This is a genomic window from Ruegeria sp. YS9 (genome assembly GCF_024628725.1).
Taxonomy (GTDB): Bacteria; Pseudomonadota; Alphaproteobacteria; order Rhodobacterales; family Rhodobacteraceae; genus Ruegeria; species Ruegeria atlantica_C.
In genome coordinates, this window is the sequence record NZ_CP102409.1 from 1077379 (window position 1) to 1134503 (window position 57125).

Annotated in this window: 52 protein-coding genes and 1 tRNA gene (1 of these 53 running past the window's edge); 30 read left to right on the forward strand and 23 right to left on the reverse strand. The window is 58.0% G+C overall.

Going from position 1 to position 57125, the window contains the following annotated elements; translation table 11 throughout:
* Nucleotides 1–58: the 5' portion of a hypothetical protein gene (locus NOR97_RS05555; RefSeq protein ID WP_257600474.1), read on the reverse strand. Its footprint begins 578 nt before the window's first position; only the first 58 of its 636 coding nucleotides appear in the window; its start codon is at nucleotides 56–58; the stop codon falls past the left edge of the window.
* Between the two features lie 11 nt (nucleotides 59–69).
* Here NOR97_RS05555 and NOR97_RS05560 point away from each other — a divergent pair, with 11 nt between their 5' ends.
* Together NOR97_RS05560 and NOR97_RS05565 are read left to right on the forward strand one after the other, a co-directional pair.
* Entirely contained in the window at nucleotides 70–1518 is a 1449-nt protein-coding gene (locus NOR97_RS05560; protein WP_257600475.1) for a TrkH family potassium uptake protein, read from the forward strand.
* Entirely contained in the window at nucleotides 1518–3092 is a 1575-nt protein-coding gene (locus NOR97_RS05565; RefSeq protein WP_257600476.1) for a 5-guanidino-2-oxopentanoate decarboxylase, read from the forward strand. The genes NOR97_RS05560 and NOR97_RS05565 overlap by 1 nt, the downstream gene beginning before the upstream one ends.
* Nucleotides 3093–3147: 55 nt before the next feature.
* On the opposite strand, the gene NOR97_RS05570 is transcribed toward NOR97_RS05565, so the two are convergent.
* Nucleotides 3148–4887 carry a serine protease gene (locus NOR97_RS05570; RefSeq protein ID WP_257600478.1) on the reverse strand — a complete coding sequence of 580 codons (1740 nt, stop codon included), beginning with the start codon at nucleotides 4885–4887 and terminating at the stop codon, nucleotides 3148–3150.
* A gap of 206 nt (nucleotides 4888–5093) precedes the next feature.
* Here NOR97_RS05570 and NOR97_RS05575 point away from each other — a divergent pair, with 206 nt between their 5' ends.
* Nucleotides 5094–6023 (forward strand): glycine--tRNA ligase subunit alpha, encoded by a 930-nt coding sequence (locus tag NOR97_RS05575; protein WP_257600479.1) that lies wholly within the window; start codon nucleotides 5094–5096, stop codon nucleotides 6021–6023.
* An 8-nt stretch (nucleotides 6024–6031) separates the two neighbouring features.
* On the opposite strand, the gene NOR97_RS05580 is transcribed toward NOR97_RS05575, so the two are convergent.
* Nucleotides 6032–6664: a MarC family protein gene (locus NOR97_RS05580; protein ID WP_171206867.1), complete on the reverse strand. Its 633-nt coding sequence runs from the start codon at nucleotides 6662–6664 to the stop codon at nucleotides 6032–6034.
* Between the two features lie 78 nt (nucleotides 6665–6742).
* On the opposite strand from NOR97_RS05580, the gene NOR97_RS05585 reads away from it, so the two are divergent.
* From NOR97_RS05585 to glmM, 9 genes are all read left to right on the forward strand, one after another.
* Nucleotides 6743–7264, forward strand: coding sequence for a DUF6446 family protein (locus NOR97_RS05585; RefSeq protein WP_171170622.1), 522 nt, complete (start codon nucleotides 6743–6745; stop codon nucleotides 7262–7264).
* Nucleotides 7265–7272: 8 nt separating this feature from the next.
* On the forward strand, nucleotides 7273–8481 hold the full coding sequence (gltS, locus tag NOR97_RS05590) for a sodium/glutamate symporter (protein WP_257600480.1): 1209 nt from the start codon (nucleotides 7273–7275) through the stop codon (nucleotides 8479–8481).
* Between the two features lie 9 nt (nucleotides 8482–8490).
* Complete coding sequence (gene glyS / locus NOR97_RS05595; protein ID WP_257600481.1) at nucleotides 8491–10725, forward strand: glycine--tRNA ligase subunit beta; 2235 nt, start codon at nucleotides 8491–8493, stop codon at nucleotides 10723–10725.
* An 89-nt stretch (nucleotides 10726–10814) separates the two neighbouring features.
* Nucleotides 10815–13355, forward strand: a complete 2541-nt coding sequence (locus tag NOR97_RS05600; RefSeq protein WP_257600482.1) for a pyruvate, phosphate dikinase — start codon at nucleotides 10815–10817, stop codon at nucleotides 13353–13355.
* A 187-nt stretch (nucleotides 13356–13542) separates the two neighbouring features.
* The gene (locus NOR97_RS05605) at nucleotides 13543–14184 is read left to right on the forward strand and encodes a cell wall hydrolase (protein WP_170346602.1); all 642 of its coding nucleotides are present in this window, start codon (nucleotides 13543–13545) and stop codon (nucleotides 14182–14184) included.
* 74 nt (nucleotides 14185–14258) lie between these two features.
* Nucleotides 14259–15632, forward strand: a complete 1374-nt coding sequence (locus tag NOR97_RS05610; RefSeq protein WP_257600483.1) for a multicopper oxidase family protein — start codon at nucleotides 14259–14261, stop codon at nucleotides 15630–15632.
* A gap of 101 nt (nucleotides 15633–15733) precedes the next feature.
* Nucleotides 15734–16654, forward strand: a complete 921-nt coding sequence (locus NOR97_RS05615) for a dihydroneopterin aldolase (protein WP_257600484.1) — start codon at nucleotides 15734–15736, stop codon at nucleotides 16652–16654.
* Complete coding sequence (gene folP, locus NOR97_RS05620; protein WP_257600486.1) at nucleotides 16651–17649, forward strand: dihydropteroate synthase; 999 nt, start codon at nucleotides 16651–16653, stop codon at nucleotides 17647–17649. Before NOR97_RS05615 ends, folP begins: the two co-directional genes overlap by 4 nt.
* A gap of 33 nt (nucleotides 17650–17682) precedes the next feature.
* Entirely contained in the window at nucleotides 17683–19026 is a 1344-nt protein-coding gene (glmM, locus tag NOR97_RS05625) for a phosphoglucosamine mutase (protein ID WP_257600487.1), read from the forward strand.
* Here the strand turns inward: glmM and NOR97_RS05630 are convergent.
* Together NOR97_RS05630 and ilvC are read right to left on the reverse strand one after the other, a co-directional pair.
* Nucleotides 19023–19925, reverse strand: coding sequence for a DMT family transporter (locus tag NOR97_RS05630; protein ID WP_257600488.1), 903 nt, complete (start codon nucleotides 19923–19925; stop codon nucleotides 19023–19025). The genes glmM and NOR97_RS05630 overlap by 4 nt on opposite strands.
* 133 nt (nucleotides 19926–20058) lie before the next feature.
* Nucleotides 20059–21081 (reverse strand): ketol-acid reductoisomerase, encoded by a 1023-nt coding sequence (gene ilvC / locus NOR97_RS05635; protein WP_170346608.1) that lies wholly within the window; start codon nucleotides 21079–21081, stop codon nucleotides 20059–20061.
* Between the two features lie 131 nt (nucleotides 21082–21212).
* On the opposite strand from ilvC, the gene NOR97_RS05640 reads away from it, so the two are divergent.
* Both NOR97_RS05640 and NOR97_RS05645 read left to right on the forward strand, forming a co-directional pair.
* Nucleotides 21213–21668: an Lrp/AsnC family transcriptional regulator gene (locus NOR97_RS05640; protein ID WP_257600489.1), complete on the forward strand. Its 456-nt coding sequence runs from the start codon at nucleotides 21213–21215 to the stop codon at nucleotides 21666–21668.
* Nucleotides 21665–22123, forward strand: a complete 459-nt coding sequence (locus NOR97_RS05645) for an Lrp/AsnC family transcriptional regulator (protein ID WP_257600490.1) — start codon at nucleotides 21665–21667, stop codon at nucleotides 22121–22123. Before NOR97_RS05640 ends, NOR97_RS05645 begins: the two co-directional genes overlap by 4 nt.
* Nucleotides 22124–22129: 6 nt before the next feature.
* Here NOR97_RS05645 and NOR97_RS05650 read toward each other — a convergent pair whose 3' ends face one another.
* The gene (locus tag NOR97_RS05650) at nucleotides 22130–22831 is read right to left on the reverse strand and encodes a GntR family transcriptional regulator (protein WP_257600491.1); all 702 of its coding nucleotides are present in this window, start codon (nucleotides 22829–22831) and stop codon (nucleotides 22130–22132) included.
* A gap of 229 nt (nucleotides 22832–23060) precedes the next feature.
* On the opposite strand from NOR97_RS05650, the gene NOR97_RS05655 reads away from it, so the two are divergent.
* Nucleotides 23061–24188 carry an aminotransferase class V-fold PLP-dependent enzyme gene (locus NOR97_RS05655; protein ID WP_170346612.1) on the forward strand — a complete coding sequence of 376 codons (1128 nt, stop codon included), beginning with the start codon at nucleotides 23061–23063 and terminating at the stop codon, nucleotides 24186–24188.
* 12 nt (nucleotides 24189–24200) lie between these two features.
* On the opposite strand, the gene NOR97_RS05660 is transcribed toward NOR97_RS05655, so the two are convergent.
* The 3 genes from NOR97_RS05660 to NOR97_RS05670 form a co-directional block, all read right to left on the reverse strand.
* Nucleotides 24201–25397: a UbiH/UbiF family hydroxylase gene (locus NOR97_RS05660; RefSeq protein WP_257600492.1), complete on the reverse strand. Its 1197-nt coding sequence runs from the start codon at nucleotides 25395–25397 to the stop codon at nucleotides 24201–24203.
* Between the two features lie 74 nt (nucleotides 25398–25471).
* Nucleotides 25472–25720 (reverse strand): hypothetical protein, encoded by a 249-nt coding sequence (locus NOR97_RS05665; protein WP_257600493.1) that lies wholly within the window; start codon nucleotides 25718–25720, stop codon nucleotides 25472–25474.
* Nucleotides 25721–25805: 85 nt separating this feature from the next.
* Nucleotides 25806–26450 carry a pyrimidine 5'-nucleotidase gene (locus NOR97_RS05670; RefSeq protein WP_170346615.1) on the reverse strand — a complete coding sequence of 215 codons (645 nt, stop codon included), beginning with the start codon at nucleotides 26448–26450 and terminating at the stop codon, nucleotides 25806–25808.
* Nucleotides 26451–26550: 100 nt separating this feature from the next.
* On the opposite strand from NOR97_RS05670, the gene NOR97_RS05675 reads away from it, so the two are divergent.
* Nucleotides 26551–27198, forward strand: coding sequence for a GntR family transcriptional regulator (locus NOR97_RS05675; RefSeq protein ID WP_257600494.1), 648 nt, complete (start codon nucleotides 26551–26553; stop codon nucleotides 27196–27198).
* Nucleotides 27199–27201: 3 nt separating this feature from the next.
* On the opposite strand, the gene NOR97_RS05680 is transcribed toward NOR97_RS05675, so the two are convergent.
* Nucleotides 27202–29079: a glycosyltransferase gene (locus NOR97_RS05680; protein ID WP_257600495.1), complete on the reverse strand. Its 1878-nt coding sequence runs from the start codon at nucleotides 29077–29079 to the stop codon at nucleotides 27202–27204.
* A gap of 81 nt (nucleotides 29080–29160) precedes the next feature.
* Nucleotides 29161–30327, reverse strand: a complete 1167-nt coding sequence (carA, locus tag NOR97_RS05685) for a glutamine-hydrolyzing carbamoyl-phosphate synthase small subunit (protein ID WP_257600496.1) — start codon at nucleotides 30325–30327, stop codon at nucleotides 29161–29163.
* Nucleotides 30328–30510: 183 nt separating this feature from the next.
* Between carA and NOR97_RS05690 the strand changes: the two genes are divergently transcribed.
* Entirely contained in the window at nucleotides 30511–30996 is a 486-nt protein-coding gene (locus NOR97_RS05690) for a GatB/YqeY domain-containing protein (protein WP_170346618.1), read from the forward strand.
* Nucleotides 30997–31014: 18 nt separating this feature from the next.
* On the opposite strand, the gene NOR97_RS05695 is transcribed toward NOR97_RS05690, so the two are convergent.
* The 3 genes from NOR97_RS05695 to ctaD all read right to left on the reverse strand — a co-directional run bounded on the left by NOR97_RS05695 (nucleotide 31015) and on the right by ctaD (nucleotide 33931).
* Nucleotides 31015–31506: a DUF2244 domain-containing protein gene (locus NOR97_RS05695; RefSeq protein WP_170346619.1), complete on the reverse strand. Its 492-nt coding sequence runs from the start codon at nucleotides 31504–31506 to the stop codon at nucleotides 31015–31017.
* 44 nt (nucleotides 31507–31550) lie between these two features.
* Entirely contained in the window at nucleotides 31551–32150 is a 600-nt protein-coding gene (locus NOR97_RS05700) for a 2-hydroxychromene-2-carboxylate isomerase (protein WP_170346620.1), read from the reverse strand.
* A gap of 122 nt (nucleotides 32151–32272) precedes the next feature.
* Nucleotides 32273–33931, reverse strand: a complete 1659-nt coding sequence (ctaD, locus tag NOR97_RS05705; protein ID WP_257600497.1) for a cytochrome c oxidase subunit I — start codon at nucleotides 33929–33931, stop codon at nucleotides 32273–32275.
* A 305-nt stretch (nucleotides 33932–34236) separates the two neighbouring features.
* On the opposite strand from ctaD, the gene NOR97_RS05710 reads away from it, so the two are divergent.
* Complete coding sequence (locus NOR97_RS05710) at nucleotides 34237–34656, forward strand: HIT family protein (protein WP_170346622.1); 420 nt, start codon at nucleotides 34237–34239, stop codon at nucleotides 34654–34656.
* Here NOR97_RS05710 and NOR97_RS05715 read toward each other — a convergent pair whose 3' ends face one another.
* Nucleotides 34657–35043, reverse strand: a complete 387-nt coding sequence (locus NOR97_RS05715) for a MerR family transcriptional regulator (RefSeq protein WP_306979443.1) — start codon at nucleotides 35041–35043, stop codon at nucleotides 34657–34659.
* A 118-nt stretch (nucleotides 35044–35161) separates the two neighbouring features.
* Here NOR97_RS05715 and NOR97_RS05720 point away from each other — a divergent pair, with 118 nt between their 5' ends.
* Entirely contained in the window at nucleotides 35162–36103 is a 942-nt protein-coding gene (locus tag NOR97_RS05720) for a cation diffusion facilitator family transporter (protein WP_257600498.1), read from the forward strand.
* 315 nt (nucleotides 36104–36418) lie between these two features.
* Here NOR97_RS05720 and lipB read toward each other — a convergent pair whose 3' ends face one another.
* Together lipB and NOR97_RS05730 are read right to left on the reverse strand one after the other, a co-directional pair.
* Nucleotides 36419–37075: a lipoyl(octanoyl) transferase LipB gene (gene lipB / locus NOR97_RS05725; RefSeq protein WP_170346625.1), complete on the reverse strand. Its 657-nt coding sequence runs from the start codon at nucleotides 37073–37075 to the stop codon at nucleotides 36419–36421.
* Between the two features lie 39 nt (nucleotides 37076–37114).
* Complete coding sequence (locus NOR97_RS05730) at nucleotides 37115–37774, reverse strand: DsbA family oxidoreductase (RefSeq protein WP_257600500.1); 660 nt, start codon at nucleotides 37772–37774, stop codon at nucleotides 37115–37117.
* A gap of 141 nt (nucleotides 37775–37915) precedes the next feature.
* On the opposite strand from NOR97_RS05730, the gene NOR97_RS05735 reads away from it, so the two are divergent.
* A tRNA-Leu gene (locus NOR97_RS05735) sits at nucleotides 37916–38002 on the forward strand.
* Between the two features lie 349 nt (nucleotides 38003–38351).
* On the opposite strand, the gene NOR97_RS05740 is transcribed toward NOR97_RS05735, so the two are convergent.
* Entirely contained in the window at nucleotides 38352–39104 is a 753-nt protein-coding gene (locus NOR97_RS05740; RefSeq protein ID WP_257600501.1) for a TylF/MycF family methyltransferase, read from the reverse strand.
* 365 nt (nucleotides 39105–39469) lie between these two features.
* Here NOR97_RS05740 and NOR97_RS05745 point away from each other — a divergent pair, with 365 nt between their 5' ends.
* The gene (locus NOR97_RS05745) at nucleotides 39470–40300 is read left to right on the forward strand and encodes a class I SAM-dependent methyltransferase (protein WP_257600502.1); all 831 of its coding nucleotides are present in this window, start codon (nucleotides 39470–39472) and stop codon (nucleotides 40298–40300) included.
* A gap of 32 nt (nucleotides 40301–40332) precedes the next feature.
* On the opposite strand, the gene NOR97_RS05750 is transcribed toward NOR97_RS05745, so the two are convergent.
* Nucleotides 40333–41430 (reverse strand): acyltransferase, encoded by a 1098-nt coding sequence (locus tag NOR97_RS05750; protein WP_257600503.1) that lies wholly within the window; start codon nucleotides 41428–41430, stop codon nucleotides 40333–40335.
* Nucleotides 41431–41747: 317 nt separating this feature from the next.
* Between NOR97_RS05750 and NOR97_RS05755 the strand changes: the two genes are divergently transcribed.
* The 4 genes from NOR97_RS05755 (at nucleotide 41748) to NOR97_RS05770 (ending at nucleotide 47395) form a co-directional block, all read left to right on the forward strand.
* Entirely contained in the window at nucleotides 41748–43631 is a 1884-nt protein-coding gene (locus NOR97_RS05755; protein ID WP_257600504.1) for a glycosyltransferase family 2 protein, read from the forward strand.
* Between the two features lie 94 nt (nucleotides 43632–43725).
* Nucleotides 43726–44397, forward strand: a complete 672-nt coding sequence (locus NOR97_RS05760) for a class I SAM-dependent methyltransferase (RefSeq protein WP_170346632.1) — start codon at nucleotides 43726–43728, stop codon at nucleotides 44395–44397.
* A gap of 22 nt (nucleotides 44398–44419) precedes the next feature.
* Nucleotides 44420–45472 (forward strand): glycosyltransferase family 2 protein, encoded by a 1053-nt coding sequence (locus NOR97_RS05765; RefSeq protein WP_170346633.1) that lies wholly within the window; start codon nucleotides 44420–44422, stop codon nucleotides 45470–45472.
* A 27-nt stretch (nucleotides 45473–45499) separates the two neighbouring features.
* Nucleotides 45500–47395 (forward strand): ATP-grasp fold amidoligase family protein, encoded by a 1896-nt coding sequence (locus NOR97_RS05770; protein WP_257600505.1) that lies wholly within the window; start codon nucleotides 45500–45502, stop codon nucleotides 47393–47395.
* 49 nt (nucleotides 47396–47444) lie between these two features.
* On the opposite strand, the gene NOR97_RS05775 is transcribed toward NOR97_RS05770, so the two are convergent.
* On the reverse strand, nucleotides 47445–47747 hold the full coding sequence (locus tag NOR97_RS05775) for a DUF6476 family protein (RefSeq protein ID WP_224855318.1): 303 nt from the start codon (nucleotides 47745–47747) through the stop codon (nucleotides 47445–47447).
* Between NOR97_RS05775 and NOR97_RS05780 the strand changes: the two genes are divergently transcribed.
* The 4 genes from NOR97_RS05780 to NOR97_RS05795 all read left to right on the forward strand — a co-directional run bounded on the left by NOR97_RS05780 (nucleotide 47746) and on the right by NOR97_RS05795 (nucleotide 51369).
* The gene (locus NOR97_RS05780) at nucleotides 47746–48780 is read left to right on the forward strand and encodes an RluA family pseudouridine synthase (protein ID WP_257600506.1); all 1035 of its coding nucleotides are present in this window, start codon (nucleotides 47746–47748) and stop codon (nucleotides 48778–48780) included. The genes NOR97_RS05775 and NOR97_RS05780 overlap by 2 nt on opposite strands.
* Before the next feature lie 145 nt (nucleotides 48781–48925).
* Complete coding sequence (gene rpoH, locus NOR97_RS05785; RefSeq protein ID WP_170346637.1) at nucleotides 48926–49822, forward strand: RNA polymerase sigma factor RpoH; 897 nt, start codon at nucleotides 48926–48928, stop codon at nucleotides 49820–49822.
* A gap of 244 nt (nucleotides 49823–50066) precedes the next feature.
* Nucleotides 50067–51041 carry a Gfo/Idh/MocA family protein gene (locus tag NOR97_RS05790; protein ID WP_257600507.1) on the forward strand — a complete coding sequence of 325 codons (975 nt, stop codon included), beginning with the start codon at nucleotides 50067–50069 and terminating at the stop codon, nucleotides 51039–51041.
* 58 nt (nucleotides 51042–51099) lie between these two features.
* Entirely contained in the window at nucleotides 51100–51369 is a 270-nt protein-coding gene (locus NOR97_RS05795; RefSeq protein WP_170346639.1) for a DksA/TraR family C4-type zinc finger protein, read from the forward strand.
* 90 nt (nucleotides 51370–51459) lie between these two features.
* Here NOR97_RS05795 and NOR97_RS05800 read toward each other — a convergent pair whose 3' ends face one another.
* Nucleotides 51460–52395 (reverse strand): LysR family transcriptional regulator, encoded by a 936-nt coding sequence (locus NOR97_RS05800; RefSeq protein WP_257600508.1) that lies wholly within the window; start codon nucleotides 52393–52395, stop codon nucleotides 51460–51462.
* Nucleotides 52396–52504: 109 nt separating this feature from the next.
* Here NOR97_RS05800 and NOR97_RS05805 point away from each other — a divergent pair, with 109 nt between their 5' ends.
* The gene (locus tag NOR97_RS05805; RefSeq protein WP_257600509.1) at nucleotides 52505–54931 is read left to right on the forward strand and encodes an FAD-dependent oxidoreductase; all 2427 of its coding nucleotides are present in this window, start codon (nucleotides 52505–52507) and stop codon (nucleotides 54929–54931) included.
* Between the two features lie 231 nt (nucleotides 54932–55162).
* Here the strand turns inward: NOR97_RS05805 and NOR97_RS05810 are convergent, their stop codons facing one another.
* Both NOR97_RS05810 and NOR97_RS05815 read right to left on the reverse strand, forming a co-directional pair.
* The gene (locus NOR97_RS05810) at nucleotides 55163–55795 is read right to left on the reverse strand and encodes a tyrosine-type recombinase/integrase (protein ID WP_257600510.1); all 633 of its coding nucleotides are present in this window, start codon (nucleotides 55793–55795) and stop codon (nucleotides 55163–55165) included.
* Nucleotides 55796–56035: 240 nt separating this feature from the next.
* On the reverse strand, nucleotides 56036–57052 hold the full coding sequence (locus tag NOR97_RS05815; RefSeq protein WP_257600511.1) for an AraC family transcriptional regulator: 1017 nt from the start codon (nucleotides 57050–57052) through the stop codon (nucleotides 56036–56038).
* Nucleotides 57053–57125 lie beyond the last annotated feature (73 nt).

The following is a 57125-nucleotide window of genomic DNA, read 5'->3' on the forward strand; positions in this document are numbered from 1 at the left end:
CCAAAACAGACACGTAAACCGGGATCATCTGCTTGACACGGTCGGGCTGGCGCGCCAACGCTGCGCGTCATGATGGATCTTCGCCCGGTCGGATATGTGATTGGCTTGCTGGTCGCCATTCTTGGGGCGACCATGCTGTTTCCTATGCTTGCGGACATCATCGAGGGTCGCGGCGAATGGAATGTCTTCCTGGAAAGCGCGATCATCACGATACTGACCGGATCCGTTCTGGCGATGAGCTGTTCCAACGGCGTGGGCGAGGGCTTGACCATTCGGCAGACCTTTCTGTTGACAACAGGGGTCTGGGTTGCGCTGCCGGTCTTCGGGGCAATTCCGTTTCTGTTCGGTGAAACCGAGCTGCGCTTTGTCGATGCGTATTTCGAGGCGATGTCAGGTCTGACGACCACAGGTTCGACCGTGATATCAGGGTTGGACACGCTGCCAAAGGGTCTTTTGTTGTGGCGGGGCATCCTGCAATGGCTGGGGGGCATCGGTATCATCGTTGTTGCGATGGTGTTCCTGCCGGAATTGCGGGTTGGTGGCATGCAGATCTTCCGTTCGGAAGGGTTTGAGACCATGGGGAAAATCCTGCCTCGCGCGCAGGAGATTGCGGGGCAGATTTCCCTGATCTACGTCTTCCTGACAGTTGTATGCGTGCTGGTCTATGCCGCGTTTGGGATGAGCTTTTTTGACGCGTTGGTCCATGCTTTCACGACGGTGTCCACGGGCGGTTTCTCGAACTATGATGCCTCGTTTGGTACATTTTCAGGCCCGGCCGAATATGCTGCATCCGTCTTCATGATCTTGGCGGCTCTTCCCTTTGTGCGTTATGTGCAATTGGCCAATGGTCATACATCTTCACTGTTGAAAGACAGTCAAATTCGGGCGTTTCTGGCGACCATTCTGGTTCTGGTTGTCATCATGTCAGTCTTTCTGACCTCGGTCTTTCCCCATCACTGGGAACAGGCGTTCCGCGAGTCGTTGTTCAATATTACCTCGATCATCTCGGGGACAGGATATGCCAGTGTCGATTACATGGGGTGGGGCAGCTTTCCGATCATGCTGTTTTTCCTGATCGGATTGATCGGTGGATGCGCGGGGTCGACGGCGTGTTCGATCAAGGTTTTCCGGTATCAGTTGCTGTTTGCCTCGATCAAAAGCCAGATCAAACGGATCCGGTCCCCACATGGCGTGTTCATGCCGCTCTATGATGGAAGGCCGGTCGGACGGGACGTTCTGACCTCGGTGATGAGTTTCTTCATGTTCTTCGTTCTGTCGATGGGCGTATTGTCCTGGGCGTTGGCACTGACAGGTCTGGACTTCATTACTTCGGTGTCCGGGGCCGCGACAGCGCTGGCCAACGTTGGCCCGGGTCTTGGCGATCAGATCGGACCGGCGGGTAATTTCGCAGGTCTCAACGATACGGCCAAATGGCTGCTGACAACCGGAATGCTGGTCGGGCGGCTCGAGCTTTTAGCGGTATACGCGATCTTCACCGTTCAATTCTGGAGAGGCTGATGAAAAGACCCCTTGGCGCGCAAATTTCGCATATGCTCAAGGATCGTGGCGTGGATGTGATTTTCGGCATTCCCGGTGTCCACAATCAGGAAATGTATCGTGGTATCGAAGAGGCCGGGATCACGCATGTTCTGGCCCGGCACGAGCAAGGGGCTGGATTCATGGCTGACGGTTACGCGCGCGCGACCGGCCGCCCTGGCGTCGCCTATGTGATCACCGGTCCCGGTTTGTGCAACATCATGACCCCGATCGGACAGGCCTACAGCGACTCGGTTCCGATGCTGGTTCTGTCTTCCTGTCTGGATGAAACGCAGGCTTTACGGGGGCAGTTGCACCAGATGAAAGATCAACGTGCCGCCGCCGGTACGGTTGCGGATTGGTCTGTACAGGCCAACTCCGCCGAAGCTGCCTATGGGCTGATAGAACGGGCGTTTGAAGAATTCGAGCTTTCGCGCCCGCGCCCCAAGCACATTCAGGTGCCCATCGCGCAGTTGCAGGCCGAGGCCGACCCGGCGCCGTTCCCCAACCAGCCCGCGCTGCGCACCAAAGCCTTGCCGCCTGACGTGTCATCGGTCGTGTCCATGTTGAACCTGGCCCGAAGGCCGCTGTTCATTCTGGGTGGGGGCTGCAAATCCAATGAATGGCGGCAGATTCTGACGCAGCTGGGGGCGGCGTGCTTTACCACCTATGCCGGGCGCGGGCTGCCGGGCGCAAATTATCCGCTGGATTTCGGGTCCATGTTGCCGCGTCCCGGCAGTGCCGAGGTAATCGCCTCGGCGGATCTGGTGATCGCTGTCGGGGCCGAGCTGGGCGAGGTCGATTTGTGGCGGCAGGATTTGGGGCACAAGGCGACCTTGATACGCGTTGATCTCGACCCCGAGGTTCTGTCTGATCGCCACCGCGCTGCCATCAAGCTGCAAGTCGACAGCCAGAGCTTTGCCCGCGCCCTGTGGCACGCAACCCAGGAGATGAAACCGGCAACAGGCTGGTCACCCGAGGAAGTGGCCGATGCGCGCGCGCGCTGGCGTGCTGAGGTGGATGCCGAGCGGCCCGGAATCGTACCGATCGCAGATGCCCTGCGCGCGGCCATGCCGGCCGATACGATGATCTATTCGGACATGACCCAATTTGCTTATGTTGCAAAAGAGGTCTGGGACATGGCCTACCCCCATCATTGGCACCACCCGACGGGGTTTGGCACTCTTGGCTACGGGTTGCCCGCCGGTATTGGCGGGGCGGTTGCCCGACGCGGCAAACCCACGGCGGTTATCGCCGGGGATTACGGGTTCCATTACACGATGCAGGAACTGGGCGTGGCGGTTGAACTGGGATTGTCGCTTCCGATCATTCTTTGGGACAATGGCAAGCTGAAGGAAATCGAAGACAGTATGGTGCGCAGCCAGATCGCCCCCAATGCGGTCATGGCCCACAATCCTGATTTCTGCAAACTCGCCCAAGCCTTCGGTGCGCGCTCTTCAGCACCTTCGAATGTGGCAGAGATGCAAAGTGCCGTCCGAGCCGCATTCGATGCGCCTGTGCCGACCTTGATCCACGTGACACCTGACATTCTGTAACGAAAAAGCGCCGCATTTTCATGCGGCGCTTTTTTTTTGTTGATGTGCTGTCGGATCAATCCCAGCAGTGAACCAGAACCGTCATGCCGGTTGCGCGCCGGTTCAACTCATTGGGTGAGATCCGTGTGGTTTCCTCGCTCGACTGACCGGACACTCCGGCCTCTGCCAGAATTTCCGTCAACCGATCAACGGTGGCCGCAAGGCTGACCGAAGCGGGCAGGGTGCGCCCTTCGGACGGTGTGGGCAACAACATTCCGACGACGTTGCCGCTGTCGTTGAAGACGGGGCCGCCTGCATCGCCGGGTTGGGCATTCAGCGCCAGACGTTTTACGCCGGTCTCACCGTTCAGCCCACGAACGTCCGCGACCTGCCCGTAGGTCAGAGAGGGGCCGCCCAATGCGCCCTGATAGGAAAAGCCGGACACGGCCACCTCTGACTGGATGCGCGGCTTGGCGGCACTGAACGCGGCGACGCTCATGGGGGCGAGAGTCTTTGCAGGGCGCAGGACTGACACGCCAAGTTCAGGGTCCGTCAGGGCCAGTTGAACCTCGTGATCACCATCCAGAGTGATCCGCGTGCAGCTGTCCGCGGCCTCGGAAACCGTCAGTACTGTCCCATTCTCATCCGCAAAGAAACCAGAGCGCGTCAGTCGGGGCTTGCGGACCTGAAGGCCCGACACCAGATCGATGCGCTGTTCTGCGGATGCACCGGCGGAGGCATCCAGAACCGCATCCGTCGTGCTGAAGCTGGAGGTCATCGCTGACAGAACCCGCAGGCGACGTGCTTCGTCTCCTTCGGGCCAGACAAGGGTGAAGCCCTTGATTTTTCCATCCGCCAATTGCGCTTGCGTAAAGGACACTATGCCGTTGCCGCGCCCTTCAAGGGTAAACCGGTCGCGGCCCAGTTCACGAGGGCCATTCAGCGGAACGATCTCAAGCGATTGCATCACCTCGTAAAGCGCGCGGAGCGTGTTCTTGTCCCCCTCCTGGCTGATCAGGAGCGCCTTGGCGTTCAGGTCAGAGATGCTTTTGAAATGTGCAAACGGGGCTTGATAGCGATCAAGGCTCACAGCGCCCAGAGGCATGTCGAGCACAATCCCGGCCTTGTCGTCGGAATACCGCTCCATTCCGACAGAGATCAGCGGCGCGTTGTATTCATCCATCAGGGCCTTGCGCTGCAACGTGGTCAGAACACCCGTGGCGTCAAACCCGTTATAGCGCTGCCAATCGCTCATTGATCGGCGGGTGCCTTGCCCGAACGCACCATCAATGGTCGAGTTGTAAAACCCCGCCGCGCGCAGAGCCGTTTGCAGATCCTTGCGTTCCTGTGCGGTCAACAGCCGTTCGGATTGAAGCGCCTGCGCACGGGTTTCATCCGAATCCTGTGGTGTGGCGACTGCCGGAGCCTCTTCCGGTTGTGCCGCTTGTTCAATTGGTGCCGCGATGGCGCCACGGTTCAGAACGTTTGCCCCGATGGGCCAGAACTGTTGCCCCATCGCGCTGGAAAACGCGATGTAACTGTCGCGCGGGATCTGGCCTTCCGCCCGATAGACGCGCAGCACCTGTTCGGCGTCGGTCCGCGCATAGGGGCCGATCACGATCGCGTACCAGCCGCTGTTCAGGCGAAACCCGTTCACGTCCGGCAAAGCGCTGGCATAGGCCTGTGCCCGTTCCTGCGCTTCGCGCAGCGAGGGCTGGGCCTCGACCTGGACCCAGACGCTGGGATCTTGTTGTGCGGTTGCGGCGCGCAGGCCGACCAGAAGAAACAATAGGATTGCTGAAAATACGCGTGTCATAGTCTGCCCGTCTTATGCAGTGTTCGTGCTTTTGCGCAGAATACGCGAATTCATTTGCGAAAAGCCATGCCGCGAATGCGGGGAATTTACGGTGTGGCCCTGCAGATACAGGCTTGGCCCCAAGCCCCGTTGACGCCCCTTTGCCCCTTGCATAGGAAGGGCAAAACCGACCGGAACCGGGCGCAAAGGCGCCCAGAGGGAATGCCATGACCGAACCGACCAGCGCACCGCGTTCATTTCAGGAGATCATCCTGCGGCTTCAGACCTATTGGGCGTCTAAAGGCTGTGCGATTCTACAGCCCTATGACATGGAAGTCGGGGCCGGAACGTTCCATCCCGCGACCACCCTGCGCGCGCTTGGCTCGAAAGCCTGGGCTGCGGCTTACGTTCAACCGTCACGCCGCCCGACGGATGGGCGTTATGGCGAGAACCCGAACCGGTTGCAGCACTATTATCAGTACCAGGTGCTGATCAAACCCAGCCCACCGGATTTGCAGGAGCTGTATCTGGGAAGCCTCGAGGCGATTGGCATCGACATGGACCTGCACGACATCCGTTTTGTCGAAGATGACTGGGAAAGCCCGACGCTCGGCGCGTGGGGTCTGGGTTGGGAAGTCTGGTGTGACGGAATGGAAGTCAGCCAATTCACCTATTTCCAACAGGTTGGCGGCCATGACTGCGCGCCGGTATCAGGCGAGCTGACCTATGGGCTGGAGCGTCTGGCCATGTATGTGCTGGGCATTGATCACGTGATGGACATGCCGTTCAATGACCCCCAGTCGCCGAGTCCTTTGACTTACGGCGAAATCTTCAAGCAGACCGAAGAGGAGTACGCCCGCTGGAACTTTGACGTGGCAAACACCGAGGTTCTGCTGCGCCACTTCGAAGAGGCCGAGGCCGAGTGCGCCGCCATTCTGAGCCAGGAGCATGTGGACCCGAAGACGGGCAAACGCATCATCATGGCGCACCCGGCCTATGATCAATGCATCAAGGCCAGTCACATCTTCAACCTGCTGGACGCGCGCGGCGTGATCTCGGTGACCGAACGGCAGGCCTATATCGGGCGCGTCCGGGCGTTGGCCAAACAATGTGCGGATGCGTTCGTGCAGACCGAGGCCGCCGGGTTTCAGGCCTGATGAGGCAATCAGGCCAGCCCGGGCAAAAGCGCCTTGAGCCCGTCTGCGATCATGCTGACGGCAATGGCGGCAAGGATCATACCCATGAAGCGGCTCATGATCACGCGCGCGTTGCTGGACAGGCGTTCAGCCAGCCAGGCGGCGTTCCAGAACGTGATCAGAAGCAGACCGACCACGACAAGAAATACTCCCATAAAAACAAAAGCCTCGACCGTGGTTTTAACCTGATGTGCGTACAGGATCAGGGTGGTTATTGTGCCGGGGCCCACAAGAATGGGAAAGGCCAGCGGGTAAAAGGCGACCGTATCGGTTTCGGGGTAAGCTTCCTTCTCTCCTTTTGTTCCATGATGAGAGGTGCTTTCGTTTCCGTTCAGCATGTTGAGGCCGATCATCATAACGACCAGGCCGCCGGCGACGCGCAGGTGATTGACGCTGATGCCAAAAAGGCCAAGCGCCTGACTTCCGACCAGCGCAAAGGCACCGCCAAGGATCAGGCAATAGATCACCGTCTTCACCGCAATCTTGCGCTGGTCGGCAGCAGGCAGATCCTGAGTGACGCTCAGAAACACCGGCAGGTTGGAAACCGGGTTCATGATGGCAAACAATGCGCCGAAAAAACCGACAGCAAGCGTGGATTCCATGGTGTTGACCTCATTGATGCCTGTACCCGGACGAAACCTGTCCTATTTTACAAGAACTTGAAAGAGGCAGCCTGAAACATGACGGGAAAACTGCTGGCAATTGTTCTGTTGTTGTCGGCCTTGGTGGCCGGGGCCGGAATGTATTATTTGCAGATTTACGGTTTCTACTATGAGGTCGAACCGCAGCCCGGCCAGGACGTGGTCCTGATGACGGACCAAAGTGATGCGCCTGTCCCAATCACCTATTCGGACTTTCAGGCGATCGATGCAGACAGTTCTCCGATCCGCTACCGAGGCTGTTTTGAAACGGATCTGAAGCCGGATCAGATGGCCGGGTTTATTGCTGTTGAAAACCCAGAACCCTTGACCGCGCCGGGTTGGTTTGACTGTTACGACGCCGTTTCGCTGGGCGATGCACTGAAATCGGGGCAGGCGCAGGCGTTTTTGAGTGAGAAGAACATCCATTTCGGCGTCGACCGGATCGTGGCGATTACCAGGGATGGCAAGGGATATGTCTGGCACGCGTTGAACAACTGCGGTGAAAAAGCCTATGACGGTACGGTGGTGGGTGAGGAGTGCCCGAAACGCCCTGAAAACTGAGGAAAACCATGGCTGACGCCGTTTTGATCCCGGACTTCATTACTGCAACTCTGGGGTTTGCGGTGTATTTGTTGGGTGCCCGGATCAACGGCAAAGTCGCAGTTCTGAGGCAGTTCAATATTCCTGAACCGGTCACGGGCGGCCTTTTGGCTTCGCTCGTGGTTTTGCTTCTGTATCTCTTTGCCAATGTTGAGCTGTCATTCGAGTTGCAGACCCGGGACGCTCTGCTGGTTCTGTTCTTTGCCGGGATCGGACTGAACGCGCGGCTTTCTGACTTGATTGCCGGTGGTAAGCCTTTGTTGATCCTCCTGATTTTGACGCTTGTCACGATTGTTGCGCAGAACGTTATCGGCGCGGCAGGGGCTTCCTTGTTTGGCTATCCGGCGCAAGCAGGCGTTCTGTTCGGTTCGGCCGCTTTGATTGGTGGACACGGAACCGCAATCGCATGGGCACCCGAAGTTGCCAGCGCAACGGGTCTGGACGGTGCAACCGAACTTGGCGTTGCCGTGGCGACGCTCGGACTGGTGCTTGCTGCGCTGGTGGGTGGCCCCATCGCCCGTCTTCTGGTGGAAACACGAGGCCTGTCGCCGGACCGACCTGACGAAGAACATACGGTCGGACTGCCGGAAGAAACGACCGCGGCCACCGAAATTGACCATGTGACCATTATGCGCGTGCTGCTGCATCTGAACCTTGCCATCATTCTGGGCTATGCGCTGGGCGAGGCGATTTCGGCCGCGGGGCTGAAGCTGCCGCTGTTTGTGCCCTGTCTGATCATGGGCATCGTGATCTCGAATGTCCGAACGGCCATTGCTCCGTCCGCGCCGCCGGTTGCGCGTACACCGTCGCTGGCGTTGCTGTCTGAATTTGCTCTTGGTGCCTTTCTGGCAATGTCACTGATGAGTTTGCAGTTGTGGACCATAGCGGAACTGGGTGTGGCAATTGCCGTGATCATGTCGGCGCAAACTCTGTTCACGGTCGTTTTCGTGATATGGGTGCTGTTTCCCCTGATGGGCTCGAATTATCGCGGAGCGGTGCTGGCCGCGGGCTTCGGAGGCTTTGCCCTGGGCGCCACACCCACGGCGATTGCAAATATGACGGCAGTAACCAAGCGATATGGGCCTTCGCCTATTGCCTTTATCGTGCTGCCCCTTGTATCCGCCTTCTTTGTGGATATCGCCAATGCCATCGTCATTCAGACGATTGTGAACTTCTAAGGACCGACTATGCCCGACCTGCTGATCGAACTGTTTTCCGAAGAAATTCCTGCGCGGATGCAAACCCGTGCCGGTGAGGATCTGAAAAAGCGGATTACCGATGGTCTGGTCGAGGCCGGCTTGACCTATTCAAACGCTGCCGCACTGACCACACCCCGCCGCCTGACATTGGCGGTGGAAGGTCTGCTGGCGCAAAGTCCGACAATCCGGGAAGAGCGCAAAGGACCCAAGGTCGGCGCGCCGGACAAGGCGATCGAAGGTTTCCTGCGGGGCGCGGGCCTGACCCGCGACCAACTGGAAGAGCGTGAGACCCCCAAGGGCGCCGTTTACTTCGCCACCATCGAGAAACCGGGCCGTCCGGCCGCCGAGATCATTGCCGAAGTGCTGGAAGCCACCATTCGCAACTTCCCATGGCCCAAATCCATGCGTTGGGGCAGTGGCAGCCTGCGGTGGGTGCGTCCGTTGCATTCCATTCTGTGCATCCTGTCGGATGATTCCGGAGCGCAGGTTGTTCCGATGGATGTCGACGGCATCCGTTCCGGAGACACCACAGCCGGTCATCGTTTCATGGCCCCCAACCGGTTCCCGGTTACGTCTTTCGAGGACTATGCCGCCAAGCTGAAACGCGCATTCGTGATTCTCTCGCCGGATGAACGTGCCGAACACATCTGGAATGATGCACAGAACATGGCTTTTGCCGCAGGTCTGGAAATCGTCGAAGACAAGGGCCTGTTGGCCGAGGTTGCCGGGCTGGTGGAATGGCCCGTGGTTTTGATGGGCCAGATCGATGACGAGTTTCTGGAATTGCCGCCCGAAGTATTGCAGACCTCGATGAAAGAGCATCAGAAGTTCTTTTCGGTGAAGAACCCCAAGACAGGTCGGATCGAACGGTTCATCACCGTCGCCAACCGCGAAACCGCCGACAACGGCGCAACCATTCTGGCGGGGAACCAAAAGGTGCTGTCGGCACGTCTGGCCGATGCCAAGTTCTTCTGGGAGAACGACCTGCGCATTGCCAAGTCGGACATCACCCAATGGACCCGAGCGCTGGAGAACGTGACCTTCCACAACAAGCTGGGCACTCAGGCCCAACGTATCGAGCGCATCGCCGCGCTGGCCCGCGAACTGGCCCCGGTGACGGGCGCCGACCCGGACCAGGCCGAGAAAGCCGCGCGCCTGGCCAAGGCTGATCTGAGTTCAGAGATGGTCTATGAATTCCCCGAACTTCAGGGGCTCATGGGGCGGTATTACATCGAAGCCGCCGGCGAGGGTGCCGCGGTGGCAGCTGTGGCGCAAGAACACTACTCGCCGCTGGGGCCGTCGGATGATGTGCCTGCGGCACCTCTGTCGGTCGCCGTGGCGCTTGCGGACAAACTTGATACTCTGGCCGGGTTCTGGGCGATCGATGAAAAGCCCACCGGGTCGAAGGACCCGTTCGCGCTGCGTCGCGCGGCCTTGGGGGTGATCCGGTTGATCCTGAACAATGATCTGCGGCTGAAGCTCGACCGTTTCTTCGACGCGCAACTCGTTCGGGCCGAAGCGGCTTCGAACGAAGCCTTGCACGACGGGCATGTCGCAGAGCTGTTGGATGAGATTGCCGACCACGGTGTTTTCGGAGCAGCGTTCCGTACGGTGAAGGAGAAGCTTGCGGGCGACAAGGCCGGGACGCACCAAATGGCGGACTTTCTGCATCTTGAACGGAAGGTACCCGATACGTCAGATGACCTTTTGTCCTTCTTCCACGACCGGCTCAAAGTCTTCCTCCGAGACGAGGGCATCCGCCATGACATCATCGACGCCTGCATCGCGATGGAGGGCAATGACGACCTCAACCTGCTGGTCAAACGTGCGCGCGCGCTGAATGCGGTGATCGCGACCGAGGATGGGGAAAACCTCGTGCAGGGGTTCAAGCGGGCCAACAACATCCTGACCCAGGCCGAGGAAAAGGACGGCGTGGAATACTCTTACGGTGCGGATGTGAAATTCGCCGAGACCGAAAGCGAGAAGGCGCTTTTCGCGGCTTTGGACAGGGCTCAGTCGCAGATCGATGTGGCTCTGAAGTCCGAAGACTTCGCAGCTGCCGTGGCCGCCATGGCCGCGCTGCGCGGCCCTGTGGACGGTTTTTTTGAGGACGTGCAGGTCAACACCGACAATGATGTGATCCGCCGCAACCGGCTGAACCTGCTCAGTCAGATCAGGCAGGTTTGCTCCAGCGTGGCCGATCTTTCGCGGATCGAAGGTTAAAACCTCGGGCACGCAGCGATGCGTGCCCACAACGCCCTTGCACGAAGGGCGCAAGCGCTTATGCTGCACGCAAATCAAAAGGTGCTGCAGTGCAGAATAATCCGCATACCACGCTCATTACGCCCGATGCTCCGGTCACGGCCCATACCCATGGCGGGCGGGCCAAGTGTCTGCAACGACTGGTTCGACTGGACCTGCCGGTGCCCCGGACCGTCGCGCTGTCGTTTGATGCGGTCCATCAGATTGCGGAAGGCGAAGTTCCGAACCTTGACGCGATCCTTGAGCAATTCGATCCGGCGACCTTGCTGTGCGTCCGACCAAGTTCCGAAGATCCCGACTGGGGCGGGCCCGGTGCGGTTCTGAACATTGGCATGAATGATGCACGCTATGTGGACCTGTCCGATACGATGGGGGCAGAGGCCGCCGCAGCGCTGTATCTCAGGTTCGTTCAAAGCTATGCGATCCACGTGGCGCGGCTGGACGCGGACGTGTTTGATGACATCGACATGGATGGCAGCGAAGGTCTGCGCCATTCCCTGCGCGCGTACGAAGATGAAACGGACGAAGCTTTTCCGCAGGACCGCGGTGAACAGCTGATCGGTGTTTTGCGCTCGATGGCCCGCGCATGGGATGGGACATCCGCTCGGCTGTTGCGGCAGGCCAAGGGCGCCCCGGCAGATGCCGGTCTTGGGCTTGTCATTCAAGAGATGATCCCGGGGGTCGGGCAGGGTGAATGCGGATCAGGTGTGCTTCAACTGGTCGACTCGACCACAGGAATGCCGCAGATCACGGGGCGCTACCTGAGCCAGAGCCAGGGCCGTGATGCGCTGGGCGAAGATGTGGCCGCGCTGTTTCTTGAAAAAGACCCGCGTGGACCGTCGCTTGAAGAAGTCGCACCCAAAGCCTTTGCCGAGTTGAAGCAACAAGCTGCGCTGATGCGTGAAAAACTGCGCGAAGAAATGCAGGTCGAGTTCGTCATTCAAAACGGCAACGTGCATATTCTGGACGGCGTCCGGGTTCAGAGAACGTCGCGCGCGGCGATGCGGATCGCCGTTCGTCTGGCCGAAGACGGGATCATACCGCCGCAAGAGGCGGTGATGCGTGTGGACCCCCACGCGCTGAATGAGCTTTTGCACCGGCAGGTCCATCCGGAAGCGCGGCGTGACGTGCTGACGACGGCCATCGGTGCCAGCCCGGGCGCTTCAACGGGAAAGATCGTGTTTACATCCGCAGAAGCGCAGGCCAGTGCCGCGCGCGGCGAGGCCTGCGTTCTGGTCCGCCGCGAAACCTCGCCCGAGGATGTGCGCGGGATGCATGCGGCCGTTGCGGTTCTGACGGAAAAAGGCGGGATGACCAGCCACGCCGCCGTGATTGGCCGTGGACTTGGCCTGCCCTGTATCGTTGGTGCCTCAGACATGCGGTTCCAGGCCAAAAAGAAGATGCTGACCGCACCCGATGGTCGAGTTTTCAAGACCGGCGATATTCTGACCATCGATGGCAGTTCCGGTCAGGTGCTGGCAGGGCAGCCCGCCATGCTTGAGGCCGCGTTGGATGATTGTTTTCAGACCTTGATGGCATGGGCCGATGCCGAGCGTGATATTGACATCCGCGCCAATGCCGACACACCGGCCGATGCGCAGACGGCGCGCAACTTTCAGGCGCAGGGGATCGGCCTGTGTCGGACGGAGCATATGTTCTTTGAACCCGGCCGCCTGATCGTGATGCGCGAGATGATTTTTGCGCAAACGTCTTCGGGCAGGGCGGCTGTGCTGGAACGTTTGCTTCCGATGCAGCGTGAGGACTTTGTTCAGCTGTTCAGAATCATGGAAGGGCAGCCCGTCTGCATTCGCCTGTTCGACCCGCCCTTGCACGAGTTCCTGCCCACCACGCGCAGCGGTCAACGGGAATTGGCCGAGGCGCTGGATTTGCCGGTTTCCGATGTCGAGCGTCGGGTTGACGCGATGACGGAATACAATCCGATGCTGGGCCTGCGCGGTGTTCGTCTGGGCGTGACCGTTCCCGAAATCTATGACATGCAAGCGCGCGCGATCTTCGAAGCCACGCTGGATGCCAGAAAGAACGGCGCCCCCGTCGTGCCCGAAGTGATGATACCGCTGGTATCCGCGAAACGAGAGGTCGAACTGGTCAAGTCCCGCATCGATACGGTGGCGGCGGCGGTCGCGTCAGAACGCGGGCAGGAGTTTGAATATCGGCTGGGTGTGATGGTCGAAACCCCGCGCGCCTGTCTGCGCGCAGAAGAGATCGCCCCGCAGACCGCGTTCATGAGTTTCGGAACGAATGACCTGACGCAGATGACATATGGTCTGTCCCGCGACGATGCCGGCCGTTTCATGTCCGCTTATGTTCGCCAGGGTGTCTTCGGCGAAGATCCGTTCCACGTTCTTGATCCGGATGGGGTCGGGGAACTGCTGAAGCTGGGAGCCGAGCGGGGACGAGCCGCGAAACCGGATGTGACCCTGTCTGTTTGCGGAGAACACGGCGGAAACCCCGAATCAATCGCCATTTGCAGGGATTTGGGGTTCGACTATGTTTCGTGTTCGCCGTTCCGGGTTCCGGTCGCTCGGCTGGCTGCCGCTCAACTGGCGATTTCCTCCAGACTTGGGGGTTGACAGGGCCTGAAAACCCAAGGATTAGTGGGTTATCTGGACACTCGTAGGCGAAATTTATCTTCGCTACGGGCAAGATTCCACTTGCATTTTCCGAAAGACTGGACCTTTGCGCTCGATTGCGTTAAATGCCTCGTCGCGCCCGCCGGGGGAGGGTATGGCGCGTGAAGTGCCTGTGCGAGGTTATCTGATGCTACGTTACATAATGGCTGTTGCCACAATGGCGGCAACCGTGCTGCCCAGTGCGTCCTTCGCCGAGAGGGAAGCAATTGATACTGCAAAGAAAGAGCTTGTCGCCCGCAGCGAATTGCCGGCGCAAAGCTTTCGCGACTATTTCAAACTGTTCCAACCGCGTAAGGCGGCCAAACCAGTTGAAGTAACATACTCCAAGGACTGGCTTGACCAGCAACCCAAGGCAACCGGTGACGAAAACTGGAAGTGCCTGTCCGAGGCATTGTACTTCGAAGCCCGTGGCGAAAGCGTGCGTGGCCAGTTTGCTGTGGCCGAGGTCATCTTGAACCGGGTCAAAAGCAGCCGCTTTCCAAGCTCTCTGTGTGGTGTGATCCGTCAGGGGACCGGCAAGAAATACCAGTGCCAGTTCACCTATACATGTGACGGTCGCAAAGAGGTCATCCACGAGAAGAAAGCGTATGAGCGCGTGTCCAAGGTCGCTCGGGCCGCCATTGATGGTATCGGCCAAGAGCTGACCGAAGGGGCGACCCACTACCACACGACGGCGGTTCGGCCATCTTGGTCGCGGGTCTATAAACAGACCGCGCGGATCGGTGTGCACATTTTCTACCGCCACAACTATCGGACAGCGAGCAACTGATTGACGCACCCGCGCTGGAAGCTTGGTGGCGCGCGGCAGGTTGCAGTCTATATTGCGGGCCCAGGAGGCCCGTAATGCTTTTCACCCGACGACACATTCTGAAAACAGCCGCCGCCGCCACAATTCTGCCGGTCGCGACCCGCGCCGGTTATCCGCCGCTCAAGGCGCATCTGAGCCGGCAGCGCGTTGCACCCGAAGGGTTTCCTGACACAACGGTCTGGAGTTACGGTGACACTGTCCCCGGAACGGTCCTAAGGGTCGAACAGGGCGCACGCGTTCAGCGCAAACTAGTGAATGACCTTCCGCAACCAACATCGGTCCACTGGCACGGGATCCGCATTGACAACGCCATGGACGGTGTACCCGGTCTGACGCAGGATGCCGTCGCACCGGGCAGTTCTTTCGACTATGACTTCGTTGCCCCGGATGCAGGCACCTATTGGTACCACGCGCACAACCAGTCGATGGAACAGGTGGCCCGCGGGCTGTATGGGCCGCTGATCGTTGCAGAGGCCACGGCACCGGATGTCGATCAGGATCTGGTGCTGATGTTGGATGATTGGCGGTTGAACCCTGAGACCGCGCAGATAACGGATGATTTCGACAATGGCCATGATCTGAGCCATGCAGGTCGGCTAGGGAACATCCTGACCGTCAACGGATCATTCGATCCCGCGTTTGCGGTACGCAGAAACGAGCGACTGCGACTGCGATTGGTCAACGCCTCCAATGCCCGGATATTCGACCTGGATCTTGATGGTCTTTCAGGGTGGATCGTCGCCTTGGATGGAATGCCCTTGGAAACACCGCTGCGGCTGTCGGGCTCTTTCCCGCTTGCACCTGCGCAGCGTGCGGATCTGATTGTGGATGTCGTCACCGAGGGCGAAACGGCAAGCCTGGTCAGCGTCGAAAGAGATGGTTCCTTTGGGCTGGCATGGTTCGAGGTCGGTGGAAACGCTGCCGAGGCGCACAGGCAGGGCGTGTCAGCATTGCCGCCTAACCCTTTGCCTAAGATCGATAATCTTCAACATGCCAGAACGCACCGGATGGTTTTGCAAGGTGGCGCAATGCGCTGGCTGGAAAGCGCCCGGCTGGGTGAAACGGAACTGTCAGGCCGCGAGCTGGCGCAGTTGGGCAAATTCTGGGCGCTGAACGGTTACGCCGAACGCCCCGAAGATCCGTTTCTGGATGCGGCCGTCGGCAGTTTGCACAGGATCGAGTTCGTGAATGAAACCGCATTTCCGCACGCAATGCATCTGCACGGGCATCACTTCCGGCTGATCATGGATGATGGTTCTCTTGGCCCCTGGCGTGATACCGTTCTGGTCGGGCGGGGACAGGCACGCCAAATCGCATTGATCGCGGACAATCCGGGGAACTGGTTGCTGCATTGCCATATGCTGGGGCACGCCGCGTCCGGGATGATGAGCTGGTTTCGGGTCTCGTGACGCCGCATTCGGCGGTTGGAATGGCGCTTGTTTGAATGCTATAGGCCCTCGCAACGCCTATAGTGGGCGAACTTTGAAACGAGCCCGAAAAGGCCTGACCCATGAGTTCTGAAATCCGTCTGGCATTCGCACACCCGTCCGAACGGTCCGAGGCGACGTCTCCTCGGGGGCCGTTGGATCGTATTTCGTTGCGCGACCATATTGTCGAAGTCGAAATCGGTGCCTTCCAGGCCGAGCGGGGAACAACCCAGCGGATCTGTTTCAACATCGTGGTCGAAGTCCGGCCTCTGACGGACCCGATTGATGATGATGTGGATCGCATCCTGTCATATGACCGGGTAACGGAATCCATCGCCTATGAGCTGGCGGCCGAGCGCCTGAACCTGCTCGAGACATTGGCCGAACGCGTTGCGGAACGTATCCTACTTGAACCTCAGGCTGTAAGGGTCTTTGTTCGCATCGAAAAACTGGATCGGGGCCCGGGGGCGTTGGGGGTCGAGATCGTGCGTGGAAAAGACTCGGTCCATCATGAGATGGCCGAAGAAGAACGCCCGCACCCCCGCCTTGTCTTCCTGTCGAATGACGCCATCGCCTCGGAAAACCTGAAGGGCTGGATCGATCAGTTGGAGAACCGCCAGCGCCCGCTGATCCTGTGTGTCGGGGCGTCCGACCTGGCCGCTCCGCAAACGGGTCATGCGATGACGCAACGCCGAATTGACCTGTTGGCAATTGAACAGAATGCCTGGGTTCTGGCGGCACGGGATCATCGCTGTGTGGTGGTCTCTACGCGGACCGAATTGGATTGGGCGATGAAGAATGGCCAGATCTGTGTCTGGGCCCCATCCAAGATCGTACTGGATGCCGTTGACGGCCCGTCTGCCGCCCCGTCGGATGCCGTGGCGCTGGCTGCATGGTTCGCGGCGACCTTTGAAGCGAGCGAAATGATGGTGATCGGCGGCGCATTGCCGACGGAACCCAAAACGCCCTTGCGCGCTGTTGCGGTGGATCAGGCCCAGCTGTGAGAACCTATTTCAGACCACTGGTCCAGCATGGAGCGACCCGTCCCACAGGCGCTGTGCCGCTGGCGGGCCAACCCCTTTGGTTCACTCATGTCGAAGCCCTGCGGCGCGGGTCCGAACCCGAAATCGTCGCGGCCTCGGACGTTCCGTCAGATTACCTGAGCCGTTTGATCCAACCGCGGGCTGACGTGGCGGGCCTTGATATGCAGGTGCCTCATATCATGGGGATTCTGAATGCCACGCCGGACAGTTTCTCGGATGGCGGTGTTCACAGCTCGGTAGATGCTGCTCGCGTGGCTGCGGTGAATATGGTGGCGCATGGTGCCACGATTCTGGATATCGGCGGAGAGTCCACCCGTCCGGGTGCGGATTTTGTCCCGGCCGAGGAAGAAATCGCCCGAACCCGCCCGTTGATCGAAGCGATCCGGTCGGAAACAGGCGCTTTGATTTCCATCGATACACGAAAGGTCGATGTCGCCAAGGCTGCCTGCGCGGCCGGGGCAGGGTTGGTCAATGATGTCTCGGGCTTCACCTTCGATCCGGCATTGGCACCGTTCTGTGCCGCGCAGGGAGTGCCTGTCTGTGTCATGCATATGCAGGGTGATCCGGCGACGATGCAGATCAATCCGCGATACGACAGTGTATTGCTGGATGTTTACGATTTTCTCGAAGGCCAGATCGCGTTGCTGGAACGTCTTGGCCTGAGCCGCGATCAGGTCGTTGTGGATCCCGGGATCGGGTTTGGGAAGACCGAGGATCACAACCTGACCCTTCTGCGCAATCTCAGCCTGTTCCACGGCTTGGGCTGCCCGATCCTGCTGGGCGTGTCGCGCAAGGGCTTTATTGGCACCATCGGAAAAGAGCCTTGCAAGACTGCCCGCGCGCCGGGATCAATCGCGGTGGCTCTGGCGGGATTGTCTCAGGGCGTGCAGATCATCCGCGTTCATGACGTGGCCGAGACCTCTCAGGCCTTGCGCCTATGGGCTGCTGTCCGGTAATCCGGTCGCACGGCAAATCACGGAGTGACACCTATGCGCAAGCTGTTCGGAACCGACGGGGTGCGGGGCACCGCCAACACGCATCCGATGACGGCAGAGATGGCGTTGCGCATCGGGGCCGCAGTCGGGCGGTATTTCCGGCGCGACGCGACAGGGGTGCACCGGGTTGTCATCGGCAAGGATACGCGTTTGTCCGGGTATATGCTGGAAAACGCGCTGACGGCCGGTTTGACGTCCACTGGAATGAACGTGCTGCTGCTGGGGCCCGTTCCGACGCCCGCCGTTGGCCTCATGACGCGCTCCATGAGGGCTGATCTGGGCGTCATGATCTCGGCCAGCCACAACCCTGCCGAAGACAACGGAATCAAGTTCTTTGGGCCCGACGGCTATAAACTGTCCGATCAGGCCGAGGTCGAGATCGAAAAGCTGATCGACGAAGGCGTCAGACCCGCTCAGGCGCAGAATATCGGCCGGGCGCGCCGGGTTGATGACGCCCGGTTTCGCTATGGTGAACGTGTGAAGTCGTCGTTGCCGCGGAACGTCAGTCTGGATGGTTTGAAAGTGGTGATCGATTGTGCAAACGGCGCAGCCCACCGCACCGCGCCGGAAGTTTTGTGGGAACTGGGCGCAGAAGTGATCCCCGTGGGAATCGCGCCCAACGGCAAGAATATCAATCTCAACTGCGGATCGACCAAGCCTCAACTGGCCGCTGAAACCGTTGTCGCGCATGGTGCCGATGTGGGTATTTGTCTGGATGGCGACGCGGACAGGGTGGTTGTGGTCGACGAAACCGGCCAGGTGGCTGACGGCGATCAGCTTATGGCTTTGCTGGCGACGGCATGGAAGAAATCGGGCCAGTTGAAGGGCGATGCCCTGGTCGCGACCGTCATGTCCAACCTGGGTCTGGAACGCCACCTGACAGCGCAGGGTTTGCGCCTCGAGCGAACGGCCGTCGGCGATCGCTACGTGGTCGAACGGATGCGTGAAGGTGGGTTCAACCTTGGCGGGGAACAGTCCGGCCATATCGTGATGAGCGATTATGCCACCACCGGTGACGGGTTGATGGCTGGCCTGCATTTCCTGGCGGAAATGGTTCTGTCGGGGCGCAAGGCGTCGGATCTGTCCAAACAATTCGAAACCGTGCCGCAGTTGCTGAAGAATGTACGTTATTCCAGCGATCAAACGCCTTTGGAGGTGCAAAGTGTACAGGCGGCCATTGCCGATGCCGAGGCACGGTTGAATGGGCAGGGCCGGTTGTTGATCCGCAAATCCGGGACCGAACCGTTGATCCGCGTGATGGCTGAATGCGAAGATGATGGGTTGCTGACCCAAGTCGTTGACAGCATCGTCGCCGAGGTCGAGGCCGCCACAAGCTAGTGCCCGAACAGAACCTTGCGCAGGCTGAACCATTGACTGATGGCCATGCCTGTCAGGATCAGCGCAAGGGCGATGAAAAAGCGCAGGGGCAGGGCCTCGGACAGAATCCAGGCGCCGAATACCATTGACCAAATGGGCACCTGATAGTTCACCAGTGTCAGAAACACGGAACCTGCGCTGCGGGTGATGGACACGCGCAGCAGGGTGGCGAACGCCGTTGGCACCAAGCCCAGCACGATCAGAGCAAGTGTGGGGCGCGTGCCTTGCCATTTGGGCAAGCCTTCGGTCATCAGCATGATGGGCACCAACAACGCAGCCCCAACCAGCAGGGTCAGCGCAGCAAGCGCCAACGGGTCGACAGGCGGACAGCGACGGGTCAAAATCGACGAAGACGCATAGCACAATGCGGCAGTGATACAGGCCAATTGGGCCAGAGGTTCGGCCCCTTGGCCAAGCTGTGCCAGACCGGGGCCGATCAATACCAAAGCTCCCGAGAAGCCCAGACACACGCCCAGCAGGCGACGTAGATTGAGCGGCTCGTCAGAAAAGAAATGCGCAAGTGGCAATACCATAAGCGGAATGGCGGCCATGGACAGCCCCGCAAAGGCTGATGGCACGAATTGCTGCCCCCAGCTGAGCAGCATGAAGGGTACGGCAGTAGACAGCACGCCGATAAGGACAATCGAAACACTCAGCGCCGGCGTCAGAACCGGCAGCTTGCGACCGGTCACCGTCATCATCAGCAACAGGGTAACAGCGCCCAGCGTGGTTCGTGAGGTGGCGACCGTGATCGGCCCATAGCCTTCCAGCGCCATGGTGACGACCATGAAGGTCGCGCCCCAGATCAGGCCCAGCGTGAAGACGCCGCTCCAGTCCTGTCTAGTCGGCTGTTGCACCATTGGTTTGTCCTGTCGGGCAGCGCAAGTTCGCGAAATTGATTGGTCTGATCGGGCGTTTATGTGCCGCGCCACTTTTTTGTGCAAACGAAAAAGGGCGACCGCCGTGGCCGCCCTTATGCTACTAAGGTCAGGCTTAGTTCTTTTCTTTGTCGACCATCTTTCCGGCCGAGATCCACGGCATCATGCCGCGCAGCTTGGCGCCGGTTTCCTCGATCATATGCTCGTCATTGGCACGGCGCGCCGCTTTGATGGTCGGCTGGCCAACGGCGTTTTCCAGCATGAAGTCACGAACGAATTTACCCTGCTGGATGTCGTTCAGAACCTCTTTCATACGCGCTTTGGTCTCGTCGTATTTCAGGATACGCGGCCCGGTGACGTACTGGCCGTATTCGGCGGTGTTCGAGATCGAGTAATCCATGTTGGCGATGCCGCCTTCGTAGATCAGATCGACGATCAGTTTCACTTCGTGCAGACACTCGAAATAGGCCATTTCAGGGGCGTAACCGGCTTCGACCAGAGTTTCAAAGCCGCAGCGGATCAGTTCGACCAGACCACCGCACAGAACGGCCTGTTCGCCGAACAGGTCGGTTTCACACTCTTCACGGAAGTTGGTTTCGATGATGCCCGAGCGGCCGCCGCCGATGGCCGAGCAGTAGGACAAGCCGATTTCCAGCGCTTTGCCGGTTGCATCGTTGTGGACAGCGACCAGGCAGGGCACGCCGCCGCCTTTGGTGTATTCGCCGCGCACGGTGTGGCCGGGGCCCTTGGGGGCCATCATGATGACGTCGACGCCGTCTTTCGGCTCGATCAGGCCGAAATGTACGTTCAGGCCATGGGCAAACGCGATGGCCGCACCGGGCTTGATGTTGTCGTGGACGTATTTTTTGTAGGTCTCGGCCTGAAGCTCGTCGGGCATGGTGAACATGATCACGTCACACCAGGCCGCCGCTTCGGCGATGCCCATGACTTGCAAACCTTCGGCTTCGGCTTTTTTGGCGGAGGGCGATCCTTCGCGCAGGGCGACGACCAGGTTCTTTGCACCCGAGTCGCGCAGGTTCAGCGCGTGAGCGTGACCTTGCGAGCCATAGCCGAGAATGGCAACTTTCTTGTCTTTGATCAGGTTGATATCGCAATCGCGATCGTAATAGACGCGCATTTCGCCGGTCCTTTCTGGTTAGGTTGCGGCGGTTGTATCTGCCTGTTCGCCCAATGGCGATAGGGTTGGGCTTGAGTATTTGCAAAAAAGATGAAGAATAATTCGCGATAATTGGAGAATGTAAAAAAATCATGCTTGATGATATTGATCGGCGCATTCTGCGCCACTTTCAAGCAGACCCGAGCCTGACAACAGCGGAACTGGCCGATCTTTGCCGGATCAGCGCGGGTGTCTGCTGGCGGCGGATCGAAAAGATGCAGGCCGCAGGGATCATCCAAGGGCAGGAGGCCGTGATAGACTGGGCCGCGATGGGATATGCAGTCGAGGTCTCGCTTCGGATCACGCTTGACAAGACGCAGGCCCGAGCTTTCGACGATTTCACGCAGGCGGCGCGTGACGTGGCAGAGGTGATCGAAATTCAGACCTTTCTGGGTCGGGTCGATGTTCGTCTTTCCGTCATTGCAAGAGATATGAAGCACTATCAACAGCTCTATCGCGACCGGATTCTGACCCTGCCTCACATCGCCGATATCGAGGCCCTGATGCATATCGCGAGGGTCAAGCGGGACGAGGTACTGCCGGTATGATCGAATTGGATGAGATTGATAGCCGCCTTCTTCGCGCACTGCAACAGGATGCCACGCAAAGTGCCGGAGCATTGGGGCGCAGGTTCGGGTTATCCCAACCCGCAACGTGGCGCCGCATTCGTCGGTTGGAAGAGGCAGGAATAATCAAGGGCCGTCGGCTGCGTCTGAATGCCGAAGCGCTGGGGTTCGGTGTTACCGTCTTTCTGGGCATCAAGCTGGGGCGCAAGGGCCAAGTCAGTCTTGAAGATTTTGAGCGCGCTGTCAGTGCCATTCCCGAGGTGCAGACAGTCGAGCATGTGCTTGGACTGTATGACTATCGACTGCGTGTGGTGGCCCGAGACCTGGCCGATTTCGAGCGTGTATTGCGGCGCCGGATCATGACATTGCCGGGTGCGGGCGATGTCGAGGCAAACGTGCTGCTGAGCGAAGAACGCCTATCTGGACCGATCGGTTGAAAACGCTCAGTATTTGGTGCGGATGCAATAGCCCGGATGATGCGTCATGCGCGCAAAGGTAAGCGGCCTGTCTTCTTTCCAGGTGGTGCGTTCCATTTGAATCATGGATGTTCCCGCCGTGGTGCCCATGAATTCTGCCAGTCGCGCATCTGCGGATATGGCGCAGAAAGCGACCTCGGCGTCGGTGAAAGGTGCGGCCGTCAACAGCCATTCATGTGGCCCCTGTTCGACCAGGTCCGCGTCCTCTACATCTGGAACAGCCTCGATGTTGATCCACCGTTCTTCCATCTGGAAGGGCCGATTGTCTGCATAGTGCATACAGATTACATGTAGAACACGCGCATCCGGTGCCACGTTGATCTGCGAGGAAAGCCATCCAGGGCTGGTGACCACATTTCTTTCAACAAGCGCATAACGATAATTTGCATTCTGGTTTTCGACCACTTGCCGCGCCAGTGACAATTCGAGTTTGGCGTGTTTGCTGGGCTCTTTCTTGACGCGTGTGCCGCTTTTGCGTTTGCGCTCGACAAAGCCCTGGTCGGCCAGTTCTCTCAAGGCTCTGTTCACAGTGGCCCGGGCGCAATTGAACTCCTCTGCCAGCTGGGTCTCCGTCGGCAAAAGCGATCCTTGTGGCCAGACACGGCTTTCAATGCGTCGTTTTACTTCGTCTCGAACGAACTGGAAGCTGATCCGCTTTTGTATCGTCACGGGTGAATCTATCCCTTCAAGTATAAAGTGTGCGCATCTGTTCAGAAGCAAGTAGAAGTGTAAAGGGGAAGTGACACTGGTTGGCGTCATTTTCCTGTTCTCAGGAAACTAAGTGAGAAAAATTAAGTGTTTGTTAAGCTTTACGTCAGGTCAAATTTCGCCGCGAAAAGGCTTTACCCGCACTGACAAAGCGGACAAGACTTCGAAAACGCTTTGGAAAGGATGCGCCATGCCAGGCTTGCTGGAAACCGTTGACCCGGACGGGCTCGTAGAATTCTCGGTCGTATTTACCGACCGTTCGTTGAACCATATGTCGCAGAAGTTTCAGCAGGTGATGCGCGACATTTCGGACATGCTGAAAGACGTGTACAACGCGGATGGCGTTGCCGTTATTCCCGGCGGTGGAACCTATGCCATGGAAGCGGTCGCCCGACAGTTCGCACGCGGCGCGGATGTGCTGGTGGTTCGCAACGGATGGTTCTCGTACCGGTGGAGCCAGATCATTGAGAGCGGCTCTCTGACAAACTCGACCACGGTCATGAAAGCGCGAGAGACTGGCAATGCCAGCCCATCGCCTTTTGCGCCTGCTCCGATCGAAGAGGTCGTCGCCGCGATTCGCGAACAAAAGCCCGGCGTTGTTTTTGCGCCGCATGTCGAAACCTCAGCGGGGGTCATTCTGCCGGATGATTATGTGACCGCGCTGGCAAGCGCGGCGCACGAGGTGGGTGCATTGATGGTGTTGGATTGCATTGCGTCGGGTTGCGCCTGGGTGGACATGAAAGCCACCGGTGTCGATGTTCTGATCTCGGCGCCGCAGAAGGGGTGGAGCGCGTCACCATGTGCCGGTCTGGTCATGTTGTCTGAACGGGGCGAGGCACGTCTGGAGCAGACCAGTTCCGACAGTTTCGCCCTTGATCTGAAGAAATGGCGGCAGATCATGCAAGCCTATGAAAACGGCGGCCACGCCTATCACGCCACGATGCCGACCGATGCGTTGCTGGCTTTCCGCGACACCATGGCAGAGACGCGTGAATACGGGTTCGAAAAGCTGCGTGCGGCGCAATGGGCGCTGGGTGACGGTGTGCGGTCGATGTTGAAGGACAAGGGCGTCGTTTCGGTCGCGGCCGACGGTTTTGGCGCGCCTGGAGTTGTGGTCAGCTACACCTCGGATCCCGAAATTCAGAACGGCAGGAAATTTGCGGCGCTGGGTATGCAGATTGCCGCTGGTGTCCCGTTGCAATGCGATGAGCCAGAAGGGTTCAGCACGTTTCGGTTGGGCCTGTTTGGGCTCGACAAGCTGTACGACGTGGACGGCACTATCGCGCGTTTGAAACGGGTGCTGGATCAGGTTCTGTAAGCAGCCCGGGCCTTAGTGAACGCCAAGGCCCATCTGCATCAACGTCTTGCGCACTGGTGGCAGGGAATAAAGTGCGCTCAGCCCCATCGCCCGTGCATCCCGCAGCGGGCGTGCCTCGATCATCGAGGCGCGGTTCAGCAGATCAATGCCTTTGACACGCATCTCGACCTCGGTGTGACGGGCCTTGTGATAGGCGTCCAGCATCTGTGCGTCTCCCAGACTTTCGGGCCGGGCCTGCGCCAAATCCAGCATGCAACGCAGATCGCCCAGCGACATGTTCAATCCCTGTGCTCCGATGGGTGGCACCACATGCGCGGCCTCAGCCATCAGGGCGATGCGTTCCCCCGCCAGCCGTTCCGCCGATTGGCTGATGATCGGCCAGATCGTTCTGCGGGATGCTAGTTTCAGCGGGCCGAACAAACCGCAGGACCGAGAGGTCATGGCGGCCTCGAATGCCTCGGGTTCCAGGTTCAGGAGTTCAACGGCCTTCGGTCCGCGTTCCATCCAGACGATGGCGGACGAGGGCTGCCCTTCCCAGTCCGGCAGAGGCACCAGCGTGAACGGTCCACCCGACCTGTGAATCTCGGTCGAGACATTCTCGTGTGGAATGGGGTGTGTCACCGCAAAGGCCAGCGCCTTCTGCCCATATCGTGTCGTGTGCACTTTGATTCCGGCGGCCTCGCGCATAAGTGAGTTGCGACCATCGGCGGCAAGCACAAGTCTGCACCGGACGCGGCTTCCATCGCTCAGGCCCACGCGGGCCTCGGCGGTTCGGGTGAACAGGCTGGTGGTTCCGGTGCCGGTGCGGAAATCGACATTGGGCAATTCAGCCAGTCGCGCCACCATTTCTCGGCGCAGCAACCAGTTGGGCAGGTTCCAACCGAAAGGGTGGTCAGAAATGTCGGCTGCGTTGAAGTCGCGGACAACGCGCGGCTCGGGCACGTCGCCCCCCGCGTCAACGATCCGCATGATTTGCAGCGGAGCCGCGTGGGCATCCAGCCTGGCCCACAGACCGCATTGTTCCAGCAGGCCGCGCGCAGGCTGCAAAAAAGCGGTGGTGCGCAGGTCCGACCCGTCCACGTCCCGCTCGGTGATCGGAGGGCTCGGATCAACGCAGATCACTTGAAAACCTGCCGTTCCGAATACCGCCGCAGCGGTCAGGCCGGCGATCCCGCCACCGGAAATCAGGATGTCACAGCTGTCGGTCATGGCGCCTCTCATCATTCCGGGCAGAACCTAATTCGGATCTGCCCCGAGTGCCAAGTGACATCCTGTCCCGTATTTCAACCGCGCGAAATCAGCACGAGGATCAGAAACATCACCGGCACCATCATAAGGGCAGGGATGTAGAGACCGGGAAGGCCGAACAACATGATGGAACAGCCCCACATGCTGAAAATCGCAGCGGTGGTGTAATACAAATCTTCTGCCTTGGCGTTGACCGCGTCGCGCGCCAGCCATCCAAAAACGGGAATTGCAAAGAAAAGGCGCTGCCAAATCGGCAGGCGCAGCGGCATGTCAATCGTGCTCATCGGGGTCTCCATCTGTTCGTCGCTGACGCGCATATAGGTATGCAGATGCAGGTGCGGAACGTGCAGATCGTCGCACTGTGACAGGCTATCGCAGGCGGGCCAAAAACGCGGTCAGATCGTCCGTATGGTGATGAATGTGATCGGCTTCATGCGGGTCGGGGGCAACATGCACCGTACGCATTCCCATCTCGTGCGGGGCCGCAAGATTGCGTGGGTCATCTTCGAACATGGCCGCCATTTCGGTCTGGAGGCCATCCTTTTCAAAGATCGCTTCGAAGGCAGCTTTTTCCGGCTTTGGTCGATACCCTGCGTGTTCGACACCGTAAATCGCGTCGAACAGGCCTGTCAGGCCGCGTGCTTCCAATACACGTTCCGCGTAAGGCGCGCTGCCGTTGGTGTAGACGATCCTCCGACCTGGAAGGGCGCGTATATGGTCGGCCAGTTCCGCATCCGGGTCCATGTGGCTCATGTCAACCTGATGTACCGCATGCAGGTAAGGGTCGGGGTCCAGATCATGCTCGGCCATCAACCCGGCCAGCGTGGTTCCGTATTCGCGCCAGTAATGCGCGCGTAACCTGTCGGCCTCGGCCCGGTCGACACCGATGGCTTGCACTACATAGTCCGTCATCAGAACTTCGATCTGATCGAACAGCCGCATCTGCGGCGGATACAGGGTGTTATCCAGATCGAACACCCATTGGGTGACATGACTAAAGGAAGGTTTGACCATGGCTTGGGTTTAGGGCGCAGTCGGGCGGTTTTCAATGCTGTACTTGATCGCCGCCCCCTGACACGGCTAGACATGTCCGAACGAGGAGACAAACGATCCCATGAGCCAGACCCGATCCCCGACCAAGGACGCCTACAGCCTTATCCTGGAAGCCATCGATGTGGGCGTCTACAAGCCCGGTGATCGGTTGGTCGAAAGCGAACTGGCTGAACGGTTCGGCGTGTCGCGCACTCCGATCCGTGAAGCGCTGCAACGCCTGGAAACCCAATCCTTGCTGGAACGGGACGGGAGGTCATTGATCGTGGCGTCTCTGGACCACAACCAGATGGCCGAGCTTTACATCGTGCGCCGGGAACTTGAAGGGCTGGCTGCGCGCCTGGCCGCAAAACACGCCACCGAAGAAGAAATCAAAGTTCTTCAGGACATGGTGGTCGAAGATGACAAGCTGATCGATGACCCAACGGCCTTGTCGCGCGCCAACCGACGGTTTCACGAACAGATTCATCTGGCGTCACACAATCGCTATCTGGTTCAGCAGCTTGATCTGGTTCACCGGACCATGGCTTTGATGGCGACCACTTCGCTGGCTGTTCAGGGTCGTGGCGAGATTGCGCAAAGTGAGCATAAGGGAATCGTCGAGGCCATCGCAGCCCGAGACGAAGAGGCTGCGGGGCAGGCGTTGAAGGAACATATTTCGGTCGCCTTCATGACACGTCTGAAACAGGATGCCAGTCGTCGCGACAAATGAACGTCAGGTCAGCGGAACGTCTTCGCTGGCCTGCCCGTGTTGGGTTTTGTCCCAAAAAAACGGATTTGTCGCCAGTTCCCACAGGGCTTTGTAGCCGGCGACCACCCCCAGAGGGAAATACAAACACATCGTCGGAACCCACGGCAGCAAAAACCGACGTTCGCGCGCGGATACAGCGATGATTCCGACGCATATATTCAGGGCCTCGGTCGCCAGAAACAGCCAGATCAGCGCCGTCGTGATCTGCTGCGGCAGGATCTGCTCCATCGGATTGGGCATGCCCAGGGCGTATAGCCAGAAAATCCATAGAACGGGGGCCAGCAGGAACTGACCCAGAGTGCCCAGAAAGAACGCCTGTAGGCCGAAAAACTTCGCCGCACCCAAATCAGCATACAATTTCCGCGGGTCGCGCATGTGCACAAGATAGGTGACCATGAACCCCTTGAGCCAGCGTGAGCGTTGCTTGACCCACGGCCAGGCGCGGAAATTCGCCTCTTCGAATGTCGTGGTATCCACCATCTCGGTCCGATAACCGGCCCGGCAAAGCCGCACACCCAAATCGGCATCTTCGGTGACATTGTGGGCGTCCCAGCCGCCCAGTTCCAACAGCTTTTCGCGGCGGAAAAAGAACGTCGTTCCTCCAAGCGGGACGACCAGCCCCATACGTGCGATGCCCGGCAGGATCACGCGAAACCAGCTGTTGTATTCGATGGTAAAACAGCGTGACCGCCAGTTCGTGCGGGGGTTGTAGTAATCCAAAACACCTTGCAGGCATACCACCTCGGGCGAAGCTTGGGTAAAATGCGCAACCACACGTTCGATCTGATCTGGCTGTGGTGCGTCTTCGGCATCCCAAACGCCAACGATGTCACCACGGCAAAAATCCAGCGCGTAATTCATGGCGCGCGGTTTGGTGGTCAACCCGTTCAGTTCCGGGACTTCAACAACACGCATCCAACTGGGCAGCGCCACCCGTGCAAGGGCGTCGCGCGTCACGTCATCGGTTTCCTCAAGCACGAGAATGACGTCCAGCAGCGCTTTGGGATAGGTCAGCCTTTGAAGCCGTTGCACCAGAGCACTCGCGATTTCTCGTTCCTTGTACAGCGGCACCATGATGGACACGCAGGGGTGCCGAAGTGCGATTGCCGCCTCGGGTGGCTCGGTCGGCTTTTTCATGTGGTCGCTGAGACAGGCCAGCGCGCCGATTATCCGAAAGGCGGCAAAAAGAACCAAACTGCCTAGGGCTGCGCCCAGCAAAACCATCAATCCAAACGAGGGGAACAGGGCGAAAAGAAACAGCACACCCAGCGTAGTTGCAGATGATACGAGCCTGGGCCCGGCGGTCCAGTTGCGGCAGCTTTGAGCGGCGTTCACCCGGGTTTCGGCCGCTTTTGCAAGTGTCCGCGAGAAGTGCTGTGCAATGACCCGGTCGATCTGATGAGAATCCGCAAGAACCGGCAGGATGGCATAGTCGCAATCCTGCATCTCGGCAACCACGGTTGCAAAACGATCGGGCCGGGCAGTGGCGACCAAAACCAGAGGGCCGATGCGCATCCAGGGAATGACATTGTGCTCAAGCCAGAAATCCACCGGCTTCAGGTTGCACAATCCGGGCATCGGTGGAATTTGTTCGAGGTCCGCGATCTGCCACCCGAACTGCGTGGATAGGGCCTTCAGTACGTCCTGCCTGGTGGCATAGCCCTCGCCAACCAGAATTTCGCCAAGCGGCGCTTTCTGCCTGGTCTGCAAGCTCAACGCATGGTCCAGTTGCGAGCGCGTGATGACCTCGGTTTCCAGCAGGCAAGTTCCCAGCGGTTTGCGAAAACCGGGCGCCGGGATCGGGGCAGCGGTTGTAAAGTCCTGGAGATTAAGTTCAACCATAAAGAAACCCTGGCACAGTTACCTGCGCTCAGGGTTGATCAAACAAGGTTAATGTGTCGTTAACTCTGGTAACTTAAGGGTTTATGCCTGCTCTTTTTTCTTTTCCATCGCATCGGCGAAACGCTCGAACAGATAGAAACTGTCCTGGGGTCCGGGTGACGCTTCGGGGTGGTATTGAACCGAGTATACAGGTCTGTCAGTCATTCGGATACCGCAGTTCGAGCCGTCAAACAGCGATCTGTGTGTCTCGACCACGCCTTCCGGCAAAGACTGCGCGTCCACGGCAAAACCGTGATTCATCGAAGTGATTTCGACCTTGCCGGTTTCCAGATCCTTGACCGGGTGGTTCGCGCCGTGGTGACCGTGGTTCATCTTGACTGTCTGACCGCCCAACGCCAGCGCAAGCATCTGGTGGCCAAGGCAGATACCAAAGACGGGCAGATCGGTTGTGTCCAGAATTTCCTTGATCATCGGCACAGCATAGGCACCCGTTGCAGCCGGGTCTCCGGGACCGTTCGACAGGAAAACGCCATCCGGCTGATGGGCCAGCACTTCGGCAGCGGTCGCCGTCGCTGGCAACACGGTTACATCACATCCAGCCGAGGCGAGACAGCGCAGAATGTTGCGCTTGGCACCGTAATCGACAGCCACGACTTTGTGGGCAGGGGCCTCTTGTCGCTTGTACCCGTCAGGCCAGGCCCACCGCATTTCATCCCAGCGATAGCTTTGGGCGCAGGTGACTTCCCTGGCCAAGTCCATACCTTCCAGCCCGGCAAAACCGCGGGCCGCAGCAACCAGGGCTTCGATGTCGAAATTGCCCTCGGGGTCATGAGCCAGCGCCACATGCGGCGCGCCCTGCTGGCGGATGGCGCGGGTCAGTCGGCGGGTATCAACGCCGCCGATGGCGATGCGTCCACGGCGGGCAAGCCAGCCCTTGAGTTCCTCGGCCGAGCGCCAGTTGGACGGCTCGGTCGGATCCCATTTGACAACCATGCCAGCGGCGACCGGATCGCCGGTTTCGTCATCCTCCGGGTTCACGCCGACATTGCCGATATGGGGGAAGGTAAAGGTGACGATCTGCCCGGCATAGGATGGATCGGTCATGATTTCCTGATATCCGGTCATGGCTGTGTTGAAGCAGAGTTCAGCCACGGTCTGTCCGGTTGCACCGAAACCGAGGCCGTAAAACAGCGTTCCGTCGGCCAAAGCCAGACATGCGGTGGGCTTGGACGGGGCGTTCTGGGCCATGGCGCGACTCTCCTGCAAGGTAAACCGGCGCATACCTAAGGGGGTTAAGCGCCTGGGTCAAGTCTGTTCAATTTTTGGGCTATCGTTATTTTTCAATGGGTTAAGCCTGATCGCCCCCGGTTGTATCACGCTTTTTGTTTAGATATGTTCGGGGTTCCGTTGTCATGGGGATGGACAAGCCAAATGGATATGCGATCACGGGTGAATGCCGCCCTGAAGCAAGCTATGAAAGACAAAGCAGCCGAGCGTCTGTCGACACTGCGGTTGATCAACGCGGCCATCAAGGACCGCGACATCGCCGCGCGCGCCTCGGACAATGAAGAGGTCAAGGGCTGCGGTGATGCAGAGGTGCTTGAAATTCTTGGCAAAATGACCAAGCAACGCAAGGAAAGTGCGCGCGCCTATGAAGAGGGCGGTCGCCTGGACCTGGCCGAACGCGAGATGCAGGAAGTCGCCGTCATCGAAGAGTTTCTGCCCAAGCAGCTGGATGATGAAGAAGTGTCAAAGGCGATTCAGGCCGCGATCACTTCAACCGGTGCCGGTTCCATTCGGGACATGGGCAAGGTCATGGGCGAGCTGAAGACCCGCTATACCGGACAGATGGACTTCGGCAGGGTCGGACCCATGGTCAAAGATCAACTCTGTGCCGCATCAAACGGCGATTGCTGAGACATCAGGCTGAAACACCTAATGCGCGACAGGATCGCGCAGTTTCCTGGCCAGGTCGTCGTAGAGCGTGATACGCTCGTCTTCCGACAGAAACGCCCCGATTTCCACCTCACGCCCGTCTCCGACGAGCGTGACGTAATGTGGAACCGGGCCGCCTTCTTCGTACATTTCAGGTCGTGCCCAATAGCGATTGCACGACCATTCCTGTTGGTCCTTGCCAGGGGTGTGATGCACCAGGCGGGCTTGTGAATCGGACAAGGTAAAAACCTCAAACGTACTGCGCGCGCGATAGTTCGCCTGAATCGCCAGCCAAAGCCCAAGCACCGTCAACAGCAGAAACGGTAACAGACCCCACAACACGACCGACCCAAGCACGGCCAACAATGGGATCAAACCGAACAGAAACACGGACAGGATGGCAATCATCGCCCCACGTCGCGGCAGTGAGTTATGCGGCCAGAGGCGCAGCTCGTGTACGGTTTCGGATGTCTGATTCCATTTGTAGGGCATACCGGAAACATATCGCAGTGCCGCGTCATGTCGACGGGTTTTGATCAGACCACGTGGCCCACCCGCGCCCACGACAAGGCGTCATCCAAACGGTCGTCGCCCCAGAACACCTCTTGCCTCACCACGAAGCTGGGGGCGCCGAAAACACCCAGTTTCACTGCGATGTCTGTTTCAGCTTCTAGTGCCGCGACGATATCCGGGCTGCGCGCGCGTGCCAGTGTCAGACGGGGATCCTGCTGGCACCGCAGCAAAGCTTCGGACAGGGCGCTTTCGCTGCCCGCTTCGACGCCATCCTCGAACCAGATGCGGTAAAGGTTTTGGGTAAATGACTTGCCCCATCCATCCATCATACCAAGCAGAGCGACCTGATTGGCCAGGGCAAGATCGGAAATCGGATAGGGTGCGGGCAGGCTGGCGTGGATGTGATACTTGGCACAGCGCCTTTCGATATCGCGCCACATATATGCGGATTTTTCCGGTTTTCCGGCAAACGGGATATTCTGCTGTGCTGACATGACCGTGCGCACATTGAAGGGCCGCCAATTCACGGTGGCGTCATGTTCAGCGCACCAGTCGTCCAGACGCATCACGGTAAGGAAGCTGTAAGTGCTGCCGATTGAATACCAAAAGTCGATTTCCGGCATTGCCGATCCTCCGACTGTTCTGTGGGGGTATCATAGCGGATTTTGATACACTTGGCGAACCGGCAGAGGTGAAAACGAAAAACCCCGCCACTTGGGCGGGGTTTCCTTGGATCAGATCGGGATCAGTGGGCGTGGCCTTTGTCCCAGTCTTCCTGCTTGGGCAGCTGCTCGAACGTGTGCTCGGGCGGCGGCGAGGGCAGGGTCCATTCCAGCGTGTCCGCGTATTCGTTCCACGGGTTCGGGCGTGTCTCTTTCGCGCCACGCATCAGGGCGTAGATCACGATGCCGAAGAACAGCAGGAACGAGGCGAACGAAATGAACGCGCCAATCGACGATACAAAGTTCCACTGGGCAAATGCCTCGGGGTAGTCGATGTAGCGACGCGGCATGCCCTGACGGCCCAGGAAGTGCTGCGGGAAGAAGGTCAGGTTGGCGCCGATGAAGAACATCCAGAAGTGAACCTTGCCCCAGAACTCGGAATACTGACGACCTGTCATCTTGCTGAAGTAGAAGTAGACGCCTGCAAAGATCGCAAAAACAGCACCCAGCGACATCACATAGTGGAAATGCGCAACCACGTAGTAGGTGTCGTGATAGGCACGGTCGACACCGGCCTGCGATAGAACCACACCGGTCACACCGCCGACGGTGAACAGGAACAGGAAGCCGAAGGCGAACAGCATCGGTGTCTTGAACTCGATCGAGCCGCCCCACATGGTGGCGATCCACGAGAACACCTTGACCCCCGTCGGAACCGCGATGACCATCGTTGCCAGCATGAAATAGGCCTGCTGACGCAGCGACATGCCGACGGTGTACATGTGGTGCGCCCACACGACAAAGCCCAGCACGCCGATCGCGATGATCGCCCAGACCATCGGCAGGTAACCGAAGATCGGCTTGCGCGAGAAGGTGGCGATGACATGGCTGATGATGCCGAATCCGGGCAGGATCACGATGTACACTTCCGGGTGGCCGAAGAACCACAGGATGTGCTGATACAGGATCGGATCGCCGCCACCGGCCGGATCAAAGAAGGTGAAGCCGAAGTTGCGGTCCATCAGCAGCATGGTGATCGCGCCCGCCAGAACCGGCAGCGACAGCAGAATCAGCCACGAGGTGACGAAGATCGACCAGCTGAACAGCGGCACCTTGAACAGGGTCATGCCCGGGGCACGCATGTTCAGGAAGGTGGTAATCATGTTGATCGCGCCGAGGATCGAGGAGGCGCCCGATACGTGCACTGCAAAGATCGCAAGATCCATGGACATGCCGCCCTCGGTCGTCGACAGCGGCGGATACAGAACCCAGCCCACGCCCGAGCCGGCCTGGTCGTTGCCTCCAGGCGCCAGCAGCGACGCGACACCCAGCGAGGTGCCGGCGACATACAGCCAGAAGGACAGGTTGTTCATCCGCGGAAACGCCATATCCGGCGCGCCGATCTGCAACGGCATGAAATAGTTGCCAAATCCGCCGAACAGGGCCGGGATGACAACGAAGAACATCATCAGAACACCGTGATAGGTGATCATGACGTTCCACAGATGCCCGTTGGGTGTACATGGGTCGGCCATGAAGCCTTCCAGACACATGTACTGAACGCCCGGGTGCATCAGCTCGAGCCGCATGTATACGGTCATCAGAACCGAGATCAGACCGGCCAGCGCCGAAACGACCAGGTACAGAATCCCGATGTCCTTGTGGTTGGTCGACATGAACCAGCGCTGGAAAAAGCTGCGCTGATCTTCATGGTCGTGACCGTGAATGGCTGCGTCTGCCATTATAGGTGCCTCCTGTTGCAACTGCACCGCGCAGTCGGACCTCTCCAACGCGCGGGATTCCTGCTGTTTTTAGAATGTGACGAGGGCACCTTCAATGGCCGAGTTTGATCTGGATCAAGATTAATTGTCGCGGGCAGGCGGGTGCCGCACGATTTTCCGGCCTTGAACGTGGTTTATCTGGGCATGGCGGATGAGAATTCAAGCCCGGCCTGCCGATGCGACATGGGCGCTGGCAGAGTTCCGCCTTGACCGTTGCCCGCACGCGTCTCAGAACTGTGCCAACACCCGCAATCCAGAGGTTTGAGATGGCTGATTACGACCCCGACAATATCTTTGCGAAAATCCTGCGCGGAGAAATCCCGTGCACGCGCGTGTACGAGGATGATGAAACGCTGGCTTTCATGGATATCATGCCGCGCACGGACGGGCATCTGTTGGTGATCCCCAAAACACCGTGCCGCAACGTACTGGATGCTACGCCCGCGCAACTGACGGCGGTTGTGAAAACGGTGCAGAAGATGGCCCGGGCGGTCAAGTCCGCCTTCGACGCGGACGGGGTGACAATTCAGCAATTCAACGAGGCGGCAGGCGGGCAGGAAGTCTTCCACCTGCATTTTCACGTCCTGCCGCGCCACGAAGGGGTTTCCATGCGCCCGCCGGGCAAGATGGGGGATTTTGACCTTATCGGAGAGCACGCGAAAAAGATCAGCGCCGCACTCGCCTGATCATTCGGCGCCATGTGGCCCCATGCATTCGCCGTGATCCTGAAACGCATGCAGCACGGCACAGACATGGTCGTGCTGCCCGTCGCAGGCCGCTGAAATACGGGTCAGTTCCGCCTCGAGGTTTTGCAGGCGGGCAATACGATCCCGGAGGTCGGCCAGTTGCTTTTCGGCAATTTCGTGCGCCCGGTTAAGATCGCTGCCAGATGCGCCCTCAAGGGACAGCAAGCCCACGACGTCGGCCAGTGGCAATCCCAGATCACGGCAATGGCGAATGAAGATCAGCCGTTTTAAAGCGGCATCGTCATACCGGCGTTGATTGCCCGCGGTTCGTTCTGGCTTGGGCAACAGGCCTTTGTCTTCGTAGAACCGGATTGTGGGAATTTTCACTCCGGTTCGGTGCGATAAGTCCCCGATCGAGAACATTTTTCCGTTGCGACCTCTTGAACCTCTAGTGGCTAGAGAAATTACATGCTCTGGGAAGCCGTAACAAGGGACATGAAACGATATGGCACACCAGCATCCCCACACCGGGCATGGTCACAAGCACAACCACATCGATCCGGACGCAGGTGATGCGCGCGTCGCCTGGGCGATTGCGGTGAACATGTTCCTGACTGTGGCTCAGGTCATCGGTGGCATATTCTCGGGTTCTCTGGCCCTGATCGCCGACGCATTGCACAATTTTTCGGACGCCGTCGCACTTGTCATTGCCTTTTTCGCCCGCAAGATCGCCCGCCGCCCGGCAGATCCCCGGATGAGCTTTGGTTATGGCCGGGCCGAGGTGGTTGCCGCACTGGTCAATTACACCACGTTGATCATGCTGTCGGTTTATCTGTTCTACGAAGGTGTGATGCGGTTTTTTGAACCCGAGCCGATCAACGGTTGGATTATGGTTTGGATCGCCGCGCTGGCATTGGTGGTCGATCTCGTAACCGCTGCGCTGACGTATGCCATGGCCAAGGAGAGCATGAATATCCGGGCCGCATTCATCCATAACGTTGCTGACGCATTGGGATCAGTCGCCGTGATCGTAGCGGGCACCGCAGTGATCCTGCTTGGCTGGACATGGGTGGACCCGGTGGTGACGATCCTGATCTCGATCTACATCATGTGGCATGTCAAAGAAGAGATAGGTGAGACAGTCCGTGTTCTGATGCTGGGCGCTCCGCCCGACCTGGAGCCAGAGCAGGTTGCGGCGGCTATCGAAGAAACAGAAGGGGTGGCCGAAGTGCATCACGTGCATTTGTGGAGTATGCAGGAACGGCAGCCCGCGCTGACGGCTCATCTGGTCGTCGATGCGAACGCCTGGTCAAATGCCGAAGTGGTTCGGGACAGTGTCAGGCAAACGCTGCAAGTTCGTTTCGGGGTTGGCCACGCGACGCTCGAACTGGAACAGGCCGGCCGCGCCTGCGTCGGTTCGTCCCGATTTGGGCACCATGAAGAATAGCGGCGGCGCAAAGAGAATTGCCGTTCCGATTTGGGGTCGGAACGGCAGACTCGTAACCAAACACTTCTCGGATTTCGAGGGCGAGCCCTGGATCACCGGTTAACATACCACTCACTCTTGATTGGCAGTTCCATATTACTCGTTAACGGAGCCTTTGTATCTAGCTGAGTTAAAAAATGCTTAAAGACTTCCCTAAATCCACCGAATTCAGGGTTAATTGCCTTACGCATGGGAAACAGAGCCAGCCGGTCACAGGGATTGTTGTTTGCAACAGTGGCGCGCAGCGATTCGCTGCGCAGTGATCGACAGATGGAATCAGGGTGCCACAGGGCCAAAAACGTCTGCGAATGTCTTTTCCAGTGCGGCATCAAGGTCTGCCATCGTTACCGGCAACCCCAGATCGACCAATGAGGTCACGCCGTATTCGCTGATCCCGCAAGGGACGATGCCGGAAAAATGTTCCAGATCAGGTTCGACATTCACCGAGATTCCGTGAAAACTGACCCATTTGCGCAGGCGCAGACCAATGGCGGCGATCTTGTCTTCCGCCGGTTTGCCGGTCGCCGTCAGCGGCTTGTCATCACGCCGAACCCAAACCCCCACGCGCCCGTCACGAATCTCACCTTTTACATTGAATTCCGCCAGCGCCGAGATCACCCAGGTTTCAAGCTGCTTCACAAACTGACGCACGTCGCGGCCGCGTTTGTTCAGATCCAGCATGACATAGGCCACACGTTGACCGGGCCCGTGATAGGTGTATTCGCCGCCGCGTTTGCTTTCGTAAACCGGAAACCGATCGGGGTCGGTCAGATCCTCGATTTTGGCCGAAGTGCCGGCCGTATAAAGCGGCGGGTGTTCCAGCAGCCAGACGCATTCCTCGGCTTCGCCATTTGCGATTGCGGCGACGCGCGCCTCCATAAAGGCAACGGCGTCGTCATAGCTGGTCAGACCATCGGTGATTTTCCATTCCATGCCGGTCTCATATCCGTCTGGATCGGTCAAGAAAAGGGGTCAGGCGGCCTCGGACAGGCAACGTTGCAGCACCTGGGCATAGGTTTCAGAACCCTGCGCGCCGGTCAGCAGGTATTTCCCGCCAAAAACCATGGATGGCACACCTGAAATGCCCCGGCTGGTCCAGAACTGCTGCTTTTCACGTATCGGGTCAATGTGTTTTCCGCTTTCAAGCGCTTGTTGCGCCGTATCCGCGTCCAGCCCGATGGATCGAACAACTTCCAGCAGAACATCCATATCGGAAACATCCCTCTGCTGAGTGAAATACGCGTCGAACAGAGCCAGCTTCAGAGGATGCTGCCGACCCAACTCTTCCGCCCAATCCAGCAACTGATGCGCCGCGAATGTATTCACCATTCTGCTGTCATCGTCGAAGTTGAAGGCAAAGCCGAGCTTGGCCCCGATCGAGGTAAGCCGGTTCCGGGCCTGCTGGCTTTGTTCAGCGGTCGTGCCGTATTTCTCCATGATATGTTCACGCAGATTCTGGCCCTCGGGCGGCATGTTCGGGTTCAACTCGAACGGATGCCAGCGAAGCCGGGCAAGGACATCCTGTTGCCGCAACGCCATGTCAAGCTGTCGAAACCCGACAACGCACCAGGGGCACACAACATCCGAGACGATATCGATCTGAACGATCGGGCGGTTATCGGGCGAGGGCATCTGCGGCTCCTGTCAGGTCAATAGAGTGTTGTCCAGTGGCAGAGATAAGCCCGTGGTGAAGGAATTTAAACCACTGCGTTTTTGCCTCTTCACATCGCGCGCACCAACGTCTATACGCCGCTTTACCAAGTCATTGGCAGTGCGGTCGTGGCGGAATTGGTAGACGCGCAGCGTTGAGGTCGCTGTGGGGTAACTCCCGTGGAAGTTCGAGTCTTCTCGACCGCACCAACTTTCAGTGAAAGAACATGAAATTGAGGGCGGGTGCGAAGATTGCATCCGGTGTGGCGCCCGCTGTGCGATGTCCGAAAGGGTGGCCGAAGACAGCGGTTCCACGTGAAAGATCCGCTTTCAGAACCTGAATCAGTTCCATGTTTTGGGCATTCATCGGAATGTTTTGGATTCTGCCCGGTGGCACCCCAAGGGTGTCAGCTTGGTCGGCCATTCTGATACACGAACAGGCCGCAGCCTTGCTGAACGTGAGGTTTCAGGTGTTCAGGTGACGGGCGCCGATGTCAGCAGCGCCCGCAAGTGGCGGGCGCAACCTGACCCAAGACCTGAGCCCAAGGCCTGGTCCATTCTAGACCTTTTGGAAATAGACGCCCACACCATCGATTTCGTTGATCGCGGGTGGCTGATAACCCACTTCGTCAAGATAGTCATGAACGGCAGCTTTGGCTGCGGGAACCACGTGATAATCGTCAACGATGATCCAACCGCCTTTCGAGACCTTGCCGAAAAGGTGCCGCAAAGGATCTATGGTTGATTCATACATGTCGCCGTCAAGACGCAGCACTGCAATCTGCTCGCTGGGCACCAGTGGCATGGTGTCTTTGAAGAAGCCCTCGATGAACACGACATTATCGTCCAGAAGCCCGAACTTTTCAAAATTGGCCCTTACAGAATCGGCTGACACGGCCAGAGCGTCGTACTTGTGGAAATCAGACCCCTTGTCGTGAGGATACAGTTCTTCATTCGGCTCGGGCAGCCCCTGGAAAGAGTCACACAGAACGACGCGTCTGTCATTCTGGCCATATGTAAAAAGAACCGCTTTCGCAAAGATGCTGGCACCGCCACGCCATACTCCGGTTTCGACAAAATCGCCGGGAATCTGGTTGCCAATGACGGATTCCACCATGGCGCGAACATTGGCCAATCGCTTGCTGCCTACCATAGTGAACGCAACAGACGGCCAATCCCAGCCGTATTCACGGTTTTTGGAGTTGTAATCCGGTTTGGTGTCTCCAAACAGAATTGGTGGGTCTTCATAGATCGTGCCATCCAGGGCACGGGCAACCGTGGTCAGATATTGTTCCCGAAGTTCCGCGAGCATAGAAAAAAACCTTGCATAGATGTCGGGCTGGTTCTGGCCTTTCTACTGTAAAGATTCAACAAGAATCGCGGGAAATGGCCTGGGGGCATGGCTAATCAGAGTCATATTTTGGCAAAATGTGCCCTGTTCAATTCAGGCACGCGGTTTTATTCAGCTTCGGCGTGCAGAATGAAACATATCTTTTTCAACGCTGGGCAATACATGAAAGCTTGCAGCGATTTCGGCGATTATGCTCTGGCCCAACCCATTTTCGGGGCCGTGCAACGCCTGCCTCGCGCTTCTTTCTGCGTTTGATGTAAAGGAAGCTTGTAAACCCGTGCCTTTCAGGAGATGAAGCACGCAAGCCATCAGGTAAGGGCATAGTGGTGAGCAGATTTACGGAAATTGTCTCGACTGTCTTGCGCTCGGTTTTGGGCGGTTCAAAAAAGAAGATAATTCAACCGGTAGTCTGGTCGGAGCGGAACAGATGTACCGTTGACGGTGTCAATTTTTTCGCCACGGTCGACATCGCAGAATACCACGAAATCACATCGAACGATAGCGAGTTTCTGCTGGTGAAAACCCGCGAAATGATCGAGGCCGAACTGGATTGCACCTCGAAGATCGATGTTCGCAATATCGTCGATATCGGAGTATGGCAGGGCGGGAGCGTCGTGCTCCTCGATCGTGTTTTTCGACCTGACAAACTGGTTGCTGTTGAGTATTCGACGCGCGAACTGCCTCACCTTGACGCCTATATCGAAAGGCATTCTCGACAGGACAACGTGCGCCTTTACAAGGGGGTAAGTCAGGCTGACGTCAATCGGTTCGGGGAATTGCTGGATGCAGAGTTCGGCAACGAGAAGATTGACCTCGTCATAGATGACGCTTCGCACCAGTATTTGGAAACCTTGTTGTCGTTCAACCTCGTTTTTCCGCGCATGTCTGAAGGGGGCGTCTTCGTCATTGAAGACTGGCAATGGTCCACGATGGACGAACATTACAACTCCGACTATTTCGACGGGAAAAAGGCGCTGGCCAACCTGGTGCTTCAGTGCGTCATGTCCTGCGCCTGCCGGCCAGATATCGTTCGCGAAGTCATCGTGAAAAATCACTCAGCTATGATTGTTCGGGGCGAGGCTGAACTGCAAAGCGGTGCTTTTGACATTACCGAGATCGCCCGCAATCGAGGCGAGACTATTCCCCTGGTACTATAGATCCGAATTGTGTCGGTGGGCGTGCTCTGCCGTCACGACGCCAATTGTTGTGACACTGTATCTCTCAGTTCAGGTTTGGTTATCCGGCGGGCCAGACGCATGAACGGAACTTCGACGACATAATGGATAACAGTTGCAATGGGTACTGCCACGGCAAGGGTAACTGCGCAGACCACGGGCACCACAAGATCCGGGTTGTCCGTAAGCGTTGCGGCCCATCTGGTCAGATTTGTCTTATAGATCAAAAACGGATGCATCAGATACAGGCTGTAACTGATCTTTCCCAGAAAACGCGTTGTAGAGTTGTACAGTGCAGAGACAGGTCGAAGCGCTTGCGATAGCACGAGACTTGCAGAGGCAACGCCCCAGCCCAACACAAACTCGAGCGGGACCGGCTTGTACAGTTTCTGTGCCTCATCAGGGATCGGCCCGAACAGAAACATGAAAACCAACCCGGCCAGGCCCGCGACGAGGGTGGCATAGCCAAGAAGGCCCGCGTGCGAAGTCGGTGTCAAACGGTAGATGCACCAGACGATCAGGCCCAACGCAAAATACGGGGCGTTCGTGAAAAAGCTGGTCCAATAGTAGTAATCGGGAACTTCGCCCTGACCAGACAAGTTTATAGACGCCCATCCCAAGCAGGCGAGCAAGAAGAGAATTATCGCTGACCAAATATTCCGCCAAATCCAAAGGAAGGGGAACAGAAGATAGAAGATGACTTCGACGCCGATTGACCAACCCGCCGGAACAAGACTGGTTTGTTCACTGGGGACAAACCCGAACAGAAATGTCATATTCCTGATGATCGTACCCGTTTCGGCTTGGACACCTATATACAGCCAGGCGAAAAGCATCAGGTAAAAGAGCGGGGCAATTCGAAAAAACCTGCGCAAGGCATAGGCCCAACTTCGATCAATGGAAACTCCATTTGGATAAGCCAGCGACATGGACATCGCGCTGATTATGAAAAACAGCGGCACCCCCATCGAAAAATAGTCGACGCCCCAGTCTGTGTAATCGACTCCAAGTGGATGAATGAGCACTGCGTGTACAAACACGACCGCAGCCGCTGCGATACCGCGCAGAGCATCAAGGCCATGCGCCCTTTGGTCTTTGAGATTACCTGTCATGATCTACTCGAGATGCCGCAACCTTGCTGCCAAATGACTTCGGCAGCAGTGAACACCAGCTATAGATGTCTGGCGCGCGAAGGCAATCCGAATGACGGTTTCAAGGCAGAGGCACGCTGCGGGATCGCTGTCTGCGGCGTCGTGGCCGTCTGCGGAGTTTTGCAGTTGGCAGTCACTGAACCGGCGGGCTCGTCCACTTGCAATGCAATTCCGGGGCCCGTAACAAAGCCGCAGGCAGGGATGCGCGCTATACATCTGCAAAGATGCGTTTTTTCCCGCTATCCTGAATTTGCGGGCCACGGGTACAGGTAGACGCGATGAGACTTGTCATATCCACGATGAAAGACGAAGGGCCGTTCATCCTGGAATGGATTGCATATTATCTTTCGATCGGCTTCACGCATTTTATCGTCAATTCGAACGATTGTTCCGATGGCACCGACGCGATTCTTCGGCGATGCCAGGAACTGGGGTTTCTGGCGCATATCGACAATCCCGGTCCGTGGGAATTTGGACCTCAGGCTTCAGCTTATGCAAACGCCATGGAACACCCCTGGAGCAAAGAGGCCGAATGGATTTTGGTCTGCGACGTGGATGAATTTCTTGATATTCGCGTCGGCGACGGGACGCTGGACGATTTGTTTCGTGCATTGCCGCATGCGGACGGATTTGCCGCGATCTGGCAGTTGTTCGGGCACAACGGAATCGTCGAGTTCGAAGACAGGTTCATTGTCGAGCAATTCACCTGTGCGGGCGAGCTTGGCGCCGTCAGCCCCCATAACTTGCGGGCGTTCAAATCGCTGTTCCGCAACAACGGATCGTATCGCACGATAAGCACGCATCGACCGCGCGGCCCGATACCCAACAAGGCGGATCGATTTGCCTGGGTCGACGGGGACGGGGATCCGTTGCCGCCGGCCATGCGAAGACGCGGGTGGGCGTATTCATCAACGGGCGCCGGGTTTGGTCGCAGGCTTTTTCGGATGAACCACTATGCGGTGAGGTCCGTGGAAAGCTATCTGATGAAACGGTTGCGCGGGGATGTGAACACCTCGAGCTTTCATCCGAAGATGGAGGCAACCGGTCAAGCTTACTGGAAGCTGCATTGCTATAACGACATCGAAGAAACCTCGATCCTGTCCAAAGTCGCGCGACTGCGGGAGGTTTACGAAAAACTGCGATCCGATCCTGTTCTGGGGCAATTGCATCATCAGGCGGTTGCATTTCACAAGGAACGTATTGCAAGCCTCAGAAAAACCGAGGTGGCGCAGGATTTCGTTGCAAAGTTCAGCCGCTTTCGCAGCGGGCGCTATGTCAAGGCGCTGGACCTCGGCGTGATGGAAGACGGCGATCTGTCCTTCAACGCCGAAATGTACAAGGACCCGGAAATCACATTTGCCCAGGTCGCGAAATGGACGCGGCTTGGCAAGATGTCCAAGCCCGAGAACTCCAGGCCATACAATTTCCCCTGGTTTGTTCGGCTCGACTCCCTCGAAACCTCGTTCGATTACGAAGAGGCCGCCGCGCAGCACGCGCAAATCACGGATGCCAAACAAGTCTCGGTGCCGTTTGATCCAAAGGATCCTGTCTACCTGCCTGCTGTCCCCCCGGAAGTTGAAAGAACAAAAGACCAGCGGCAGAGTTTTCTTCGATCGATCAGTGGCAAGAAGAACTGGGTGCTAATCGGACATGTTGAGACTGAAATCATTGAAGAAATACTTGACCTTGACGCTGTCGAGAGATTGACGGTCGTAGGACCGTGGGGGCTGTCATGGGACGGTTTCACCTGCCCGGATGCAACCCAGGATCCCGAGCTACAGGCGTTGGACCGCACGTTCTATGCACTGCTGGAATATTTCCGCGACCCCATTCTTGCCGGACGATTGCGTGTCTACCGGGCGCTGCCCCCCTTGATGCTGAAGCTGTTTGAAGACGAAAGCGTCGGTGTCGTCATCATCCGCGGGGTGCGGGCCGAGCAGGTGATGACCCAGCTGTTGCGCCGCATCGACCGGGTTCTTGCACCCGGGGGCAGTATCGCATTCACATCTTATCGCCGTCATGGTGGCGGGTCGTATACGGGTATGAATGCGGCAATAAACAGTTTTCTGGGGCGCAATGCTGCGCGGTACCGGGTAACCAGCTTGCAGCCACCGTGGCTTGGTATCGACAAGTTGCCACCACTTGACAAAAAGGATGCATAGCTTCTGGTTCTTGCGCCGACGGCGTGGTAGCCATGTTTCAATAAACAAAACGGGTTCTGCGTGAACAGGATACCCGTCTGCAAGTGAGGTCGAGATGTCAAACGAATCCAAGGTTATCGGTGTTGCGCCCGGCAGCCAGAAGAAACCGAAGGCTGACAAGGCGACCAAGCGCAAGAACAGCAAGGAAGCAATCCGTCGCACATTCCTTTCGCGTTTGCCAAAGGGGGGCTTGGCCGTTGAAATCGGTGTCTGGCAGGGTGAGTTCTCTCCGACCATTCTGAAACTGATCGAGCCCAGTCAGCTTTTTCTGATCGACCCATGGAAGCATATTGGTGAGGAATCGCACACAACCGCGTTTGTGGGCCGGACCGAAGATGAAAAGATGGAGGCCATCTTCCAGAAGGTCGTAAAGTCTTTCGAGGCCGAGATCGAAGAAGGCAAGGTTGGTATCATACGCGATTTTTCGGTACCCGCGTTGGAGCTTTTCGATGATGACAGCATCTCGTTCGCCTATGTTGATGGGGATCATTCATATGAAGGCGTGACCGCCGATCTGGCCGCTTTGTTTCCCAAGATCAAACCCGGTGGGATCATGGCATTCGACGACTACCACCGCCGCGGCTGGTGGGGCGACGGCGTGATCCGTGCGGTCAACGAGTTTCTGGGCCAGCACCCCCGAGAGCTGCGCATCCGCGCGATTGCCGGCGCGCAGATCGCCATCGAAAAGATTGTCCCGCAAGATGACAGCAAAGGTCAGAACGACTAGGCGGCGGGGATAAGTGGCAGCGATGGAAAAGCCTGAAAAGATCCTCATCACTGCGATGAAGAACGAGGGTCCCTATATTCTGGAATGGGTGGCCCATCACAAGGTGCTGGGGTTTGACCGGATCATTGTCTACACCAATGATTGTACAGACGGCACCAACCAGATTCTGAGACGCTTGCAGGACTTGGGCCATGTGGAGTTTCACAGGAACCGGGTTGGAACCGGTGGGATACATCGATCTGCGCTGAGGCAGGCACGGCGCTTGCCGGTGGTGAAAGACGCAAAATGGATATATGTCGGCGACGCGGATGAATTCCTGAATATTCACGTTGGAAATCACAGGGTTGATGATCTGATCGAGGCAACGCCCGGCGTTGACGTCATTTCCATCCCCTGGAAGATTTTCTCGAACAGTGGTCGGCATGTTATGCGCGATACGCTGGTGACGCGGCAGTTCTACGATTGTGAACTGGATTTCGAACAAGGCGGGGCAGGGCGCCGGTTTGTCAAATCCCTGTTCCGGCAGGGCGATTTCTATCTTCGCTTCGGGTTGCACAACCCGCACCCCCGCCCCGAACTTCAGGCTGGCGTGTTCCGGTCCGTGCCCGGAGGGCATGCCACGGAACCTGCCCCATTCGGCAACCATGTCTCGCCCCCGTTCGGTTTTGAAGTCGCACAGATCAACCACTATGCCGTCAGATCCACGCAGGCCTATCTGGCCAAGCGCAGCCGAGGTCGGGCAAATCATTCCTCGCAGACACTTGGAACCGAATATTGGGACCGCTGGAACCGTGGCGGTGCCAAAGATGAAACAATCCTGCGGTACAAGGATGAAGTGGATGCGGTGCTGGAAGAGTTTCGCGCTGATGACAGGCTTCGACGGCTGCATAGAAGAGCGTTCCGCTGGCACAAGGCGCTGATCAACGATCTGCTGAAACTGCCAGAGTATGATGAGCTGTACCAGAAACTTCTTGAAAAACCGGCTGTGGATTTTGTCGCAAAGGACCGCGGCGTAAGGGAGCGCCTGTCGGCAGGCTCTCCATCTTCTTCTGACGAAAACCGGACAGAGTCCTGACAACACAGCCCCTGGAGAAATAGACGAATGGTTGCGGATCGCTCTCTTCCGACGATTGGGATGCTGTGGATGGAAGGCAGCCTGAGCTTTCTGGAGCAGATGTGCATGCTGTCCTTCGTGGAATGTGGGCACAGGGTCGTTTTGTTCCACTATGGGCAAGTCGACAACGTTCCGGATGGTATCGAACTGGTGTCGGCAAACGAAATCCACGAGCCCAAGCAGTTCATCGTAAACAACCAGTTCAAGACGCCCGTGCCCCAATCCGATATCTTCAGATTGCATCTGATGAAGAAAACGGACTTTCTGTGGTGCGACACGGATGTGTTGGCGCTTGCCCCGATACCAAGGGCAGATCATGTCTTTGGGTATTTCAACCGTGATACCATCTGCAATGCCGTCATGCGGCTGCCATCCGACAGCCCCACGTTGAATGCGTATTCCGAATACTGCCAGGATCCCTATCCGATCCGCCCCTGGGTTGAAGGTGAAGAACGGGAAGAACTGGAACGCCAGAAACGCGCGGGTGAATTGCCGCATGCGTCAGATCAGGAACACAGCGTCTACGGCCCCGGTGTCATGACGTGGTTTCTGCGCCACCACGACGAACTGAAACATGCCAGCCCCATACCGGTCTTTTATCCTTTGCCTTTCAGACGGGCAGGACAAGCCAATGACATTCACGTCCGAGAGTTCAGGGACACGTATATCAAAGAGGAAACGCTTGCCGTACATCTGTGGGGGCGTCGGATGCGATGGTGGATTGCAAACGGTATCAAGCGGCATTCGTTTCTGGACCGACGTCTGCGGAACCTGGGTGTGCGACCCGGCGACGCGCCTTTGCCACGCCACGGCCGAGGGGGCCTGAAACCGGTGGAGTTTCCGGCAAACCTGCCCACGTTGCGCGCAACGACCGAAGAAATCCACGACGCCACCGACGGCGTTGTTTCCGTTGCTCTGCTCTCTGACCGGGAAGACTATCTCAAGGCGGCGCAGGCTGATCTCGACGCGATTGCAACTGACAACCTGTACGGTGCCAACACCCCGCCACGCGTCGGTTTTTCGCGCGGTTGGGAACATTACGGCAGTGGCTCTGCACGGCTGAATGCGCTTGGCATGTCTCTGTACAATTATGCGGATAGCCATCGGTCTTTGCCTGACCTGCGCGCGCCAAAGACATTCGCCGAAAAACTGGTGGTCATGAAGCTGTTTGGCGAAGTCCCCGATGCGTTGATCTCTGACCGGTCCAAATACGTGGGCAGCGCCTCGGAACTGCTTGCCTGCCCACAGCGCATGTGGGAGGCGCATATTCCGGCATTGCCCGAAACACTCGACCTCGGGCCAGGCCAGTATTGGTTGAAAGGAACGATGAGTCCTGGTCACAAGCTGGCCCTGTCGTTTCCGCTGGATGGCACGCAGCGCGACGATGCCAACCAGAAACTGGCCGCGTGGCACAAGACGAAAACGCCCGAAGGGTTCTGGACAGGCGAATGGTGGCGTGCCACGCAGAAGCCCCTCTATTACATCGAAGAAGACTTGTCCGCCGGGGATCGACAGGCCGGCACCTGGAAATTCTGGGTGATCGCCGGACGCGTGCAGCTGGTGCAGGTTGACCGTGACCGGGGGCGTGGGCGTATCCAGATGCTCCATGATCGCGACTACGATTACCTTGCAGATGAGTTGTATTCACCAACCAGCAACACCGTCGAACCCCGACCCGAGCGCTTTGAAGACATGATCCGGATCGCTGAAACCCTGGGGCAAGACCTTGAATGCGCCTGCATAGAGCTTCTCCCGGCCGGTGACAGGATTTGCTTGGGCGACATCATGTTGGCGCCGGTGTCGGGCAAGCACAAGATACGGTCGGATGCGCTGGATCTGCGTCTGGGTGCTGCGTGGACCGGAACTCGGCTGTTTCCCGGCTGAGGCTGGACGATCCCCTGGTATTTCATGCCGCCGGAACAGGCGGCAGGGCCTATTCGACTGCGATTTCCTGGCGCAGTTTTCCTGTTGTTTTGTCAAAGATCAGAATGCGATTGTCATCGGTTGCGACGGCATACCAGTTCGACCCGATGGTCAGGGCCTGCGCCCGGGCGCCGTCGGGCAGCTCGATCTGATCCGGCAAGGTGGGGGTGCGGTCCGATAGGCGGATGACAATCAGGGCGAATGTCACTAGAACCCCGCCAATCATCACCGCGGTCAACAGCATGACCATCCGCCGCAGCAGTCGCAGTTGCGGAGTTTCCTGCGGTTCTTGAGGTTCGGAAGGGACAGTCATGGGCACCCGCCAGATTGAGTTTCACATCGCGGCCGATCCGCCGCCTCGCCTTGATAAGGCGCTTTCCCGGGATGTGCCAGACGGGGAAAACCTGTCGCGCACCCGGCTGGCGCGCCTGATCGAAGAAGGGGCGGTTCAGATCGACGGTGCCGAGACTCGCGATCCCAAGGCCAAGGTGGTCGAAGGGGCGCGGGTCACGATTGTCGTTGCCGAGGCCGAAGACAGCCATATCGGCCCCGAGGACATCCCGCTCGAGGTCGTATTCGAGGATGCGGACGTAATCGTCGTCAACAAACCCGCAGGCATGGTCGTACACCCTGCGCCGGGATCACCCAGCGGTACTCTGGTGAATGCTTTGCTCCACCATTGCGGAGACGATCTGTCGGGCGTCGGCGGGGTGAAACGCCCCGGTATCGTGCATCGCATCGACAAGGAAACAAGTGGCCTTCTGGTGGTCGCGAAATCAGATGCGGCGCATCACGGTCTGGCCGCGCAGTTCGCGGCGCATAGCGTCGAACGGTATTACCGCGCGGTGTGTTACGGGGTGCCGGATGCCAACGATCCTCGTTTGCGCGGTGTCAAAGGGATCAGCTTTGAACCCGGCAACATCATGCGCGTGACAACGCAACTTGCGCGGCACAAGACCGACCGTCAGAGACAGGCGGTTCTGTTCCACGGTGGGCGCCATGCCGTGACGCGTGCGCGTGTTGTCGAAACCTTTGGAACTCCGGCGGGTCTTGCCCTGATCGAATGCTGGCTTGAAACGGGCCGAACCCATCAGATTCGGGTTCATATGGCCCACGCGGGACACGGGCTGGTGGGCGACCCGGTTTATGGCGGCAAACGCAAGCTGTCCGCCAAGGCCTTTTCCGCCGCCGCCGCGGGTTCTGTAAGCGCTTTTCCCCGTCAGGCGCTTCATGCCGCCGTTTTGGGGTTCGAGCACCCTGTCACCGGTGAATCCCTGCGGTTCGAGGCCGATTTGCCGCAAGATATGCAATGCCTTGTCGAACGTCTGCGCACACCGCTGTCATAATTAGCAAAGTCCTGTGAATAGGGGCTTTTTACCTTTCCTTAACGCAAGATTAATTCCAGACTGTTAGCAGCACCTCTTGAATGGGAAGGGTTCCTTACCCATATCCTATGTTAAATACCTAAACATTTGTCGGAGGGACACAATAATGGCAAACTACGCAAATCTTCCCGCACCGACGCCCGAGGGCGGCCTGAATCGCTATATGCAGGAAATCCGCAAGTTTCCTCTGCTGGAGCCGGAAGAAGAATACATGCTGGCCAAGCGCTGGGTCGAAGAGCAGGACACTGAAGCCGCGCACAAGATGGTGACATCTCACCTGCGTCTGGCGGCCAAGATCGCCATGGGCTATCGCGGCTATGGACTGCCGCAGGCCGAAGTGATTTCCGAGGCCAATGTGGGCCTGATGCAGGCGGTCAAACGGTTTGACCCTGAAAAAGGCTTTCGTCTGGCGACCTATGCCATGTGGTGGATACGTGCCTCGATCCAGGAATACATCCTGCGGTCCTGGTCTCTGGTTAAACTGGGCACGACCTCGGCGCAGAAGAAACTGTTCTTCAATCTGCGCAAGGCCAAGGCCCGTATCGGCGCATTGGAAGAGGGCGACCTGCGCCCGGAAAACGTCAAGCGGATCGCCACTGATCTGGGCGTGACCGAAGAAGAAGTGATCAGCATGAACCGCCGGATGTCCGGTGGCGATGCGTCCCTGAACGCCACGGTCGGGTCCGAAGGCGAAGGCACCATGCAATGGCAGGACTGGCTTGAGGATGAGGATGCCGATCAGGCCGGTGATTACGAAGCGCGCGATGAGTTGGAAGCGCGAAGGGAACTGTTGGCGGCGGCTTTGGATGTGCTGAATGATCGGGAAAAGGATATCCTGACCCAGCGCCGTTTGATGGATCAGCCTGTCACGCTCGAGGAATTGAGCACACAGTATAACGTAAGCCGCGAGCGCATTCGCCAGATCGAGGTGCGCGCATTCGAGAAACTGCAAAAGAAAATGCGGGATCTAGCGCGGGAAAAAGGCATGCTGGGCACCGCCTGACAGACTGGCCCTCGGGGCCGACCCTGTCGCGTTTACGCGAAGACAGAAAACGCTCTCTGAAGATCAGGGGGCGTTTTTTTGCAAATGTTGGCAGCCACTGACGCTGAGGCGCGAAAAAGTGGCTGAAGACCGGAAGCTGTGCTACGAGAAAGTACAGTTTTCTTCTTTGATATTGTGGCAGGTCAAGCCTTCGGGGACCCTTTGGATGCGCACAATCTGAAACAAGCCGAGTACGGAGGGCGCAATGCAGAAACCGGTTCAATTTGGCGTATTGGGTGCCGCGAAATTTGCCCGCGAATACATGGCCCCAGCGATACATGCCGCCAACGGGGCGCGCTTGGCCGGGCTGGCAACGTCCGATGCCGCAAAGGCCGAACCGTTCCAGTCTTTTTGCCCGGATTTACACGTGTATGACAGCTATGATGCGTTGTTGGCAGACACCGGAATCGACGCAATCTACATCCCGTTGCCCAACCATATGCATGCGGAATGGAGCCTTAAGGCTTTGAAGGCTGGTAAGCATGTTCTGTGCGAAAAGCCCATGACCATGAAGGCGGATGAATTCGACGCGTTGATTCAAAAGCGGGATGAAAGCGGCCTGCAGGCCGCTGAGGCATACATGATCGTCCATCACCCTCAATGGCAACTTGCAAGGAAACTGATCGCTGATGGTGCCATCGGCAATTTGGTACATGTGACCGGTGCATTCAGTTTCGACAATCGCTCTGACACTCGGAACATTCGAAACCGTGCGGAAACGGGCGGCGGAGGATTGCGTGACATCGGGGTCTACGTGATCGGTGGAGCGCGCTTTGCAACCGGGCAAGAGCCTGTGTCAGTGCAGTCAGCGATCCGGTGGCAGGATGACATCGACATCTTTACCGAAATACGCGCGCAGTTCCCCGATTTCACCTATTCCAGCTATGTGTCCATACGGATGCATCCCCATCAGGAAATGGTGTTTCACGGCGAAGGTGGTTTGGTCCGTCTGACGACCCCGTTCAATGCACGTGTGTTCGGAGAGGCGCGGGCCGAACTGCACCGGCCGGGGCTTGAAGTTCAGGTCACTCGCTTCCCCGGAGCAGACCATTACAAGTTGCAGGTCGAGGCCTTCTGCCGTTCGATCCGGGACGGGGCGGAATATCCTTGTCCTTTGGAATTCTCACGCGGAACGCAAAAGGTGATTGATCGTGTATTCGAAGGTGCAGTTTCGCTGTAACTTGCGTTTCGGCCAACGGCTCAGCTATCCTGCATGTCACAATTTCAGGAGATGACAGATGGCCGGAGGTTGGGCACGCGACGGCGCTGTGAGCGAACAGATCGAAGCGTCGATCTCAGATGAACTGGCGCGGATGCAGGCGCAAAAGCGGCCCCAGGGCGAAAGCCTGACCCATTGTGCCGAATGCGAAGAACCCATACCGGAAAAGCGTCGCGTCGCGTTGCCGGGAGTAAAGCTGTGTCTGGATTGCCAGCAGGAACGGGACGGCGCGTTCAAGGCACGTGGCGGAGTCAATCGGCGGGGGTCGAAAGACAGTCAGTTGAAGTGATCTTGGGTATGGCTGCTATGAGCCCAAAGCGTCTAATGCTGCGATACGTATTAACTGGCATGAAGCGACATATAGCTATCGCCGTACCAGTCATTTTTCGGCTTGTGATATGACCAGAAAGCGGTTTGCCGCGTCCTGCAAAAACAGATCCCGCAGGCTGTCGGTGAAGTATTTCACGATGCGGCGTGGATTGTCTGGCAGGTATCCAAGAACAATTTTCAACGGGTCGGTGGCCGGGTACAACGGCACCTCCAGGACGTTTTCGCCCGCGTAGGTCTCATGCGTTTTGGGGCGCATATGCAACAGCGAACAGCCTACGCCCATGCCAACCAGACTTCGAACCATTTCGAGCGTCGTTGCAGTGCAAACCACATGCGGAGTGACCTCGGCGGCCTGGAACATACGGCTGTAGTAGTCGCTGATCACAGGCTGATCGAGGAGAATCATGGGCTCGCCATCCAGCTCGGAAAGGGAGACGCTGCTTCTGGATGCAAACGCGTGCTGTTTTGGGACAAGAAGGTAGCCGGGCACTTCTATCAGGGTCTCAAAGGCCACTTCCGGGGCCAAGCTTTCGGCAACACAAAGTATGACGTCGAAGTCACCGGACAGCAAACCGGCTTGGGCGGATTGGGTGTCACATTCGATGAACTTGATATCGACACGTGGATTGTCCGCCAAAAGATTTTGCGCGATGGCAGGTAAAAAAGCTGGGGCAACAGGCGCGTAGTATCCCACCCGCAATGTGCCGATCAATTGCGTACGCATCTCGGCGCCCTGGCTCATCAGTGCCTCGTATTCATCGAGCAGATGCCGGACACGGGCCATGATGATTTTCCCCGTGGATGTCGGCGCAATCCCCTTGGACCGGTGTCTGATGGTGAGCTGCATCCCAAAGGCCTCTTCCACCTGGTTGACCGCAGCCAGCACGGCGGATGGCACCACGTGCATCTTCTTGGACGCCTCTGTCAGGCTGCCGCTTTCAGTGGCCTCCATGAAATATCGAAGGGCTTTCAGACTAATATCCATACTCGCTCATAATTCACTATTTATGATCTTTGTATTTCAAACATTCAGTTTTTCAAAAGATATAATCCGGCTGATACTATCCAGAAATCTGAATTTCTGGAGGTGGCTCATGCAAGGCCATGCGCGGGTTGTCGTTGTTGGTGGTGGCATTGGTGGATTGTCGGCGCTTTATCACCTTGGTCTGGAAGGCTGGACCGACGCAGTCCTGCTGGAACGCAACGAGTTGACCAGCGGCACCACCTGGCATTCGGCGGCGCAATGCCCCAGTGTGGCGTTCAATCAACTGCTGCTGTTGCTGCGGGATTACACCATCAGGCTTTACAAGGAACTGGCCGATGATCCGGCCTATCCGATCAATTATCACCATGCCACGGGTGGCATGCGGCTTTTGACCAACCCCACTCACGTTGACGAAGTGCATCACATCATGTCTGTGGCCAAGGGGTTGGGGATCGAGTTTGATCTGCTTGATGCCGCCGAAGCAAAACGGCGTAATCCATTGCTGAACACCGAAGGTGTTCTGGCGGCGATGTGGGATGAACAGGACGGCGACATCGACCCGGCGCAGCTGTGTCAGGCCTTGGCCGCCCGGTCTCGCAAAATGGGTGCGAAAATTCACCGCAACACACCCGTTACTGCGCTGAAACAACTGCCCAATGACGAATGGCTGGTGACGACAGAAAGCGGCACGATCACCGCTGAGCATATCGTGATCGCGGCCGGCTATCGCGCCAACGAAGTCGGCGCGCTGATGGGCATCGAATACCCCGTCATTGCGATGGAGCACATGTATTTCGTGACCGAAGACATCCCTGAACTGGTCGAGCGCGACACCCGCGTGCCCATGGTGCGCTGCCCGCGTGACACGTTCTATATGCGGCAGGAAAAGAAGGGGCTTCTGGTCGGCATCTACGAACATGACTGCAAGACCTTCGGGATGGACGGGATCGCCCCTGATTTCGTCAATGCGCTCTGCCCCGATGATCTGGACCGCTTGCTGCCCAAGATGGAACCGATCTTTGACCGTCTGCCCTGTTTGCAGGAGGCCGGCATCAAATCCGTAGTGAACGGGCCGATTGCCTATGCCTCGGATGCCGGGCCGCTGGTGGGCAAGCAACCGGGCCTGCGCAATTGCTGGTCGATGAACGGGTTGCGAGTGGGCATCGGCGAAGGCGGTGGCTACGGCAAGATGCTGGCGCAGATGATGGTGCATGGTGAAACCGAGTGGGACAGCTGGCAGCTTGATCCGCGCCGCATCACCAGTTTTGCCAATACCGAGTTCACCGCGCTGAAATCAATCGAGGATTACCGGCACGAGTTCCGCTGGCACCTGCCGCATGAACACCGCCCGGCCGGTCGCCCGGCCAAGGCATCTCCGCTTTACCCGGTGCTGAAAGCCAAAGGTGCCGAGTTCGGCGTCGTCAATGGCTGGGAGCGGACAGAGTTCTACAAACTTGACGCGGATTTCCAAACAACTCACGGATACGCATTCCAGAACTGGCACGATGTTGTGGGGGCCGAGATCCAGGCGCTACGTTCGGGTGTCGGGTTGGCCGAACTGTCAGGTTTCAACCATTACCGCATCAGCGGAACCGATGCGCTCGACTGGCTCAGCAGTCTAACCTGCTCCAAGGTGTCGACCCAAACCGGCAGGGCAAGCCTGTGTTATTTCCTGACACCGAAAGGCAATATCTCGGGCGAGGCGACAATTGTGCCACTTCCGGACGGGAGCATCTTCTATGGCTCCGCCGCGTCTGCCGAGTATCATGACATGGACTGGCTGACCGAGCACCTTCCCAAAGGTTCGGATATTCGCATCGAAAGTCGCACCAACACCCATACGTTGATGGTGATTGCAGGCCCCAGAACCCGAGACCTGCTGGCCTCTGTGTCGCCGCGCACCAAATGGGGGCAGTCTGACTTCCCCTGGCTGACGGCGCGGCGTGTTTTTATCGGCCATGTCGAGGCGCTGGCTATCGCCATCAGCTTTTCCGGTGAGCAGGCGTTTGAACTGCACATACCCAACACTCAGCTTTATGCCGCCTATGACATCCTGACCAAGGCGGGCGAAGCGTTTGGGCTGTCGCATTTTGGCATGTTCGCAATTGACTCGATGCGCCTGGAAAAAGGGTATGGCCACTGGAAAGCTGATTTCATCACCGAGTTCAATCCGATCGAGGCAGGGCTGCTTCGCTACGTAGACATGAACAAGGATTTCCCAGGAAAATCAGGGCTTAAGGCGCAAATCGACGCAGGTACCCGCAAAAAACGTGTTGTTCTGGAAATCCACAGCGCCAAGGGAACAGCACGTCCTGGTGAAGGAGTGTTCGCTGATGGTAATCCAATCGGATCGATAACCTCTGCCGCATGGGGCTATCGCACCGGGAAGAACCTTGCCATCGCATACATCGATCCGACTCATGCCGAAACCGGCACGGAAGTTGAGGTTCTGCTCATTGGCGAAACCATTCTAGCCACAGTCTGTCCATCCTGCCTTTTTGATGTTGAAAACGCCGTGCCCAGAGGTATCTCATGATCTGTGGCGCTCCAGATCCAGAGTGTTTTTCTACAATGGGGTCTACCGCAATGTGCCTATGGAAGGCATTAATTCGAACACAGCGAACGGCATTAAAGCCCGCTTCGCCGACCGTCATCCTCCGAAAATTCTGCGCCATGGTCGAATGACCGCAATGGCGTATCGCATTGCAGCATTCTGAAGTGGTGGCCAACGGCGGCGCAGGGCCGTCCGTGAAGACGGCCCAAGCCTTCAGATTTCTACCGCCTCTGCGATCGCCAATGCATCCTCCAATTCGACGCCAAGGTACCGGACGGTGCTGTCCATCTTGGTGTGACCAAGCAGAAGTTGTACCGCTCGCAGATTTCCTGTCTTTCGGTAGATTTGCGCAACCTTGGTCCGGCGCATCGAATGTGTTCCGTACGCACTCGGCTGCAGACCGATCGGTTCCACCCAATCCCGAACCAGGCGCGCGTATTGTCGCGTGGAAATGTGAAGCCGTTCGTGGAAACGCCCAGGCCAGAGGTACTCCGATCCGGTCATCAGCGGTTGTTCCATCCAGCACAGCAGCGACTTTCGTGTGCCCTCGGTGATCTCAAAACGGACAGGCTTCTGTGTTTTGCTCTGAATGATTGAGGCGCGTTCCTTAACCTGACCAGCGGCGTAGACATCCGCGACCTTCAGTTTGACCAGATCGCACCCGCGTAGTTTGCTGTCGATCGCCAGGTCAAACAGCGCCAGATCGCGATGGTACGCGGCAATTTCCAGGCGCACTCGGATCGCCCAGACATGTTTGGGCATAAGTGGGCGTTTCTGACCTATAATGCGTCCCTTGTTCCAAGCGGGGCAGCGGGCTCGAATGGCAGGTAAGTTTGGCATTTGCATGGTGGTTCTTCCAATCCACCACGCCCTTCCACAACGCCAACCCGACGTTGACAGGGCAACCTATCATGGATTGGTGCTGACGCAGAAATTGGCCGCTCCGAGCCCATTTTGCCGGATGCTGCAGGCCAAATGGAGGCACGCAAATGCGCCAGATCAGCCATTCAATTTCCAAGTTCAGGAAGGTGCCTGTGATGCAAGGGTAGGACGGAGCCTTGTGAGCGCGACAAATCGCAAACTGCGTCATCCGTTCGATACGCCATGCAGTTTACGGTATTCAGTCGGGGATTGCTGATGTTTCTCTCGAAACGCACGGTTGAACGGCCCAATGGAGGCGAACCCGACATCGTAGGCGATTGACAGCACAGGTGTATCGGCCCGCGCAGGATCGGACAGAACCTCACACGCCGCCCCTATCCGGTGTTCGTTCACGAATTGGGCGAAGTTGCGATACCCGAGCCCCTTGTTGATCACGCGTCGGACCCTGTGCTCAGGCGCATCCACGGCTGCTGCGAGCCGCGCGATTGTAAGCCCTTCCTGTCGCCAGATACCATCCGCCATCGCCGCCTCTACCCTTTGCAGAACTGCGGCATCGGCGCCTGACAGTGGCATGGCAGGTCGCGGTTCGGGCTCCCGCCGAAGGGGCCAGAGATCGGGTGCGATCCGCACGGCCCAGGACAGGAACAGCAGCGTCAGCACCAGAAATCCCGAGGCATGGAGCGGGTACATCACGGGTGGCAGATCGGCATCGAGCTTGAGGAACTCGACCACCGAGATTCCGAGGCCGGTCAGGGCCATAAGCGCCACGAACCACCTGCGGAACCGGCGGCGGGTTTCGACCAGATCGTCGGCGGCGGTGGACAGCGCGATATAGAGCAAGCCCGCATAGAGCAAGACGACAAGGATGCCCCGGAGCGTCGCCGCGAAGGGCAGGATGGGTGCAAGCCAGGCACCTACGGTGACCAAGACTGCCAGCACGCCGTGCCACGGCCGGTAAACCGGCCGGTCGAGGAATATCTCGGCCCCGGCCCAGACCGCCAGGACCGGCACCACACCGGCCATCATGACGAGACCGGTCTCGGCCCTGGTTCCGGAGAGCCCCAGGTTCGGCGACGACACAAGCAAGTAGGCACCAAGTCCGAGGCAGAGGGCAGGCACCGACAGGCCCCTGGGCCAAAGGGCACGATTGGCCAGGAAGATCAGCGCACAAGTCGCCAGCGCCGTCACCGCGCCGCCCCTCAAGAAGAGATCAGCTCTCACCGTGAAGTCATCCATGGATCGAGCGAAGCCGAGACCAGTGAACCAGTCAACTGGTATGGGCGCACCGATTCCG

Excerpts from the sequence above, each read along its gene's own strand:
- NOR97_RS05560 (WP_257600475.1), top strand. The coding sequence starts at position 70 with ATGATGGATCTTCGCCCGGTCGGATATGTGATTGGCTTGCTGGTCGCC.
- NOR97_RS05565 (WP_257600476.1), top strand. The coding sequence starts at position 1,518 with ATGAAAAGACCCCTTGGCGCGCAAATTTCGCATATGCTCAAGGATCGT.
- NOR97_RS05570 (WP_257600478.1), bottom strand. The coding sequence starts at position 4,887 with ATGACACGCGTATTTTCAGCAATCCTATTGTTTCTTCTGGTCGGCCTG.
- NOR97_RS05575 (WP_257600479.1), top strand. The coding sequence starts at position 5,094 with ATGACCGAACCGACCAGCGCACCGCGTTCATTTCAGGAGATCATCCTG.
- NOR97_RS05580 (WP_171206867.1), bottom strand. The coding sequence starts at position 6,664 with ATGGAATCCACGCTTGCTGTCGGTTTTTTCGGCGCATTGTTTGCCATC.
- NOR97_RS05585 (WP_171170622.1), top strand. The coding sequence starts at position 6,743 with ATGACGGGAAAACTGCTGGCAATTGTTCTGTTGTTGTCGGCCTTGGTG.
- gltS (WP_257600480.1), top strand. The coding sequence starts at position 7,273 with ATGGCTGACGCCGTTTTGATCCCGGACTTCATTACTGCAACTCTGGGG.
- glyS (WP_257600481.1), top strand. The coding sequence starts at position 8,491 with ATGCCCGACCTGCTGATCGAACTGTTTTCCGAAGAAATTCCTGCGCGG.
- NOR97_RS05605 (WP_170346602.1), top strand. The coding sequence starts at position 13,543 with ATGCTACGTTACATAATGGCTGTTGCCACAATGGCGGCAACCGTGCTG.
- NOR97_RS05610 (WP_257600483.1), top strand. The coding sequence starts at position 14,259 with ATGCTTTTCACCCGACGACACATTCTGAAAACAGCCGCCGCCGCCACA.
- NOR97_RS05615 (WP_257600484.1), top strand. The coding sequence starts at position 15,734 with ATGAGTTCTGAAATCCGTCTGGCATTCGCACACCCGTCCGAACGGTCC.
- glmM (WP_257600487.1), top strand. The coding sequence starts at position 17,683 with ATGCGCAAGCTGTTCGGAACCGACGGGGTGCGGGGCACCGCCAACACG.
- NOR97_RS05630 (WP_257600488.1), bottom strand. The coding sequence starts at position 19,925 with ATGGTGCAACAGCCGACTAGACAGGACTGGAGCGGCGTCTTCACGCTG.
- ilvC (WP_170346608.1), bottom strand. The coding sequence starts at position 21,081 with ATGCGCGTCTATTACGATCGCGATTGCGATATCAACCTGATCAAAGAC.
- NOR97_RS05640 (WP_257600489.1), top strand. The coding sequence starts at position 21,213 with ATGCTTGATGATATTGATCGGCGCATTCTGCGCCACTTTCAAGCAGAC.
- NOR97_RS05645 (WP_257600490.1), top strand. The coding sequence starts at position 21,665 with ATGATCGAATTGGATGAGATTGATAGCCGCCTTCTTCGCGCACTGCAA.
- NOR97_RS05655 (WP_170346612.1), top strand. The coding sequence starts at position 23,061 with ATGCCAGGCTTGCTGGAAACCGTTGACCCGGACGGGCTCGTAGAATTC.
- NOR97_RS05660 (WP_257600492.1), bottom strand. The coding sequence starts at position 25,397 with ATGACCGACAGCTGTGACATCCTGATTTCCGGTGGCGGGATCGCCGGC.
- NOR97_RS05665 (WP_257600493.1), bottom strand. The coding sequence starts at position 25,720 with ATGAGCACGATTGACATGCCGCTGCGCCTGCCGATTTGGCAGCGCCTT.
- NOR97_RS05670 (WP_170346615.1), bottom strand. The coding sequence starts at position 26,450 with ATGGTCAAACCTTCCTTTAGTCATGTCACCCAATGGGTGTTCGATCTG.
- NOR97_RS05675 (WP_257600494.1), top strand. The coding sequence starts at position 26,551 with ATGAGCCAGACCCGATCCCCGACCAAGGACGCCTACAGCCTTATCCTG.
- NOR97_RS05680 (WP_257600495.1), bottom strand. The coding sequence starts at position 29,079 with ATGGTTGAACTTAATCTCCAGGACTTTACAACCGCTGCCCCGATCCCG.
- carA (WP_257600496.1), bottom strand. The coding sequence starts at position 30,327 with ATGGCCCAGAACGCCCCGTCCAAGCCCACCGCATGTCTGGCTTTGGCC.
- NOR97_RS05690 (WP_170346618.1), top strand. The coding sequence starts at position 30,511 with ATGGATATGCGATCACGGGTGAATGCCGCCCTGAAGCAAGCTATGAAA.
- NOR97_RS05695 (WP_170346619.1), bottom strand. The coding sequence starts at position 31,506 with ATGCCCTACAAATGGAATCAGACATCCGAAACCGTACACGAGCTGCGC.
- NOR97_RS05700 (WP_170346620.1), bottom strand. The coding sequence starts at position 32,150 with ATGCCGGAAATCGACTTTTGGTATTCAATCGGCAGCACTTACAGCTTC.
- ctaD (WP_257600497.1), bottom strand. The coding sequence starts at position 33,931 with ATGGCAGACGCAGCCATTCACGGTCACGACCATGAAGATCAGCGCAGC.
- NOR97_RS05710 (WP_170346622.1), top strand. The coding sequence starts at position 34,237 with ATGGCTGATTACGACCCCGACAATATCTTTGCGAAAATCCTGCGCGGA.
- NOR97_RS05720 (WP_257600498.1), top strand. The coding sequence starts at position 35,162 with ATGGCACACCAGCATCCCCACACCGGGCATGGTCACAAGCACAACCAC.
- lipB (WP_170346625.1), bottom strand. The coding sequence starts at position 37,075 with ATGGAATGGAAAATCACCGATGGTCTGACCAGCTATGACGACGCCGTT.
- NOR97_RS05730 (WP_257600500.1), bottom strand. The coding sequence starts at position 37,774 with ATGCCCTCGCCCGATAACCGCCCGATCGTTCAGATCGATATCGTCTCG.
- NOR97_RS05740 (WP_257600501.1), bottom strand. The coding sequence starts at position 39,104 with ATGCTCGCGGAACTTCGGGAACAATATCTGACCACGGTTGCCCGTGCC.
- NOR97_RS05750 (WP_257600503.1), bottom strand. The coding sequence starts at position 41,430 with ATGACAGGTAATCTCAAAGACCAAAGGGCGCATGGCCTTGATGCTCTG.
- NOR97_RS05755 (WP_257600504.1), top strand. The coding sequence starts at position 41,748 with ATGAGACTTGTCATATCCACGATGAAAGACGAAGGGCCGTTCATCCTG.
- NOR97_RS05760 (WP_170346632.1), top strand. The coding sequence starts at position 43,726 with ATGTCAAACGAATCCAAGGTTATCGGTGTTGCGCCCGGCAGCCAGAAG.
- NOR97_RS05765 (WP_170346633.1), top strand. The coding sequence starts at position 44,420 with ATGGAAAAGCCTGAAAAGATCCTCATCACTGCGATGAAGAACGAGGGT.
- NOR97_RS05770 (WP_257600505.1), top strand. The coding sequence starts at position 45,500 with ATGGTTGCGGATCGCTCTCTTCCGACGATTGGGATGCTGTGGATGGAA.
- NOR97_RS05780 (WP_257600506.1), top strand. The coding sequence starts at position 47,746 with ATGGGCACCCGCCAGATTGAGTTTCACATCGCGGCCGATCCGCCGCCT.
- NOR97_RS05775 (WP_224855318.1), bottom strand. The coding sequence starts at position 47,747 with ATGACTGTCCCTTCCGAACCTCAAGAACCGCAGGAAACTCCGCAACTG.
- rpoH (WP_170346637.1), top strand. The coding sequence starts at position 48,926 with ATGGCAAACTACGCAAATCTTCCCGCACCGACGCCCGAGGGCGGCCTG.
- NOR97_RS05790 (WP_257600507.1), top strand. The coding sequence starts at position 50,067 with ATGCAGAAACCGGTTCAATTTGGCGTATTGGGTGCCGCGAAATTTGCC.
- NOR97_RS05795 (WP_170346639.1), top strand. The coding sequence starts at position 51,100 with ATGGCCGGAGGTTGGGCACGCGACGGCGCTGTGAGCGAACAGATCGAA.
- NOR97_RS05800 (WP_257600508.1), bottom strand. The coding sequence starts at position 52,395 with ATGGATATTAGTCTGAAAGCCCTTCGATATTTCATGGAGGCCACTGAA.
- NOR97_RS05805 (WP_257600509.1), top strand. The coding sequence starts at position 52,505 with ATGCAAGGCCATGCGCGGGTTGTCGTTGTTGGTGGTGGCATTGGTGGA.
- NOR97_RS05810 (WP_257600510.1), bottom strand. The coding sequence starts at position 55,795 with ATGCAAATGCCAAACTTACCTGCCATTCGAGCCCGCTGCCCCGCTTGG.